Below are 51,865 nucleotides of genomic sequence, written 5' to 3'. Positions count from 1 at the left end.
TGCCTGTCTCATTTTTCTTTTAATTTTTTTCAATAAAAAATAAAAATCATTATATTTCAATATGTTATTTTTTTACCAATTTTTCAAAAAACAACCTATTTCCATAATACAACCTATAAATACAATCAATAATATATGTTTTGTAGGGGTTTTGGGGGTATAGGGGGTGTTTTTTACTTTCTTATGAAGTAAGCAATAAAACTCTTCAAAATTGCATATTTGAACTCTTAAAAACACATATTGGAGTTGTCTTAATTTCCCATAAAATGAATAGAAAATTTCACTACTTTGCTTTTTACATGCTGTTTATAATTGCATCTTGTTAAATTTTTTTGATGCATTTTATGGCTTTTCGGGAGTTTTTCTCCCATTTCAGACTCGATATTTATCCTAAATGTATTTAATAAACTCCATTTCGATTCTTTCGAAGCCCATTGATTAATGTCATAAGACTATGGAGTTTCTCTATAATGCTTCAATCCCTCAAGTCTGATAACAAACAATCCTCTTTACGCTCTCTCTTACAATCTTATCGTCAACAGGCAAAATCACCCCGTGAATTGGGTACTCTCTTTGAAAACCTTGTCATGGCTTATTTGACGCAAGACCCTTTGCAATGCCAAGAATATGAACAGGTTCAAACCTATTGTGATTGGGCGAAAGAGCGTGGAGAAGATGGGCGCGATATTGGCATTGATCTGGTCGCTAAAATTCGTGATGAAGGAAGCTATGCTGCCATTCAATGTAAATGCTATGAAGCCTCTCATTGCATTAAGAAAGAAGATATTGATAGCTTTATTGCTGCCTCTGGCAAAAAGATCTTCACCCGTCGCATTCTTATCGATAGCACTGAAAGTGATTGGAGTGATAACGCTTTTCACACCTGTGAAGGACAAGAAGTTCGCATTCAACAGATTAATTTGTTTGATCTGGAAAAAAGTCAAATCGATTGGAGTCGTTTTGAAGGAAAAGAAACGGTTGTCCTTAAAGAACAAAAGAAGAAAAAGCTTTTAGATCATCAGAAAGAAGCCCTTGAAGCTGTTTGTAAGGGTTTACGAGAAGCAGACCGTGGCAAGCTGATTATGGCTTGTGGAACAGGAAAAACCTTTACGAGCCTTAAGATAGCAGAAACTCTTGCTGGTCAAGGCAAGCGTGTTTTGTTTTTAGTACCTTCTCTTGCTCTCATGTCTCAAACGATAAGGGAATGGACAGCAGATACAGAGATACCCTTGCGGTCCTTTGCGGTGTGTTCTGATCTTCACATTGGCAAGCGGCGTAAAAACCAAGATGATGATGCTGGTCTTGATAGCTCTGATCTTGCCCTGCCTGCAACAACAGATGCAAAACAGCTTGCTAGCAAAGCCAATAAGGCTTCTCCCAATGTCATGACTGTTATCTTTTCGACTTATCATTCGATACAAGTGATATCGGATGCACAAAGGAAATATGCGTTACCTGAATTTGATCTGATCATTTGTGATGAAGCCCATAGAACAACGGGTGCTGTGTTGGGTACAGATAACAGTGAATCGGAATTTGTCAAAGTTCACGACAATAGCATTATACAAGGCAAAAAACGCCTCTACATGACAGCTACTCCAAAGATCTTTACCGATAATGCCAAGAAACAAGCCAATGAGATTAATGCCGTTCTGGCTTCTATGGATGATGAAGAGCTCTATGGCAAAAACCTTTATACCTATACCTTCTCAAAAGCCGTTCAGAATGAATTGTTAGCACCTTATAAGATTATTGTCTTGGGTGTGAATGAAGAAGCCGTGGCTCAATCCATTCAACATCTTATGACCGATGATAATTATGAACTTACTCTTGATGATGAAACCAAGCTCGTAGGCTGTTATCAGGCTCTGAGTAAAATCGATCTGAAAGTTGATTTAAGTGATGACCCCAATCCCATGCGTCGGGCTTTAGCTTTTTGTAAAGATATTGAAACCTCTGAACGTATCTGTAAAGCCTTTAATTCTGATAAAACTAAGGAAAGATTGCATGCTCTTTATGAGAACCGTAAAGAGACACCTCCTCTTAATTGTACATTTGCTCATATTGACGGAAAACAAAGTGCAAAACGACGCAATGAACTCCTAGATTGGCTAAGAGAAGATGCGGGGGAAAATACCTGTCGTGTGTTAAGCAATGTTCGTTGTCTTTCTGAAGGTGTGGATGTTCCTGCTCTTGATGCGGTGATGTTTTTACACCCGCGCAAAAGTCATGTTGATGTCATACAGGCGGTGGGGCGTATCATGCGGCGTGCAAAGGGTAAGAAAAGAGGTTATATCATTTTACCGGTTGGAGTTCCTGCGGGGATTTCTGCTGAACAGGCTTTAAGACACAACAAGAGATATAAGGTTGTCTGGCAAGTGATCAATGCTTTGCTTGCCCATGATAAGAATTTTGAGGTTATTCTTAACCAGATGATTTTAGGACAAGATGTAAGTCATACCCTAGAGATTCTTGCCTTAGACAGTATGACGGCTATTGAAGATAAAATCTCAATCCATGAGAAATCAGAAAGTATAGGATTACAAATTGGAAAACCCGCCTATGAACCTTCTAAGAGCTATAAAGTAGAAAAAAACTACTCCTTTTGTTTTGAATTTCCCCATGCCCTTAAAACACTCCTTGCGAAGAAATTTGCCATTACCGATTATTGGGAAAACTGGGCTGGCAATGTTGCTGAAATTGCACAAAACCATATCAACCGCCTTCAAAATATGCTCTCTGATGAAAAGAGTGAAGCCTATCATGCCTTTAAGAGCTTTTATCTTGAATTAAAGAACAACTTAAACAGTGATATCAAACAAGAAGAAGCGGTTGAGATGCTTGCACAACATCTTGTGACACGTCCTGTGTTTGAAGCTTTGTTTGATGGCAATCAATTTGTACAAAACAATACCATCTCGCAAGCGATGGAAAAGATCTTAACTGTGTTGGATCAAACAAATATTGAAGAAGAGTCAAAAGAGCTTAAAGAATTCTATGACAGTGTAAAATTACGTGCTTCTGGGATCACTACCCCGCAAGCAAGACAAAATCTCATTATTACGCTTTATGAAAGTTTTTTTGCCAAGGCATTTCCGCGTACGGTAGAAAAATTAGGAATTGTTTATACCCCTGTTGAAGTTGTGGATTTTATTATTCATTCTGTTGATGATGTTTTACGAAAAGAATTTGGAAAAAGCTTGGGATCACGTGGTGTTTCTATTCTTGATCCCTTTACGGGAACTGGTACCTTTATCACGCAGTTGTTGCAATCCGATCTGATAAAACCGGAAGATATGGAATATAAATTCCGTCATGATATCCATGCCAATGAGATTGTTTTATTAGCTTATTACATAGCCGCGATTAATATTGAAGCAACCTATCATGGTCTTACGAAAGGAGATTATATTCCCTTTAAGCATATCGGATTAACCGATACGTTTCAGATGGTTGAAAAGCAAGATTTGATGAAGGGTTTACTAGAAGAAAACAGTGCATATTTGGAACTTCAGAAAAAACTGAATATCGAAGTTATCTTTGGTAACCCTCCTTACTCCTTGAGACAAAAGAATGAAAACGATAATGCAAAAAATACTCCTTATCCACTCTTAGATAAACATATCAGTGAAACTTATGCTGTTCATTCAAAAGCAACTAGTATGCAAGCTTTGTACGATAGTTATATTCGTGCCATCCGCTGGGCTAGTGATCGTATAAAAAACCGTGGTGTTATTGGTTTTGTGACAAATGCCGGTTTTATCAATGGATGCTCTATGGATGGCGTGCGAAAATGCCTTGTTGAGGAATTTAGCAGCCTTTATATTTTCCATTTGCGTGGTAATCAACGAACCTCTGGAGAGCTTTCTCGAAAAGAAGGAGGTAAAATTTTTGGTTCTGGGTCACGAGCCCCTATTGCTATCTCTATTCTTGTAAAAAATCCGGAATCCAAACAGCGTGGTAAAATATATTTCCGTGATATTGGAGATTATCTCACGAGGCAAGAAAAGCTTACGATAATTGAGTCCCTTAGTAGTATTGATGGCATTACACGGAGTAAACAAAGTTGGCAAATAATTATACCAGATAGGCATAATGATTGGCTTGGTCAACGGGATGACAGTTTCAAAGCATTTTTATCCATAGGTTATAAAAAAGGTTATGATAAAAAGCTGTTTGAGACTTTTTCCCGTGGCATTATGACCAGCCGTGATACATGGGTATATAACTCAAACCGTAGGATTTTAGCAAAAAATATGAATAATATGCTAGCCTTTTATAATAGTGAAGTCGAACGTTTTAATGACACCTATCCGCATGCTGACCGAAAAACGCGTACAAATGCTGTCGATGATTTTGTCAATTCAGATGAGAGCAAAATAAGTTGGAGTTATAATCTCAAACAAGATTTGATAAAAGGAAAGACTTTCAAATTTGAAAGTGATTGCTTAGCTCAAAGTCTTTATCGTCCTTTTACACAACAGTGGCTTTATTATAATCGGGCTCTCAACGATGGAGTTTATCAGATACCACGTATATTCCCTATGGGAAAAGCGGTTGAAAACAGGGTAATTCAAGTTACAGGTATAGGAGTAAATGGTTTTTCTACCCTAATGATTAAAGAGTTACCTGATGTTAATGCGATAGCTGCTAGTCAATGTTTTCCACGTTATATTTATGAAGATGATGCTGCTTCAAAAGATAAAAACGAAAAACAATCTCATTTATTTGCAAATTCTACAGAAGAGACCAAAGCCGCTGGTTTACAACGCCGTGATGCCATCACTGATGAGGGATTAGCACATTTTAAAGCTGCTTATCCGAATGAAAAAATCACTAAAGATGATCTATTCTATTATGTTTATGGGATTTTACATTCAGAAGATTATAGGGCTCGTTATGCTGATAACCTCTCTAAAGAGCTCCCTCGCATCCCTTGCGTAAAGAGTGCTGAAGATTTTTGGATGTTTGTTACAGCAGGGCGTGAATTAGGCAATTTGCACGTCAATTATGAAACTGTAGAACCTTATCCCGTTACCTTCAAAAAAGGTGACCCCAAACTTACAGATATTTCTAACCCCGAAAAGTTTTATTACGTTACAGAAATGAAATTTGCTGGGAATGGTAAGGAAAAAGATAAATCTACTGTTTTTTATAACAATAATATCACAATAACAGATATCCCTAAGGAAGCTTATGAGTATATCGTGAATGGTAAACCTGCCCTTGAATGGGTTATGGAACGTCAATGTGTAAAAACTGATAAAAAGAGTGGCATTGTTAATGATGCCAATTGCTATGCTGTTGAAACCATTGGCAACCCTGCTTATCCATTGGAATTGTTTCAAAGGGTTATTACAGTAAGTTTAGAAACAATGAAGATTGTTAAGAACCTCCCCAAATTGGAATTAAGAGAAACTGAATAGTCTTATTAAAAGCATACTCATATTTCACATGATGGGTATGCACATCTTACAAGGGGTATAGAGTTTATATCTATACTCTCTTGTTAAGGATGATTATGTACACTCTTAAAAGGAACGATTTATCATGCGATCTTCTAAAAAGAGAGGTTTTGCACTTTTAAACACTCTCATTTGGATTGCTTTAAGGCTTTTAAGAAATCCCATCTTAAACAGAATGAGATTTGTTTACATTGCCTTTAAAAGATTAACGCGCAATTTAAGATGATGCCATCATATCTTTCAAACGCTCTCTTTAAAGAAAACAGTGAATGTTGATATCACTTTACGCTTTTAATTCCTTCATTTTTAAAAAAGCAAAAAAACACCCCCTATACCCCCAAAACCCCTACAAAACATATATTATTGATTGTATTTATAGGTTGTATTATGGAAATAGGTTGTTTTTTGAAAAATTGGTAAAAAAATAACATATTGAAATATAATGATTTTTATTTTTTATTGAAAAAAATTAAAAGAAAAATGAGACAGGCACTCCCAAAACCCCCAAAACCTCCAAAATCCTTAAAACTAATAACGATAATAATCTTGATAGCACCTTTCATAATTACACACTCTCTTTTGAAAGGCTTTAAAGAGCCATATGCCTTCTCATAAGATATGGGTTTAAACACTCACTAAAATCATAAGAATTGTTTGTTAAGATTTACAGACAAAACTAACAAAAGAGACAAAACCACATAAAAAGAGATTTTGATAATGGAATAAGAATTCAATAGGTATCTTTAGATCTATCTTATAAAAGATAAAAACCGCATGATCATATTTATCATTTTGTTATAGGAATATGATGCGGTGGCTATAGAGAATGAATCAAAAGCGTTGGTTATAAAAATGCGATCTCTATTAAAGCTTCTTAAGTTACAAAGCTCTTATAAATGACAACGAAATTCACAAAAATATTCACAAGGAATTCAATAAAAATAACCATGCTTTATAAAGTTAAAAATACGCATCATAAGCAGCATTTCTAGTTGTTATGAATTTTAAAAGAGAAAATAACGCAATTGCGTAATATAGAATCAAATATATGCAATAAAATAGAGAATATTGATAGGCATATGAGGCATATTTATACACAATATGATAAAAAATAATCATAAAAAAATACAAAAAACAGCAAAATATAATTGACAATAAATACGTATTTTGATATCTAAATACTCAGATGCCTAAGAAACATCAAACAGATAGCGGAAAGGTTACGATAAACCTAATCCCTAATATAAAAACTGACTGTCTTTTATTCTCTTGTTAGTATATGAAGATCTTGTCGGGTGTAGTTATACCATACAATACCCTCAAGAGGGGAAAGTGTAACGACGGACTATCTGCCGTGTTTCTTAGCACCCGATGCCTATTAAGGCATCAATAAGAAACTTTTAAACAGATAGGAGACACTAGCTATGAATGCTACTGTTAATAAGAAAACATCATCCAAAAAATATGAGTTCACATGTGATATGCAATGCGTAGATGGTCACTTATTGTACCGTATTCGTGCTTTAAAAGACTTTGCTGATGTAAAAAAAGGTGATCTCGGGGGGTATATCGAAAAGCAAAGCAACCTATCTCATAAAGGGGATTGTTGGGTTTATGATCATGCTCGTGTTTTCCAGAATGCTCGTGTCTTTGGTAATGCAAAAGTAAAGGGTTATTTTGTCGATGTTTATGGCAATGCGCATGTTAGCAACGCTGTGGTTATTGAAGGCAATGCAAAAATTTATGATAACGCCTGTGTAACGAATTATGCTCATATTTCTGATGATAGCGTCATTTGTGGTGATGCTCATGTCGGGGGCAATGCAAAAATAAGTGATGGTGCCTATATTTGTGATGAATCGCGTGTCTTCGATGATGCTGTAATTTGTGGCGCTCTTGTCTCAGGGGATTCTTATATCCATAGCGCTGCCTCTTTAACTGAAGATGATCAAATTGATAGTGAGGCAATTCCACGTTTTGGTAGTAAAGATGATTATTACCGTCATGAATATTATGATGATTATGGTTATGATGATGATTGTGATTACAATTCTGAAGATGCCAATCAAGCTGCGTAAATAACACCGCGGGCGCGGCGGGGGCCCCCTCTCTAACTTTCATTAAAATTTTATCGATTATTTAGATTAGGGATAAAACCTATGTCCACTATAACTGTATCTAAAATTGTATCCCAAAAATATGAACTCACAAATGAAACCCGTGTATCTAATGATCATACCCTTTATCGCATTAAAGCTTTAAAAGACTTTGATGATGTCAAGGCGGGTGACCTTGGGGGCTTTATTGAGAATGAAAATAATCTCTCTCATGATGGCAATTGTTGGGTTTATGATGATGCATGGGTTTATAGACATGCCCGTGTTTCTGAGAATGCAAAAATACGTCATAATGCTCATGTTTGTGGTCATGTTTATGGTAATGCGCATGTCTGTAATCACGCCCGCGTTTATCTAGATGCGCATGTTTATGACAATGCTCATATTTTCAATAAAGCATGGGTTTATCATCAGGCGCGGGTTTATGGTAATGCAAAAATCTCAGGTTCTGCTCGTATTAAAGTAAACGCGAAAGTTTATGATAATGCCGTTGTTAATGGAGCAGCAAAAATTTATGGCTCTGTTTATGGAAATGCTAGCGTTGGGGGGTATACTAAGGTCTACGGTTCTGTTTATGGCAATGCAAAAGTGACTGGTTATCACATCATTAGAAGTTTGGTACATGGCAATGCAAGATTAAAAAGAGATGGTTATTTATATACCAAACAAAACCCTCACTATGCATATGGAATTCCTAGGGATTGTGAAATTTATGAAAATGATACAGTTGTAAAGATTAGTGAAAATAAAGCAACGTAAATAACGGCGCGGGCGTGGCGGGGGCGCCTGCTTTCCAAACTCTTTCATTCAAATTTTAGCAATTATTTAGATTAGGGATAAAACCTATGACCACTAAAAATCTATCTAAAAAATATGAAATCACTAATGAAATACGTCTCTTTGCTAATCGTACCCTTTATCGCATTAAAGCTTTAAGAAACTTTTCTGATGTCAAGGCGGGGCAATTAGGTGGTTTTATCGAAAATGAAAATAACCTCTCCCATGATGGCAACTGCTGGGTTTATGGTGATGCATTGGTTTTAAATCCCGGTCATATTTCTCAAGATGCCAAGGTTTTTAATAACTCTGTTATCGCTGGTTATGTTTATGGAAAGGCATGCGTTTTTGGAAAGGCTATCATTTTTGATCATGCTCATGTCTATGGAAATGCAAGAATTTATGATCATGCCCGTGTGATAAATCATCTCCATGTTTGTGAAAATGCCAATCTTCACGGCATGATTATGATTTTAGAAAAGACTAGTGATGATATTGAAACAAGAGCTTATATCGAGCAGCTTTCTCATAATGAATTAAGAATTTTCTGGCTGCGTAATAAAGCCCTTTTAAACATCTAGGGTGCTGCGGGGCGCCCCTTTCTCTCAAATTTCTCATTTAAATTTTAACACAATCGAAATTGTGAGGCGTTTGTTATGTCTAAAAAATACCAATTAACAAATGAAATGAAACAATTGAAAGATAAAATTACTCAAAAAATTACTAAGCTTTATCGCATTCGAGCTTTAAAAAATTTTGATGATGTCAAGGCTGGTGACCTTGGCGGCTTTATTGAAAAGGAAATCAATCTCTCTCATGATGGCAATTGTTGGGTTTATGATGATGCATGGGTTTATGGACATGCCCGTGTTTATGAGAATGCAAAAATACGCCATCATGCTCATGTTTGTGGTCAAGTCTATGGTAATGCACAAATTTGTGATCAGGCTTTTATTTCTCAATATGCGCAAATATATGACAATGCGCTGGTTTATAACAATGCCTTTGTATCGGGTTATGTTTATGGCAAGGCGCGTGTCTATGGCAATAGCCGCGTTTCGATTGAAGCCCATGTTTATGGCAATGCGCATCTTTCCCATAATAGTTATCTTTTTGAATATGCAAGGCTCTATGGCAATGCCAAGGTTTCAGGTTCTGCCTCTCTTTTTAGCTATGCGCATGTTTATGGTCATGCTGTTATTAACAACCGTGCAAGAATCTATGGCAAGGTTTATGACTATGCAAAAGTGAGTGGCTGTGCTGAAATTTATGGCTCTGTTTATGAAAAAGCTCAGGTTGCTCATACTGTTAAGGTCTGGGGTCGTGTTTGTGGGCGTGCAAAACTCAATCGACAAAGTAAGATTAAGGAGGTTCCCCCAAATAAAGAGGTTTCTAAAAGTGATATTCTGATGGAAATTATTGAGAAAATTGAAACAAAGGAATAATCAACAAACGCGGGGGCGCTTTTTATTTGCTATAAATGCTATTTTACAAAGAGAATTCAAAAAACAAGCCGTGCCAAATTTATATGACACGGCTTTCATATTTTCGATTCTCCAAATCAATCCACAATGGAGTATGAATGCATATATACAAAACGTATCATATTGCAAGTTCTCTAGTTTCTTTATAAAAACTTATCCAAAAGAATATAAATGAATGCTTCTGAATTTAGATCATCACATTTGAATGAAAAAAGCCTATTAGCTCTGTGATGGTTATAACCTCTTTTGAAACGTACTCATAACAATGCCCTCATTTTTGAGGTGACTAAAATTAGCCAATCCAAATTTGGATTAACCCCTTTCAAAAGAGGACATTTCAAATCTTTGCATTTAAACAAGCTCTCATATTCAATTGCGTTTTAACAATGCAATTTATTTTATGATAAAAACGTATCATAAAATTTATGAGATGTTATGAATGATATCTGCTTTTCATTTCATTTGAATGCTCACATGCGTTATAATATTCGCATCATGATTTGCTTTTTATGGTTTGTTTATAGATGGCTATTGTTTATAAAATAGATGGCTATTGTTTATAAAAAATGTTCAATTGAATCGTGCATAAAAGTGTGGATTCTGAAGTGGATTTAAATAAAATAAATACCAATAACTTATTGAATTTATTGTATTTTTACAGGATATGGGATGCATCAATATAGAGACGTTTTTTACCTTGTATAATGCTGTTATCATGGACTTTGACAAACTCAGATTCACTTTTATCTGATCCCAACACAGCACCCGTTGTTCTATGGGCTTCATCACAAATGATCAGATCAAATTCAGGTAAACCATGATCTTTTTGTGCATCCGATATCACTTGAATTGAATGATAAGTCGAAAACACCACAGTCATTGCATCTGCTAGGTTCTCACAAGCTTCTTTGGCAAGTGCTTGTGCATCCGTGGTTGCAGGGAGAACAAGATCTGATGTTTCCATTTCAAGAATATCATCTTGATTTTTACGACGCTTGCCAACTCTCGTATCCGAATAAACAGCAAATGAATGCAATGGAATTTGTGCATCAGCTGTCCATTCCCTTATGGTTTGTGAGACTAATGCAAGAGAAGGTACTAGAAATAAAACCCGCTTGCCTTTTCCGGCTAGTTGTTCTGCTATTTTAAGGCTCGTAAAGGTTTTTCCCGTTCCACATGCCATAATCAGCTTGCCACGGTCTGCTTCTTGTAAACCCTCACAGACTTTCTGAATTGCTTTTATCTGATGAGGACGAGGCTCTTTTGTCGATTTAAGGACAACTTCTTTTTTTGTTGCAAAGATTTGCCAGTCTATACGACTGTTTTCCATATGGCGAAGGTCAATGCGATAAACCGGTATCGCTTGTCCTTTAATCATGGCATTCACATTGTCACTTAAATTCACTTCCGTGCTATCAACCAGAAGACGATATTTGAAGATGTCTTTTCCAGATGCGGCGATAAAGCTATCAATATCCTTTTTACTAATCTGATGGTCTGCTTCATAAAATTTACATTGAATAGCCACATACCCATCTCGATTACGAAGTTTTGCAACCAAATCAATTCCAATATCCCGCCCATCTTCATCACGCTCTTTAGCCCAATCGTAATAGGTTTGAACCTTTTCATATCGCCCATAATGAAGAGGATCATACATAAGATATTTCGTCACAAAACTTTCAAAGATTTTTCCTTTTTGTGCATTTGAAGTTGCTTGTTGACGATAAGATTGTAAGAGAGAGCGTAAAGAGGATTGTTTGTTATCAGACTTGAGGGATTGAAGCATTATAGAGAAACTCCATAGTCTTACGACATTAATCAATTGACTTCGAAAGAATCGAAATGGAGTTTATTAAATACATTTAGGATAAATATCGAGTGTAAAATGGGAGAAAAACGCCTGAAAAGCCATAAAATGCGTCAAAAAAATTTAACAAGATGCAGCTATAAAAAGTAAACTAGTGAAATTTGCTATTCATTTTATGGGAAATTAAAACAAATTCGAACCGTGTTTTAAGAGATCAAAATAATTGTTTTGAAGTGTTTTATTGCCTCTAAAAATCATAACAATTGTCAGTTAAGATTTACCGACAAAAATTGACAAAAGCAGACAAAACTCAAGTCACTGATTGTCTATTTTACTCACATGGTTTTTATCGATTGGGTTGCAAAAATTTGTATAATGCTAAACTATTGAAATAGAATGTTTTTATTTTTTCTCATTAAAAAAAATAAAAGTACGACCAGAAGGGACCGACAAAACTGTCAAAAGAGACAACACTCTTTTTACAAAAGAATTCTGATCATTTTTCTTTGAAGAAGGTTACCTAACAGAATCCATTGAAAAAGAGTTTTTAGGGATTAGGGTTATTGTTTAGGTTTGTGTAAGGGTTTTAATGTTTGCTTTATGGGGGTGGAGTAAGCGTTTGATGGCATAGATATGGGGAAAAGATTTTTCGCACTTGAGTGAGAACAGGGTGTTGTGCTATTTATGATTGTCTTTGAATGGTCATTGCGTTTTGATCAAGTATTTTATTTGCTTTTAAAGCAATGCTTACAGAGTGACCAAAAGTGGGGGGAAAATCTGTATTGTTTTTGGGATTTTTACGCCAAGGTTATTGCTTAAAGCTTTTTCTAGCCCTTTTTATATTCTTTTGTATGTTTCATGGCGTGACAGTTTATGCGCGTCCTTCGGCTTTTTTACACGTCCCTACAGATAATTTTTCTCGCCAACAATCTGAGAAGCAACGATTAGAAAGAATTGAGCATTTACGCGCTTTAACGCCTAAAAGAATGAACATTTCTCCTGAAAGAGAGCAAAGTGCGTTTTTGGGTGGTGGATATTGCTTTGCCATTGATAAGATTGTTGTTGAGGATGCATATCATCTCAAAAAGCAGGCTCTTGCAACAGTGACGGATCCTTATGTTGGCAGATGTGTTAGACTTGCAGATATACAGATTTTAATCAAACAATTCACCAAGCTTTATTTGGATCAAGGCTATGTGACGGCCCGTTTTTATATTCCCGATCAAGATATCAAAAACAGCAAGACACTCAAATTTGTTGCTGTTGAGGGCAAGCTTTCAGATATTTATTATAATGGTTTACCAACTTCTGCTCATAACAATGTTGTATGGAGCGCTTTTCCGGGTCTTAAAGGGCATATTCTCAATATGCGCGATATTGAACAGGGGCTTGATCAGATCAACAGACTTCAGTCAGCGCATGCCAAAAGTGAGCTTTTACCTGGGCGTGAAGATGGCAGCACTATTGTTAATATTAGCAATCACCCTGAGAAAGCTTTAAGAGTTACAGTCACGCATGACAATATGGGACAAGCCTCCACCGGTTATGCGCGTTATAGTGCAGGCTTAAAGGTGGAGAATATTTTAGGGCTTAATGATGCGTGGGATTTTGGTTATCAACGCAGTGAAACAGATTATTGGGGTGGGAGTAAACAAGAGGGGCATAGCAACAATCTTTCAGCGAGTGTGAGTCTTCCTTACGGTTATTGGACCTTTGGATTGAATGGTTCTGTTTATAATTATCAAAGCATTATCCCTGGCAATTTTACCGATATTGAGACGACGGGGGACTCCAGTGAAGTACACGGCAGTGCGAGCACAGTGATCCATCGTGATAGTGTTTCACTCACCACACTCAATTTGGGTCTTTCTTATAAAAGAACGAACAATTACCTTCTTGGTAATAAGATTGAGGTTGGCAGCCGTCAATATAGCGTAGCTAATTTTGGGATTTCGCATTCGCGCCAGATGTTGGGTGGGACCTGGAGCTTTGATGTGAGTTATTTGCAAGGGCTCCCCTTGTTTCATTCAGTAAAGAGACATGCTCCAGGGGCAGGGGATGCGGAACCTGAATTTGCTAAATTTACTGGCACGCTTAGTGTTATGACGCCTTTTAAGGGAGGGGGCTTGGATTTTATACTGAGCAATCTTTTGAGTGGTCAATATTCCCTGCATAATTTATTGGGTGCTGAACAGATTTCTTTGGGTGGGGCTTCCAATGTGCGTGGCACGCGTGAGAGTTTGCTTTTTGGCAATAATGGTTTTTTTAGCCGCAATGATTTGTCTTTGCGCACAGTGCCCTGGAGCAACAGTGCTTCTTTCAAAAAGGTTTTTGGGGAACTACGTCCCTTTGTTGGTTTGGATTATGGGCGTGTTTTTTCACAAGCCTTATATGGAATGACCGGTGAACAGCTTGCCGGTTGGACGGCAGGTGTAAAGCTTGTAGGGGGCATTGTTTCCCTTGATGCCAGTTATTCGCGTGTTTTGTGGAGTACCGTCAAGCACAAGAAGTCTGGCACGGCTTTTGTAACATTAACAATGGAACTTTAAGCATCTTTTAGTGGGGAGTTAAAGCATGAGATATGAGAAGAGAACAAACAGAGCAGCTTTAGTGGGAGCTTTAGTTTCTAGTACGATGCTTAAAAAGGTTTTACTCAGTGGGATAGGTTTTTCTGTTTTGTTACAGCCTTCCATGCTCCAAGCGCAAATTGCTTCTGATCCTAACGCAGGTAGCGCATATCGTCCGGATATAGTGGCAGCGCCCAATGGGGTTCCCTCGATAGATATTGTTACCCCCAATGGCAAGGGTTTATCGCACAATAAATATTACGATTTCAATATTGGCAATCCCGGCGTTATTTTCAACAATCATGCACAAGAAGTAGGGCAATCGCAATTGGGAGGCATTATGCCGGGCAATCCGCATTTGCGTTCCACGGGTTCTGCAACAGTGATTTTAAATGAAGTGACCAGCAGCAAGCGTAGTGCGCTTAATGGCCCAGCGGAAGTTTTTGGGCGTCAAGCCGATGTGATTATAGCCAATCCCAATGGGATCAGTTGTGATGGTTGTGGCTTTATCAATACGCCCCATGCAACCTTAACCACGGGTCTCCCCGAAATTGATGCAAGCGGTTTTCTGAAAGGCTTTGAGGTGCGAGGTGGGGATATCAGCTTTGGAGCAAAGGGAGCGAATTTTTTCTCTGGCAAGGGAGCTGTTGATATTGTTGATATTGTCTCACGCACGGTGCATTTTGAAGGAGCTGTTGCGGGCAGGGAGATTGGTGTGAGTGCTGGAACGGGGCATTTTGATTATGCTTCTCGTCAAATGAAGGAGCTCACCGATATTACGGGCAAACCGGAATATGCGATAGATGGTTCTGCACTGGGCGCCTTGCAGGCGGATCGCATTAAACTTGTAGCGACAGAACAAGGTGTTGGCGTTCGGATGCGTCATGATATGGCGGCCAATGTGGGGCAGTTACAGCTTTCAGCTGATGGAAAAATTTCCTTAAAAAATGTTTTTGGTCATGGGGGTGTTGTTCTTCAATCAAAGAGCAAGAGCATATTGGCAAAAAGCGTTACATCGAAAAAACATATTGAGATTGCAGCCAAAAAAGATGTCACATTAGAGATGGTTGGCGCTGATGGTGATTTGAAAGTAGATGCGCAAGATGGGCTTTTATCGATTTCAGGCAAAGCGACCTCTGGGGGCAATATGCAGCTGTCTTCGCTTGATGCTATGAAAGTTGCTGGGCTTGGATCTGGTGCTGATATGGTTCTTGAGGCGGGTGGAGATCTGAACATTGAGGGGATAGTGTTAGCTGAAGGAACCCTTAAGGCACATGCCGGTGGTGATATCCAAGCTGGTCTTTTAGCTGGTGGGGTTGATATGGCGGCAACGGGTGCTGCTGGTGTTGTTGTTCTTGGTGCCCAAGGAGATGTTGACCTCGAAAGTGTTGGAGGGAGCATTAATGCCACAAATATTTATGGGGCAGGAGATGTGACACTGGTTTCGCATGATGGGCTTTTTGTTTCCCAATCGATATTGTCTCACCAAAATGTAGCAATCCATGCACAACTAAACACAAATGCCCCCGTTCATTTTGGACAAGTTTTAGCCTATGGCAAGGCCAATATTGATGGCGGGGCGGTTGATTTTGCTTCTCTGATAACGGGCGATGATGCCGTTTTAACGGTAGGCAGCCTTGATGCAGGCACACTGATGACAGGTTTAGATTTTGTTAGCTCTCAAGTGAGCCCTTCGAATCCTTCCGGTGCTCTTGTTTTTTATGACAAAGGTTCCCTTTCTATCACGGCACAAAGGGGTATAAAGGTTGAACATATTATCAGTGGTGGCAATATTGATCTTTTTGCTGGCAACGACATTTATTATGATCAGGTCATGGGCTATGGCACAGCAACCCTGACATCAGTGTCTGGAGGGATCAGTGTTGAGAATGAGCTGTCTGCTAAGGGGGATGTGAGATTGACGGCAACAACTCTAGATTTGAGCAATGATCGTTCTCATATTTACACGCCGCAAACGCTGTATTTAATTGCAGATCATATTGATGTCTCGGGCAGCGAATTGACGTATGGCGGTTTAGATTTTAACAGCACCAATGTTCTTGATATTCACCATGCACGGCTACAAGCCATTACCGATGAGGGGGGGAGTGGAGATATTCTCTTTGTTGCTCCAGGCGTTATGGTGGATGAGACTACATCGGTTTTAGCGGCACGAGATTTTGTGATCAAAACGGGCCGTTTAGAGAATAGCGGTCAATTGGCATCGGGACAGGATTTAGCCTTTATCGTAACGGGGGATGTCAGCAACAGTAAGACGGGTTTAATTTATGTGAAGGGCAATGGTGCTTTACAAGTTGATGGCACTGTGTTGAATGATTTTGGTGCCATTATGGCAGAGGGTGATTTGTTTTTTACCAATGCAGAAGGTACAGGAAAGAGCCTTTCGCTTGTCAATAAAGCGGGCTTTATTCAAGCAGGTGGCAACTTAAATATTCAAACCAACACCCTGAAAAACGAAGCCGATAGTACGCCAGAAATCACCGAAAAAACTGAAGAAATTGCCATCGCATTCGAAAAACCAGAGGGTTCTGATAGGCTCAGCGATGGAATGTTATATCAAGATGGTCCCAACCAGTGGGGAACGGGGCACGAACATCAAAGTCATACGGGACCTTTTAAAGGACACGTAAAAATTTTTTTGGATGTTCCTTTTTGGGCAAGCAAAGAAGAAACCTATGGCACAGCAATTTCAAGCGATGGAACAGTCTATAAGGCTTTTAGTTGGGAATTTAAACCTGTCTATGATCAAAAGTCGGTAAAACGCTATCAATGGAATGGTTCTCGGTGGAAGGGAGGCTTTTTCGAGTCAATAAACGAAAACTGGTCACATATGACAGAAAAGACTGTCACGCAAGCATTTTCGCATAAACCTACCGTTCAGGGGATGATAGAATCTCACGGTAATCTTATCATTAACGCAGATAGCATTGACAACCATTATAGCATTATAAGAGCGGAAGGAAATGCAGATATCCAAGCCAATATGCTCACCAATTTAGGAGCAACAGCTTATAAAAACACCTATATGGGTTGTGATGCAAATACGGATGCTTATTGTTATGGCTATAAAGCTGATGGAAGCCGGGATGTTTCTTTAGACATAGCCAATGGTGCTGTTCGCCATATTCGTTCAGAAGCTTTGGAGAGCGTTCCTGGTCTTGTCCAAGCGGGTGGCACGTTGAATTTGGTGGTCGATCAACTCCACAACACGGCAGCGGAAGGTTCAATTACAGGGGATGCGCATTTTGAAGCAAAAACCGTTGGGGGTGATCCACTAGGGGCGCTGAGCGGTTTGACTGGGGCTGGTGCTTTGTTTACGCCAAATATCGCCTTAGATGGTACAGCTGGTGTTTCGGATGGGAGTTCATTGCCTTTACCAAAACCCCAATCGGGTGGAGTTGGGGGCACGCTACCCAACCAGAATTTCCTTTATGAAACGCGGGCAGAATTCCTTGATGTTGGCAAGTTTTATGGCTCAGCCTATTATTTAAACAGAATTGGTTACAAACCTGATCGGGAGATTTTTTTCTTAGGGGATGCTTATTTCGAAAAGCAATTGATTGAGAAACAAATGCGTGATCTGGTTGGTCAAGGTTTGGGAAAAGGTTCCTTTATTCCTGGAAGTGATGCTATTGAACAAGTTAAAACCTTGCTTGATATCGGGGCAGAATATGCAAAAGCACACAATCTCCCCTTTGGTGAGGCTTTGAGTGAAGAACAATTGGCGTCCCTAGAAGCCCCGATGGTGATTTATGTGCGCCAACAGGTCAAGGGCATGGATGTTTATGCACCGGTGCTTTACATCCCTGAAAAAGACAGAGCCTCCTTTGTTTCTGCTGGGGCTTTGATCATGGGGGATGATGTCAATATCACCAGCCAAAATACGAGCAATTCCACGATAAACAATTCCGGGCGGATTGCGGCAAACCACCAATTGTATGTGCATGGTGGGGATATTCTCAGTCAAGGGGGGCATTTTGCTGCTGGTGGTGATGCTGTTTTACTTGCGGAGAACAATATTCGTTTGGATGCAGGACGCACAACGGTTGACGGCGTGGAGACAGTATTAAACACCAATGCGCTTTCTACAGGGGGCAATGCAACGGTGATTGCCAAGCAAGATATCACCGCCTCAGGGGTGGGGATCACCACCGGAGGTGATCTTGCCATGGCCACAGAACAAGGTGATTTGACGATAGGCTCAGCAGAAACCCACCACCACAGCGAGAACAGTGATGCTACCATGCATCATAAATCGCAAGTACACTCTGGAGGCTCAATGACATTTGTCTCTGGAAAAGATTTGAATGTTCTAGGTTCTGATGTTCAAGCAAAGGAGAGTCTGCATTTACAAGCTGAGAAAAATATTTCCATTGATGCGACACGCAACAGTGCCAATAGCTATCACGGGGATCAAACCTCTCATGTAGCCTTACACAATGGTTCTCATTTAAGTTCTGGAAAAGAGACCACTGTTATCTCCGGTCAAGATATTCATATGGCTGCTTCATATATAGATGCCAAGGGCAATGTTGCTCTTGGTGCCCAAGGGGAAATAGCGATAGGGGTGAGAAACGATGAAATGGAGGATCATCTTCATACCAACAACACGAAAGCTGATATGCAAGTCTCGGTTTCCCAGGGCTCGTCAATAAAATCGGGAGGTGATACCACTGTTGTTGCCGGGCAGGATGGCAAAAAGCATGATCTCACCATCACAGGCAGTTCTGTCGCGGCTGAGAAAAAAGTGGGGCTGAAAGCCAGCAACGATATTGTGATTACCAATGCAGAGGATAGCCTACATTATGAGATGTCGTACCACAAAGATGGGGGAACATTTAGTAGCAGCAAATCTGAGCATAACAAGATTGATGCTACCCAAGTGGTAGGCTCAAGCGTTACAGGGGGTGAAGGGGTTGCTCTTGAATCGGGAAATGATACTACCATCATTGGGTCAATGGTTCTTGCTGGCAAAGGAAAGGAAACAGCAGAAGATCAGAAACAAGCGGATATTTCCATTCACTCTGGGGGAAAGATTGTCATCAAAGGCGCTCAAGAACAGTTTGATCAGCAACAGCAATCCTCATCAAGTAGCCTTTTGCACGATGAATCTTCCAATAAATCTGAATCGCACACCACAACGGTTTCCTCTGTTCTAGGTGCGACAGGCAACATTGATATGGAAGCACAAGGAGATGCCAAGATTTCTGCTTCTCATCTGCTTTCCGGTCAAGACATCAATGTGAGTGCGGAAGATGTGACGATTGATGGCATGACAGACCACCATAGCAGCCATTCAGAGGAGCATGAGTCTGGTTTTGGTGTGGGATCAGGCAAAGGCTTTGTGTCGATATATGGAAGTGAAGGCAAAACACAAAATGAAGAGAGTTTTGAACATCAAGGCTCTTCTTTGAATGCGGATGGCACTATCAATATCACTGCCACCAAAAAAGATGTGACAATTGTGGGCTCTGATGTTGCAGGGGAAAATGTTAATCTCACCGCAGCACGTGATGTCAATGTGCTTGTTGGTCAGAACAGTCATCAGTCAAGCTCAAAGGAAGAGCGGGAAGGTTTTGGCATTCAGTTTGAAAAGAGCAGCAGCAGTGCCTCTGTCGGTGTTGGGATTGCCAGCGCGAAAGACACAGGCGATCAGAAGGAAACGACTTCTGTTCAATCGCACATCACGGCGAAGAACGATGTACAGATTACCGCCGGCAATGATGTGACCATGCAAGCGGCAGATGTTTTGGCGGATCGTGATCTAAATATCGATGCCGGCAATACTATCACACTATCGGAAAGCCATGATATCTCCAATACACAAGAAACCCATGAAAAGTCCTTTGCTGGTGTTACAACCACTGTCAATGTGGGTGTTCTTGATACTGTACAAGGCTTAAAAGATTCAGCGGACCACATGAATAATAAGGATGGAAATAACACAGTTATTAATGGCGTACTGACCGGCATGAAAATCAATCACCTCTTTAACAAGGGTAGGAATTTTGTGAGTTGGCTGACTGGCAATACAGGGGAAAGGGGCAATATCAGCAAAGGACTGAGTAGCCCATTAGGAGGGTTGGGGAGGGCCACCAAGGATGCTCTTACCAATATGGCTGATGCTTCTGCGAGTGTGACCGTGGGCTTTAAGACAGAGAAAGCAGAAGCCTCTTCTCAAACCTCCACGGCGGTGACAGGGACAATGGAAGCAGGGCGTTCTGTTAACATGCAAGCCCACAAAGGCAGTATCCATGGTGTTGGAGCTGACATTATCGCTGGCACCAACCCTGTTTATGCAAATGATGAGAAAAGCGGGAATATCAACTTAGAAGCAGGAAAAGATATCACCCTTGAAAGTGCACAAAACACGCAAAGCACACAAAACAGAAGTGAAAGTGCTTCGGTTAATGTTGGTACGAGCTATGGTACTGGTGGTGCAGGGGGAACAGGCAATGCTTCCTTTAGTCAAGGAGAAGGCTCCAGTGAAGAAGTTCACCAGAAAAACGCCCATATTAGTGGCACGGGTACTGTTCACACCAACAGTGGGGGAGACACCACACTTGCGGGAGCTGTAGTTTCTGGAGACCATGTAGAAATGAATGTTGGTGGTGATTTGACCATTACCAGCCGCAGTGATACGGGTCAAACCTCTAACAAGCAGAAATCAGCTTCTGTTGGGTTTGGTGGGAGCAAAAGTTTTGATGCAGGCTCGACAAGCTTCTCCTTACAAAAGGATCAATCCTCCAGCGATTATCACAGTGTTGTAGAACAATCAGGGGTCAAAGCCGGTGATGGCGGTTTTGATATCACGGTAAAAAACCAAACAACGCTGACTGGAGGACTGATTGCCAGCACCGCGTCGCCAGACAAAAACAGCCTGACCACAGGAAGCATCAGTACCAGTGACATCACCAACAGTGCGCATGCCCAAGCTAGCAGCCATGGGGTTAGCGTTTCTGGGAACGACACGATAAAAAACATTGCCAAAAATGCTTTAAGTCATGGCAAAGCCAAGGATGGAGCAGAAGGGGAAACCAAATCCGCCATCAGCGATGGCACCATCATCTTAACCGATGCAACCAACCAGAGAGCGATGGGGCAAGATGCTGGACAAATCATTGATACCCTCAACCGCAACACCGCAGCAGCACACCAAGCTGTAGTGCCGCTGGATGCCACACCACTTGAGGAGGCACTACATAATCGCCTCAATATGATCAATGATTTATCAGATGAAGGATTTGGATACTGGGGCAAAGTGCGCGAAATCGCAAATGTCAAAGAGCATCCCGAGGGTGAGGTTTTGCATGATGAAAATGGCAATGTCATCTATGCAACAGATAAAAATGGACAATATATAACAGACAGCAATGATAAAAAAATACCTCTGTATCATTATTTAACACCAGAGGAAGAGAAGTATTTAAAAGCCGGCTCTGATGGCAACAGACGTATGTTCTACAATGGCATTTTTAACACGCCAGATGAAGCAGCACGTAATGCCGTCCAGTTGGCTGATAATAAGAATGAGCCCCTTTATTTTACATACCACCCAAAAGCTGACTCATGGGAAGTAGAAGTAGGGGTAGCGATTTATGAGTATTTTGGGGGATGGAGTAATTCAACAAAGAAGTTCCAGGATTTTATCTATCGTTATGGCAATAAGGGGGCGATTGTTGATGCGCATAGCCGTGCTGGCTCGACAGTAGGCAATGGATTGCATGACTTTGAAAAGCGTGGCATCCACGGTATAGGACAAAAAACAGATATCTATCTTTTTGGACCTGCTTATAATTCTCTATCGATGGCAAATACAGTATATATCGTAAGCGATGGGAAAAAAGATCATGTTTATTTACAAAACCATCTACTTGACCCCATTGGTACAGGATTTGGCGGCAATCCACCGACTACTTATAAGGTGCCGTTCAATCCATTCTATTTATTATTTCCACCAGCACTCCCACTGAGAGAGCAAGGAGGAGCGATATTTGGCTCTGATCCTAGTACGCATAATTGTTATGGTAATGCGAGTAAAGAATGTATTGGGCGTTATGGAACCGCTCATACTCTACCGATTTATTCAGTTTATTCGATTTTAGATAATTTAGATTTAGGTTATTTATGGAGAAAAAAATGAAACAAATCTTAAAGTTATTGAGCGGGTTCATTCTGTTAAGTATTTCTGGATGTGACATATCAAATATCGACAAATCTCCCCCAGGAGAGGTATATTGGTGGAAGAAGCTTGGCGCAGATAAGCTTGAAATAAAAAAAGCCTTATTAGAATGTGGAATGCCTACCCCATATGATGAGGATTCAGAAAATAGAGAGGTAAGCAATAATGGATGGGCAACTATTCATGCTTGTATGATCCAAGCAGGATTCTACTATAAAGGGAGAGGTAACTGGTGTTATACATTTAAAGAAGAAAACCTCCCGATTTGCCGTCCAGGAGCTGTCATACCACAGCGAAGTGTCAAGAAGCGCTTAAATAGCCCGTTTTGTAAAAAGCATCCAGAACAATATGAATGCTATCCTTAAGCCTTACTGCTGCTGATGGGAAACAATCCTCCATTCTTGCCTTTGTTTGGACTAGCGGGATTGTTTTCTTAATCCACCATCTCAATTTAGTTCTAACCTGTCTTGAACACAGTATGGACAGAAAACATCAACAGGCTTCCGAGCTTTTTTATCATAAATAAATCCATGGAAAGAGGGGAAAAATGAAGAAAATCTTAAAACTATTGAGTTGCATGGCTCTGTTAAGTACAGCTGGATGTGTTAACTCAATTCCCTCACTTTCTCCAGCAATATGGAGAAAGAAAATACTTTTAGAATGTGGAGTACCGGATTTTGATAAGGTTGTGGCGCTAGATTCGAATCAATTTGCCAGTATTGAAATGTGTATGGCGCAATCAGGTTTCCGCCCTAGCTTTCCAATACAAGGTTGGTGTGAAAATAATAAATCCGAAAACCTTCCCATATGTCGTCCTGGTGCTATCATGCCTCAACGAAGTGTTGAGAGACGTTTAAAGAGCCCTTATTGTAAAAAGCATCCAGAACAATATGAATGCAAACCTTAACCACACGCAGAGTGCTTCGGTCAATGTTGGATACAGCTATGGTACTGGTGGTGCTGAGGGAACAGGCAATGCTTCCTTTAGTCAAGGAGAAGGCTCCAGTGAAGAGGTTCACCATAAAAACAGCCATGTCATTGGTACGGGCACTGTTCACACCAGCAGTGGAGGGGACACCGCATTGGAGGGAGCCGTGGTTTTTGGAAGTCAGGTCAAAGTGGATGTGGGAGGAAGCTTGACCATAAAAAGCCAGAGTAATACGGGACAAAGTTCTAACAAGCAGAAATCAGCTTCTGTTGGTTTTGGTGGCAGCAAAAGTTTTGATGCAGGCTCAACAAGCTTCTCCTTACAAAAGGATCAATCCTCCAGCGATTATCATAGTGTTGTGGAGCAATCAGGGGTCAAAGCCGGTGATGGAGGCTTTGATATCAACGTTAAAGATAAAACAACGCTGACTGGGGGGCTGATTGCGAGCATCGCATCGCCAGAAAAAAACAGCTTAACCACGGGAACCATTAGCACCAGTGACATCACCAACAGTGCGCATGCCCAAGCCAGCAGCCATGGGGTTAGCGTTTCTGGGAACGACACGATAAAAAACATTGCCAAAAATGCTCTGAGTCATGGCAAAGCCAAGGATGCGGCGGAAGGGGAAACCAAATCTGCTATCAGTGATGGCACCATCATCCTAACCGATGCAACCAACATGTGGAAACGAAAGAGGCAACGGGACTTCTCAAAGCAGAAGCCCTTGTACCGATTATAGGCTCGTGTTCAGGTCTTGGAGGTTTGTTAGCAGGCAATGGACCTGTCCAATGGGCACTAGCCGTCATTATGGTTTTAGCGGCATGCACGGGCATAGTGTTTGTGGCTAAACGGTTTCGGGAGCAACGATTGTGATTTTCTGCTTCAAGAAATATTACCTGATGTTTACGGCGGCTTTAGCCGTTTTTTTATGGCTTTAGCCAAGGCGTTTTACCTTGGCAAGAAAAGTGGACGGCACAAGCAAACAGAGAATGCTTTGAAGACAGCAATGAGACGGCTTGAGGTAGAAAATGAAGTTAATCAAAAAAGTGATGCTGGTGTGCGCTCTGAACTTTCTCGTTGGGTGCGCGGCAAATAGGTCTGTTTCTTGTGGTGGCTGATTGCCAATTTATTTAGATTCGCGCGATGCTTCGGTCATCAGTCCCAACCTAGCAAGAGATATTTTAAAGCATAACAAGCAGGGAGCGCATTTATGCGGTTGGAAAGATGGCCGAGAAAGCAAACAACAAAGATAAAGAACTTACAGAAACCGAACGACAGCTGCTTTATGAGATGATCAATACCTATCAAGGTTTGAAGATGATGTCTCGTTGCGTGAAGTGGATAGCGTTCATTGTCTTTATGTTCATTATCGATTTTGCCCGCATTATGGATGCGCTGGATAACATCCTCACACACCTCAAAAGATGGTTAACAAAGAGTTAAATGTACAAAGTTTTCTCAAAAAAATGCCCTGAAAAGAGCTTCTGATTCAGAATAATTGTAGAGAAAAATCTGAAGTTTTTGCTAGAATCATCACGAATGCTAATTTTTTTAATAGGATTTTTTAGATGCTTACACCATTTGGCAAAACCTTACGGAAACTCCGCGCATTGATCATGAAGAACGCCTGTTAGATATGGCTAAAAAATTAGATATATCTGTAGCATTTTTATCTTCTGTTGAGATTGGCAAAAAATCTGTACCTGTTGGTATGGAAGAAAAGATCATTGAACTTTACGCTTTAGATCAAGAGACAGCAGAACGTTTAAGGAGAGAATCTGATGCTTGTCGTCATATTTTTATGATCAAGCCTTCTGATCAGTTGAGGTGTGAAACCGCCGGCATGTTTGTGAGAACGTTGAATAGTTTAACACCACTTGAATTAGAATTCGTCAAAGAATTTTTAGCACAATTAGAGAAAGAAAAAGCGAAAAAAAATGCCCCTGTTGTAGAGGCATGATTTGGAATCCTATTCCCTCACTTTTATCCGCGCATCCCTCACTTAAAAAAACATATGGAGAATCAATAAGTTATTGGGAATAAAAAAGAGAATGGTGCCCCCAGAGAGACTCGAACTCCCGACCCCCTGATTACAAATCAGGTGCTCTACCAACTGAGCTATAAGGGCATAACAACGTAGGAGGTAGCACAAACTTACAAAAAGGAAAATAGAAAATTATCAGTTTCTGTGCATATTTTTAAAAATTATATGACAAATTATAAAATAATAAGCTCTTTTGTTTTCTTATCATCCTTTATCGTAAGGTTAAAAATTATTTACACATTAATACTTTATAGAGGTGTTGAGAAAAAATGCTTTTTTCTACCAGATCACGAATCTGAAGAATTCAATTGGTTAGAAAGATATTTTTCTAGCCAATGAATATTATAATTACCATCTGCAACATCTTTATTGTTAATGAGATCGCGAAAGAGAGGTAATGTGGTTTTGATTCCATCGACCACAAATTCATCTAAAGCGCGTCGTAACCGCATCATACATTCTAAACGTGTACGTCCATGAACAATCAGCTTTCCAATCATGCTGTCATAATAAGGAGGAATACGATAACCTGAATAAGCACCTGAATCAACGCGAATTCCTAAACCTCCTGGTGTATGAAAATGTGTAATGATTCCTGGAGATGGCGTAAAGTTAACAGGATCTTCTGCATTAATACGACATTCAATAGCATGACCAGAGAAGCAAATATCATCTTGTGCAACTGAAAGTTTGCAGCCTGATGCAATATGAATTTGTTCGTGAACTAAATCTATGCCTGTAATCGCTTCAGTTACAGGATGCTCGACTTGTAAACGCGTATTCATTTCGATAAAATAGAATTCGCCATTTTCATAAAGAAACTCAATAGTACCTGCTCCACGGTATCCAAGTTGTGCACAGGCATTTGCGACAATATCACCAATTTTTTTCCGTTCAGTTTCATTCAGTGCAGGTGATGTAGCTTCTTCCCATATTTTTTGGTGACGTCTTTGAAGCGAACAATCGCGCTCTCCTAAGTGAACAGCATTCCCTGCTCCATCACCGATCACTTGAATTTCAATATGACGGGGTTTTTCTAGATATTTTTCGATATAAACTGCATCATCTCCAAAAGCTGCTGCTGCTTCTGAACGGGTTGTTTTGAGAGCTACAGCAAACTCTTGTTCAGAATGGACCACTTTCATACCGCGCCCCCCACCACCGGCAGAAGCCTTAATAATAACTGGATAACCAATTTCACGAGCAGTACGTAGAGCTTCAGATTCCTCAGTGACAGCTCCGTCTGAACCAGGGACTACAGGAATTCCAAGTTTTTTAGCGGTTTTCTTTGCTTCGATTTTATCGCCCATGATCCGAATATGCGCAGCTGTTGGGCCGATAAATGTAATGTTATGAGCCTCTAGAACATCGGCAAATTTAGCATTTTCAGAAAGAAAGCCATAGCCTGGATGAACCGCATCAGCTCCTGTAATTTCGCATGCAGCAATAATTTGCTGAACACTTAAATAAGAATCGCGTGCTGGGGGAGGGCCAATACAGACACTCTCATCAGCAAGACGCACATGCATTGCATCAGCATCAGCAGTGGAATGCACGGCTACAGTTTTGATTCCAAGTTCTTTGCAGGCTCGTAGAACGCGAAGAGCAATTTCTCCCCGATTAGCAATGAGAATTTTTCGAATCATGGTTGCCCCTCGCTTTATTCAACAACAATAAGTGGTTCACCAAATTCGACCGGTTGTCCATCTTGAACAAAAATAGCAGTCACCGTTCCTGAGCGTGGTGATGGAATTTGATTCATTGTTTTCATTGCTTCAATGATAAGTAAAGTCTGTCCTTCAGAAACATTTTGTCCCACTTCTACAAAAGGTTGCGCGCCTGGTGAAGGTGCAAGATAGGCTGTCCCAACCATCGGGGATGTTATTGCATTTTTTGATTTGTCTTCTTGTACAGAAGTTTCAGTTGTTGAGACAGGAGAAGTAGTTACGGCAACAGGAGGGGTCAGAGGGGCATAAATTGTTTGTTCAGAAGTGGTTTGGGTATTTTGACGTGATACACGAATACGAAGTTCACCTTGTTCAAGTTCAATGTTTGTTAAATTTGTATCATTTAAAATTTCAGCAAGGTCACGGATAATTTTCGTATCAATTGCGGTATATTTTCCCGCATCCATTTTTTTTGTTGCCATTTTATTTTTCACTCCTTGATCAATGAAGATCGTCTCTATTTAATCATTATGATCGGATATCTCTAGACTACGAATGACCTTTTTTAAGGCTTTTTGTTAAAAGCTATTTATTTTTTAAGAATTACACTTTGCAATTTTCAACTGGTACCTGCTGTATGAAATCGCATTTATAAGCCTGTTATCAAAAAAGAGAAAGCATAAAATTATTTCATTTACGGTATTCTTCATAAAGTTAAAGAGGTGAAGAAAAGGTGTTTACTGTATATTCTTGATGAATTCTTTTAAAATATCTTGGCTCACGGCTCCAATGAGTACTTGATCACCAATAATATAAGAAGGTGTTCCTGTAATATTCAGAGCAGAGGCAATTTGAATATTTTCTTTAAAGGAATCTTGAAGATTAAAATCTCTTATTGCATTTCGCAGTTTTTTTTCATCTGCTCCTAATGAAACTGCTATTTTTATAGCTTTAGCTTCGTTTGCGCGACTTTTATCAGTTAAAAGCGCTTTATGAAACTGAGGATATTTTTCTGGAAATTGTTGTCGAAAAGCGTAGGCAACAGTATGTGCCGCCATAGAATCAGCTCCCAAAATTGGTAGATCTTTGACAATAACTCGTAGATCCGGATCCTCTTTTATTAAGTTTTCTATGTATGAATAGGACATTTTGCAATATCCACAATTGTAATCAAAAAAATCAACAAGTACTTTTTTACCGTTTGGATTTCCCAAAACAGCATCATGAGGAGACTGAAAAATTTCTTTTTTAAACAAATTGATGATTGAAGCTTGTTTTTGAGCCTTTTGTTCGCTGTTCTTTTCTAGCTTTTCTTGGAGGATAAGCTGCATTTCGATCATAATCTCTGGATGAGTGAGTAAATAATCTCTTACAATATTTTGAATATCGTGATCATTGATAAGTGGTGTAAGCTTTTTTTTAAGCTTAGATAAAAAAGCAGGATCTTCCAGAAGCTGTCTCTTAAGTTTTTCTGAGCTAAAATGATTTGCTGTTTTCTCGTGCGATGTTGCGTTTGATAAAAAAGAGGAAAAGATCAAAATACTTAACAGAGCTGCTGTTAAAAATTTTGAAATGAACGTTGTTTTTGAGTGTTGGGGCTGATAGGTCATCATTTTATGGCTTCATATTCCTATTGTAATGTTGAGTAAACTTATATGAAAGCTATTGTCTATGTGCAATAAGGTATTTAACTATAGTGTAAATCTAGTAGGTTGCAGAGAAAACATAAATTTTTTCTAAGGAGCTTTCATATAAAGCATATTTTACGATAGTACTATTTTTATTGTTGCTGAATTTTCCGTTCTTTTTATCAGATGTTATTTTTATATATCAAGAATAGTTTATACATAATTTACTGTGGAAAAAAGGACGTTAATAATTTGATTAAGAGCATTGGCATTATCTTGCCTTTAGCTGTTATCTTATTGATTATATTAGAGAAAATTAAATAAATGATGAAAAGTAAAATGATGAAAACTACAACGCATTACGACCTGTTTATCATTGGTGGAGGAATAAACGGATGTGGATTAGCAAGGGATGCAGCTGGACGCGGATTTAAAGTGGGGTTGGCGGAGATGAATGATCTTGCGTCAGGGACATCAAGTGCATCGACAAAGCTTATTCATGGTGGTCTTCGTTATCTTGAACACTATGAGTTTAAACTTGTTCGTGAAGCGTTAAAAGAGCGCGAAATTATTTTGCGGATGGCTCCCCATATTGTGCGTCCTTTACGTTTTCTTCTCCCTTATCATAAAGAGTTACGTCCTGCTTGGATATTGCGTATGGGGCTTTTCATTTATGATTATTTAGGAAACTGGAATCAAAAACTGTGGCGTAGTAAAAAGGTTAATTTTTCAAAAGATTTTTGTTCTACGCTTAAGGAAGAGTATCAGAAAGGTTTTGAATATTCTGATGCAAGAGTAGATGATGCGCGTTTGGTAGTTGCTAATGCTCGTGATGCAGAAAAGCAGGGCGCTGATATAAAAGTACGTACAGAAATTCTCTCTTTAAAGAGAGAAGAAAAAAAATGGCTTATAGTTCTTCGAAATAAATTAAACAGCAAGGAATATTGCGTCACGGCTTCTTATGTTGCGAATATGACAGGGCCTTGGATTAATCATATTCTAGAAAACGTATTAGGCTGTGAGGAGAAGCCTCCCGTACGACTTGTCAGAGGTTCTCATATTTTGGTTCCTAGGCTTTATGCCCATGATCGTGCATATATTTTTCAGAACGGTGATGGACGTATTATATTTTCTATTCCATATCAGGAAAAATTTACATTGCTTGGAACAACAGATTGTGACTATCAGGGTGATCCTGCTAATGTTCATATTACGGATACAGAGATTGATTATATTTGTGCAGCAGCGAGTGAGTATTTTATACAACCAGTATTACGTGAGAATATTGTTTGGACTTATTCTGGTGTTCGTCCGCTGTATGATGATGGAGCTTCAAAAGCGCAAGAAATTACGCGTGATTACGTTTTAAAAGAAATGGGCACAGAAAATATGCCACGGCTTCTTAATCTTTATGGCGGTAAAATTACAACCTATCGTAAGCTAGCTGAAGATGCCATGAAATTTGTTGAAAAAGCGCTTGGGATAAAGGGATCTCCATGGACAGAAAATTCAACACTTCCCGGAGGTGATTTTCCGTATAATAGGCTAGATACACTTGAAAATAAGATCGCTCTTTTGATTCCAGATTTAGATGATTTTACATATCGCAGACTTGCGCGCTCTTATGGTTCGGAGGCTCTGGTGATATTTGCAAATGGGAAGGCAGATATGGGAAAAAAATTTGGTCATGGACTTTATGAAGTAGAAGTCAAATGGTTAATGGAAAAGGAGTGGGCTAAAACATGTGAAGATGTGTTATGGCGTCGTTCGAAACTTGGGCTTTTGTTTAAGAAGAAAGAAATTGATGCTCTTTCTACTTATATGCAAAGCCAAAAAGAAAGTGAACAAGAATTATACTAATTCAGTTTTACGCAAGTACTTTATTGTAAAATTTATTTGCACAATAAACTGAAAAACTTTGAAGGAAAATAAGCTATAATGATATGAGTGTAATGCTTTCGATTATTATTTTGTTAGACACAAAATATCTTTGATACTGTACAATGCATCATATAGTTATAGTCCTTCATGGATTATTTGAATGGTGAGAAGTACTGTTCAAATGTTTTTTATTTACAATTTCATTTATTATAAAATCAGTTGCATGGCTATGATATCTGGACATTTCGTTTTGTTAGTAATGTTTTATTGTCTTTCTTCTTTTTGTTTTAGCCAAATTTTAGGTTATTTGAGGAAAAGAATTGGGTAGAGAGTGTATTTTTCTCTCTTGAAGGATGAAAAGAGAATAAAACTTATTGTGAAATGGGAAAAGAGTGGCAGCCTGCTATGAATGGGAAATACTTAATAGAGATAAGAAACATAAGCTCCTATGATATCTTATAATTCTCCATCATCAGTAAAATTTGCGGTAGCACCAATGTTGGGCTGGACAGATAGGCACTGTAGATTTTTTTATCGCCTTTTAACAAAAAAAGCTCTTCTCTATACCGAAATGATTGTAGCCGATGCTGTAATCCATGGTGTCCGTGAGCAACTGTTGAATTTTAATGATAAAGAACGTCCAATTGCCTTGCAGTTAGGAGGGGTAAATCCGAAGAAATTGGCAGAGGCTGCTCGAATTGCTGAAGAATTTGGTTATGATGAAATAAATCTCAATGTTGGTTGCCCATCAAATCGTGTTCAAGCAGGTGCATTTGGTGCTTGTTTGATGTTACATCCTAATATTGTAGCAAGTGCTGTGGAAGCGATGAAGCAAGTAGTTACGATACCTGTAACTGTCAAATGTCGTATTAGTGTGGATGAGCAGGATGAAGAGTTAGCTTTAGATTTTTTAGCTGATCAGGTTTGGGATGCTGGTTGTGATGCCCTTTGGGTACATGCACGAAAAGCATGGTTACAAGGATTAAGTCCGAAAGAAAATCGCAATATTCCTCCACTTAATTATGAAAGAGTTTATAAATTAAAACATAAATATCCTCATAAATTTATTGGGATAAATGGTGGAATTAAATCTATTGATGAGATCAAAAAGCATTTGACTTTGTGCGATGCTACTATGGTTGGTCGACAAGTTTATCATGATCCCACTTTGTTGAAGCATATTGATCATGAAATATATGGTGAACTGCAGAGTGAAATGAGTGATAGTGATCTTATTGAAGCCATGTGTGATTATGCTGCTCGACATATCGCATTAGGTGGGCGGCTTTCTCATGTGACACGCCATATGATTGGTTTATTTCATGGGCGGGATGGGGCTCGCCGATGGCGGCAAATATTATCAAATGATACAACAAAAACCGATGCAGGTGTGCATATTTTGAAAGAGGCTTTTTCTGCTCTCATTTAACAACAGTTTACAGATTGAACTCTCTTAACAGTTTAGATTTCCTAAAGTTTTATTTCTTTACGGATTTTTAAAATTCAGATTGAGAAATTTCGTAAAGCTCTCAATCTTTATTATGAAGAGGATGTTTAGTATTGCATGTTAAACAGTATATTGATGAATGCTCTGCAATGTAGAAATAATTAAGAAAATAATTTAAAATTATACCATAAGATATTGGTAATATTTGTTTTATAAATCACTAAAATATTCTTTTTTGGAAAATATCATGCAAAAATAATTTTACGAATAAGATTTTAATGTTCTTAAAAAGCGGCTTTTAAAAAACCAACAAATTATTCATATCCTGTATATATGACGAGATTCTCATTAAACATTTTAGATTTGAAAAGGTATCTTCATGACCGTTAGTCCATTTGATGATTTTCGTGCTTTACTCACAAATTTACCTATTGCAGATGCATTTTCTGTAACTTTGGCAAAAAAACGGCAAATAGAATTGACGAAAACTCAAGGATCACTAGGTAAATTAGGAGATATTGCAGTTTGGTATGCAGGATGGAGAGCAACAGAAAAGCCTGTTATAAAGCGCCCTTTAGTTGCTATTTTTTCCGGAAATCATGGTGTCACAGAAGAAAATATTACACCATTTCCACAATCTATGACACAAAAGATGGTACAAAATTTTTCAACTGGTGGGGGTGCTATTAATCAAATTTGCATAGCTTATGATCTTGGATTGAAGATTTTTGATTTAGCATTGGAATATCCCACAATGAATATTACCAAAGATGCTGCAATGGATGAGCGTAGTGCAGCAGCTACAATGGCATTTGGAATGGAATCCATTGCTGGTGGAATTGATCTCCTGTGTATAGGTGAAATGGGCATTGGAAATACAACAATAGCTTTAGCTTTATGTTTAGCGTTGTTTGGTGGAGAAGTTGAGGAATGGACAGAAAGCGGAATGAAATCTGAAGGGGAATTCTATCAACGTAAAATAGCAGCGGTTAAGGCAGCAGTTTCTTTACATAAGGATTATTTTAATGATCCTTTTGAAATAATGCGTCGTTTAGGAGGACGTGAAATTGCTGCTATGGTTGGTGCCATTTTAGCGGCAAGAATAGAAAAAATACCAGTTATTTTAGATGGTTTTGTAGCAACAGCAGCAGCAGCTCTACTTTATAAAATGCATCCTAGGGCTCTTGATCATACTCTTGTTGGGCATGTTTCTTCTGAAACTGCACATCGTAAACTTTTAGAAAAAATTGGCAAAGAACCGCTTTTAGATCTAGAGATGAGCCTTGGTGAAGGGATAGGGGCGGCCATGGCAGCGGGTATTGTCAAGGCTGCTATTTTGATGCATGCACAAATGGTGGCTGTTGAATAGAAAATTTTGATTGCCTAGGGTAATAGTGTATTGAAAGAAGCTTGTAAGAACTTTATTCGCTTGTTTTTTCTTGCAATTTTATATAACTGAGTGGAAGTTCTGTTGTATATTTAATTTGTTCCATTGCAAAAGAAGATGAGACATCACGAATATCAATTTTAGCAATTAATTTTTTATAAAAAAGATCATAAGCTTCAATATTAGGAACGACAACACGTAATAAATAGTCAATATCTCCGCTCATTCGATAAAATTCGATTACTTCACGGAATTCTCGGACAATTTTTGAAAAACGCTTAAACCATTCATGGCTGTGTGTATTTGTACGAATGGAAACAAAAACAGTAACGTGTGCGTTTACTTTTTCTGGAGAAAGAACAGCAACACGACGCTGAATAACACCATCTTCTTCAAGTTTTTGGATTCTACGCCAGCAAGGAGTGGTTGAAAGTCCAATTCTTTTAGCAATGTCAGCGACAGAAAGTGTTGCATTTTCTTGTAAAAGATATAAAATTTTTCGATCAAGGCGATCCATATTTTTCTCGATTCAGTTTATAAAAATTTACGTATTAAACTCTGTAGGTACACAATAAGCTCTTCGTTAAACCATGAGTTTTTCTGTAACCAAGAAGTGTTTCGCCATGATGGGTGAGGTAAAGGCATGACATTATAACCTCGAGGTTGACGTATGGAAAGAATATTTCTCCAATCACTGACGGTTGCTGAAACAGTTTTATGTCTTAACTCAGTAATATGCCACTTTTGTGCATAACTTCCAATAGCAAGGACAAGCTTTATTTGTGGCATCGCTTGAAATATTTTTTCATGCCATATTTCACGACATTCACGTCTTGGGGGCAAATCAGATTTATTTTGGTCATAGCCTGGAAAGCAAAAGCCCATAGGAACAATAGCAAAATGAGATCTATTATAAAATTCTTCCTTTGTTACGTTGAGCCAATTACGCAATCTTTCACCAGAACGATCATTAAAAGGGATAGAAGTTTCATGTACACGCAATCCTGGTGCTTGACCTGCGATTGCAATAGAAGCTGTATCAGATAAATAAACGACCGGTTTTGGTTCATGAGGAAGAGGAGGGAGATAATGAGGATATTGGATACAAACACGACAGGAATAAATTTCCTTTTCAAGTTCAATAATTGGATTACAGTGTGGTTTCTTCATTGGCTGATAGAAGGTTAAAGAGTATTTTTCTTATTCTGTTCGAGGATGAACTTTTCGCCATTCTTTTGGTCGTTGGAAAGTTGATTGCCACATCCCTTTTTTTGTCTTTTTGGCTTTTTTCTCTTCTTCTGGATAGTTATAGTAGCTGATAGCCCATCCATTGCGTACAAGTGTTGCGTTGATATTGCTAATTTGTTTTGTTTTACACGTTGCAAGGATACGGCGATATTTATCTTTTTTATGCCAATGACATCTAACAGGCTGATTTGCTATGAGTTGTTCTAAGTATTTTTTGGCCTCAAGTCCACAGGGATAGCGTGCATCTTTTTTACCACAGAATTGGTGGAGTTCAGGAGCATCAATTCCTGCAAGCCGAATCGTGACAGAGGAAATCATGATTGAATCACCATCAATAATAGAGGCATGACCTTCGACAAATGCTTTAGAAGAAGAATTTGCTTTTTGAGAGAGTGTTTGAGTATGCTTAAAATAAATCGTTATAATGATAAGAAAGATAGAAGCGACGAGAAAACTAAAACCGATAAACTTTAAATGAAAGCCTCTTGAATTAAAATGGTAATTTTTTTTCATGAAATAAAGAAACTGCCATTATAACATGTTTGATTGAATGAGAAGCACTTATAATTTTACAAAAATTTCGACTATAATAAAAATAGGCAACCAGAAAATAAGTCAACCTATACAAGACCATATAACGTGCAAATTACAAATATACTATTTATTTAAATGAAAAAAACAAAAACACCCCTCAAAAGAATAATTTTGAAGAGGAATGAAATTGTATTGGCCTTCAGTTATAGAATTCACTAGTTAAGTGGTAGAATCCAACTATTTAATTTTTGTTTCTTTAAATTCTACGTGCTTTTTTACAACTGGATCATATTTACGTTTACTCATTTTGTCAGTCATTGTACGGCTGTTTTTCTTTGTGACATAGAAAAAACCAGTATCTGCAGTTGATAAAAGCTTAATCTTAATGGTTGCTGCCTTAGCCATAATTTAAGAATCCTATTTATACTGAAAACGATATTATCTTGCTATCAAAATCTATTTCTTATGTAATCAGATTTCGTGGCAACACTACGGATGTTCTAAAAAAAGTCAAGAGCTGATTAATTTCTTCATGCATTGTACAAGCATTAAAATAATACTTAATCCCCAAAAACAAACCACTGCTGCTAAAACTCAAATGGTTTAAAGATATCTCATGCTCTGTTCGAACTGTTAGATCCATAAGCATATTTGTTCCATAACAAAAAAGCACAATGAGTAGGAGTAAGTTTATGTTCTTTGAGATGTATCCAATGAGATATGCAAGCCCGATTGTATAAAGATTTAAAATTACCTCTGAGGGAAAGAGAGCCAATGTCAAAGCCATTGGTGTTTTTTATCTACGGAACCATAAAAGTTCCAACTAAAGCCTAAAAAGAGTGCAGCCCATGTGCTATAAGGGATAACATTCTCATTTGGATTTTTTTTAATAATCTCTATATTGCTCTTTTATTATTATTTTTATGTTTAGTTAATATTTTTTTCCATAAAAACTTTGTTTTCGTTTTTTTGTTATGAATTTGCTCTTATAGTAGGATGTAGATGAAAAGGCTATTGGACGAGGCTCTGTTAAGAGCTCAAAGCATAAAGCACCAGCAAAAGGCTGTACTGTTATCAGCTTCACTTCTACTCTATCACTGAGTTGATAGCCTTTGCGGTTACGCTTTCCTATAAGAATATGCTGTACTTCATCAAAATGATAATAATCATTTTTAAGAGTAGAAATAGGCACAAAACCATCCGTATTGAGTTTATCCAGTGAGATAAAAAGACCTGCTTTTGTGACTCCCGAAACACGGCCTGTAAAAGTGCGTCCGATTTTGTTGCTTAAATAATGTGCGACAAGTCTATCAATAGTTTCTCTTTCAGCTATCATTGCACGGCGCTCATAGAGAGAAATTTGTGTGGCGATTTCTGTAAGATTTTCTTCTTGTATGTCTGTTAATTGGTCATTCCCTAGTTTTAGGGCTTTAATGAGTGCACGATGAATAATAAGATCAGCATAACGACGGATTGGGGATGTAAAATGTGTATAGTTATGTAAGTTCAAACCAAAATGGCCGATATTTTTAGGATTATACTCGGCTTGAGATTGTGTGCGCAAAATAACCTGATTGACCAATTCTTCATGTTGGGTATTCATGACTTTTGCTAAAATGCTATTAAGGCGTGCTGACGTAAGCTCTACACCTCGAGAGAGTGATATGCCTAAACTTTGAAGAAAAGTCCGCAGTATTTCTTGCTTTGCAAGAGAGGGTTTATCGTGGATACGATAAATGAGAGGTTGATGATGTTCTTTTAATGTTTCAGAAGCGGAAATATTTGCTTGTATCATGAATTCTTCAATCAAACGATGTGCTTCTAGATGTGATTCATTTACAACATCTTTGATGCATCCATCTTGATCAAGAATAATCTTTTTTTCTGCTATTTCTAATTCCAGAGGTTGTCGGCGATTTCGTGCGATTTTTAGACACTCATAAGCTTGCCATAATGGTTGCAAGACATTTTCTATAAGAGGAGTAGTTTTTTTAGTTATCTTTCCCTCAATGGCTAATTGTACTTCTTGATAAGAGAGTTTCGCTATTACACGCATCATAATTCGATGAAAACTATGTCTTAGTTTATGACCTTTTGCATCAAAAATCATACGAACAGCTAAAGCTGGTCTTTCTTTTCCTTCACGTAAAGAACATAAATTATTAGAAATTTGTTCTGGTAGCATTGGCACAACGTGATCAGGGAAATAAATAGAATTTCCCCGTTTTAAAGCTTCTTTATCTAAAGCACTTCCCGTTTTTATATAGTAAGAAACATCTGCAATTGCGACGACAATAATCCAGCCACCACGATTTTCAGGGTCTTTATCCTTTGTTGCATAAACAGCATCATCATGGTCTTTTGCATCTGGAGGATCAATTGTAACAAGTGGCAATTGTCGCCAATCTTCGCGATTTTCTATGTTGGCAGGTTTTATATGTTTTACTTGCTCAAGGACCTCTTCAGGAAAAATATAGGGAATTCCTTTGGAAAGAAGTGCGATCATTGGTAGTGTTTTTTCACTCTCAATGCGTCCTAAAACGTTTTTTATTTGTGCGCTTTTCAATCCATAACCAGTATTTTTTTTAATTTCAACTTCAACAAGGTCGCCGGATTCTATCTTCATCTTTGAAGATGGTTCAGAGGTATCAATAATGAGTTCATTTGTTTTGCGATCTATAGGATCAAGTAGCCATTGATCAGCTTTTAATTTTCGTACAACGCCAAATGTAGTCTTTGGTGATACATCAATTTTACGAATAATACGTCCTGTATAAGAAGCACTTTGAGGAGTTTTATTTCGAAAAATTTTTACAAGAATATGATCTCCAACACCAATACTTTCTCCTTTTATGCGAGGGAAAGAACGTATTTCGACATTTGGTTTTGTATCCCCTTCCCATTCAAGAGGTTGTGCAATAAAATCGCCATCTTCATCACGCCCGCTAATTTTTACGACAGCAACCGGTGGTAACTTCTCTCTATTTATTCCCTTTTTACGCTGTTTTGATATAAGATTTTGATCTTTTAACTCACGTGAGATATCTCTTGACCAGATACGAGAATTGCCTTTTAAGTTAAAGGCTTTGGCAATTTCACGTTTATTTGTGAGATGAGGATTCTCATTAATAAAGGAAAGAATTTCTGCTTTGTTAGGCAGCCGTTCCATATTAAATAAGTGGAAGTATTTTGTTTTTTTTTCACCTTTAGCCAAGATTTATGTCTCTTTTTTTGAAGAAGAAGCTCTTTTTGAAGTTGTTTTTTTTCCGGATGCTTTAGCTGATATAAGTTCTAATGCTTCTGAAAGTGTTACACTAATTGGATCTTTATCTTTTGGCAATGTTGCATTAATTTTGCCCCAATTAACGTATGGACCGTAACGTCCATTGCGCACAGTGACTGTTCCCCCATCTGGATGATTTCCTAATGTTGCGAGTGCTGTTGGTGTTGTTCTGCTGCGCGTTGTTTTATTTCCTTGTTTTTCAGCAAGCACTGTAACAGCGCGATTAATACCAATATCAAAAACTTCATCTGCTTGAAGAAGAGGAGCAGACTTTCCATCATGTGACAGGTAGGGACCATAGCGTCCAATAGTGGCTGTAATCATTTTTCCTGTTTCAGGATGAATGCCAATTTCACGGGGCAAAGATATTAAGGCCAAGGCTTTATCAAGGGTTATATTTTCTGCTTTCCATTCTTTTGGTAGCCCTACACGCTTAGCTTCTTTGCTTTCACCCAGTTGAATATATGGGCCAAAACGACCATTGCGAAGAGAGATATCTTGTCCTGTTTTAGGATCGATACCAAGCATAAGGGGTTCATCATTACGCATGGTATCATTCTCTTCTCCTGTCTCTGTTCCAAGTTGGCGGGTATATTTGCATTCGGGATAATTAGAGCAGCCAACAAATGCACCATAACGCCCTAACTTTAAGGATAACTGACCGTTTGTACAAAGCGGACAAGAACGGACATCACTTCCATCTTCACGGAGTGGAAAGGCGAGAGGTGCTAATGTCACGTTTAAAACGTCAAGAACATTGGTTATACGGAGTTCTTTTATATTGATAATAGATGCATTAAACTCATCCCAAAAATCACGCATTACATCTTTCCAAGAAAGTTTTCCATCCGATATAAGATCCAATTTTTCTTCAAGATCTGCTGTGAAGCCATACTCTACATAGCGATTAAAGAAATTTTCAAGAAAGGCTGTAACAATACGTCCTTTCGCATCAGGGATAAGCTTTCGTTTATCAATGGCAATATATCCACGATCACAAAGTGTGGACAATGTAGATGCATAGGTTGAAGGTCGACCAATTCCTAGTTCTTCAAGCTTTTTAATGAGGGAAGCTTCAGAATAACGGGGAGGTGGCTCTGTGCTATGTTGTATAGCTTCGACTTTTTCTTTTGTAAGCGATTCTCCTGCGTTAATTTGTGGCAAACGTGTTGTTTCATTTTCTTCACTGTTTTCTTCTTCTCGTTGATCAGTGTAGACAGAAATAAAGCCATCAAAACGAATAACAGAGCCTGTTGCACGTAAATTTGCGTAGTTTTCTTCTTTCAGTGCTTCAATTTCAACAGTTGTACGTTCAATCTCAGCAGAACACATTTGGCTAGCAATAGCGCGCTTCCATATCAGCTCATAGAGTTTTGCTTGATCGCTATCGAGAAAATTTCGGACTTGATCGGGAGAGCGTTGAAAATCTGTTGGGCGGATAGCTTCATGCGCTTCTTGGGCATTTTTTGCTTTTGTTGAATAAAAGCGTGGTTTTTCAGGGATATAGTCTTTACCAAAAGTTTCATGAATCACTTTTCGTGCTGATTCAATGGCTTCTGGTGCTATTTGTACACCATCGGTACGCATATAGGTAATAAGCCCTGCCATTTCACCATTCATTTCAACACCTTCATAAAGTTTTTGAGCAACTTGCATGGTGCGAGAGGCTGAAAAACCTAATTTTGAAGAGGCCGCTTGCTGTAAAGTAGATGTTGTAAATGGAGGAGAAGGATTTCTCTTCGTTGGTTTTGCTTCAACACTGAGTGTACGATATTTTGCTCCCTCCAACATAAGGCGAATTTGATCTGCTTGTTCTTGAGATTGAATGTCAAGTTTGCCAATCTTTTTTTGATTAAACATTGTTAATCTTGCTTGGAAATCATCATTTCGAATGGTTTTTAAGTTTGTTGTAATAGACCAATAATCTTCTTTGATAAAATGTTCTATTTCTGACTCACGATCACAAATAATACGCAAAGCAACGGATTGAACGCGACCAGCTGAACGTGCACCGGGAAGTTTACGCCACAAAACAGGGGAAAGTGTAAAACCAACAAGATAGTCAAGAGCACGACGTGCAAGATATGCATCTACGAGTGATGTATCAATATCACGCGGATTGCTCATGGCATCAAGCACAGACTTTTTGGTAATGGCATTGAACACAACCCGTTTGACAGGTTTATCCTTTAAAACTTTTTTTTGACGAAGAATATCCAGAATGTGCCATGAAATGGCTTCCCCTTCACGATCAGGGTCCGTTGCTAAAATGAGACTATCAGCCTCTTTAACTGCTTTTGCTATTTCATTTAAGCGCTTAGTGGCAGCAGAATCTACACTCCATTTCATAGAAAAATCTTGATCGGGTAAAACGGAGCCATCTTTTGCAGGTAAATCACGAACATGTCCAAATGATGCGACGACTTTGTATTGAGATCCAAGATACTTATTAATTGTTTTTGCTTTTGCTGGAGATTCAACGATAACGATATTCATAATTTTACCCGAATGTTGAAATAAAAATCTTTCTTATAAACCCCTTTCATGGGAATAGCTAATGGCAATTTATTAAGAGCACATAAAAAACATTAGCCATATAAAAAACATTAATATTGTACAACTTGTAATTGTTATTATTAAAATACACACTATATAGAATTACACGATTTATTTTCCACTGTTAATACAACAACATACGGCGAAGTACTCAGATAACGTCTATTGAGAAGTAGGAGGGGAAATACTCAAGGATAGAAGATTATGTTTATAAATCATTTAAAAGTTATCCAATATATTACAGATATGTCACAGCAAATGAATCAGATGGCGCGTCAAGCGCATAGCCCACTTTTAGCATTGCTTTTGGATATGGTTGCCAAAGAAGGTCAAAGCATTATTAATAGTGCTGAGGCTCTTGGAGAAGATCCGAATGCGCCAATGACACATAACCACCAGAGTGTCGAATAAGCTTTCCAGCAAGCTCGAGCTCCACCAGCAAGAGATAAAGATTTGGGAGTGAAACACCTGAATGGGTGCTGAGTGTGTCTAAATCGATTGGAGTTGTTGAAAGGGCGGAGAGAACAGCTGTGCGTTCTTCATCATCTCCAAGTGGAGAGGGACTGTAGGCTTTTTCATCAGGTGAATGAAAACTTTCCTTTTCGAATTGCAGAGAAGCTGATTCCTCAAAAAAATTGAGTTGAGAATGTGTGGGAGTTGGGGTTAATGGTGTAAGTGCTTCTATGATGTCAGAAGGATGTGTGGTGAGTAACGCGCCATCTTTGATAAGATTGTTTGTACCAATAGATCTTGGATCAAGTGGAGAGCCTGGAATGGCAAAGATCAATCGTCCCATTTCAGCCGCTTGACGTGCGGTAATTAAGGAGCCTGATCGTGTGGCAGCTTCTACAACCAAAAGTCCAAGTGATAAAGCAGCAATAATACGGTTTCTTCTTGGAAAATCGATAGCACGCGGTTTCCAAGCAATAGGCATTTCACTGATGATAGCTCCACCGTTAGCAATAATATCCTCGTACAATTTTTTGTTTTCCGGAGGATAGATGTGATCAATTCCACCAGCCATTACCGCTATTGTGCCTGTTAATAAGCTTGCTTGATGTACGATGCTATCAATTCCACGAGCGAGTCCAGAAATTGTTGTAAAGCCAGCATCACCAAGAAAATGAGCAAATTGAGAGGCAAGTTTTTTACCGGCCGCTGAGGCATTTCGAGATCCCACAATTCCAACAGAAGGCGTCTGAAAAGCTGATACATTGCCTTTTATGGCAATAAGCGGTGGTGATGCTTCTATTACTTTAAGAAAGACTGGATAATCTGGTTCTCCTACACCGATAAAGCGAATACCTAACCTTTCGGCTTCTTGCATTTCTTTTTCTGCATCTTCTATTGTTGTTATCCGAAGAGAAGATGCAGAAAGTCCACCTTTTCTACTAAGTTCAGGAAGTGCAGCTAAAGCATTTTCTGCTGTTTTATAATGATCAATGAGATTGCGAAAACTCACTGCTCCAATATTTTCACTCCGCAACAACCGTAACCAATTTAGTCGTTGACGATCCGTGAGCAAGATTCCTTTATTTATCCCCGTTTTGTGTGCCAATCTTGCTTTCTTTCCCAATTAATAATCTACCGACATTTGCGTGATGTTTTATAATCACCAATATGCTCATAGACAGCAGCATACAATGCTCATAGGAATAAGGATAGAAAAAATAGAAAAAGATTGGAGTGATAACTACAGCAATGAGTGCGGATAATGAAGAGTAGCGTGTGAGTAGAAAAATCGCCATCCATACAACAATGAAAACAATAGCTGCTGGCCAGTAGATACCTAAGCATATACCCAGATAGGTAGCAACACCTTTGCCACCTTTAAACTTAAGCCATATGGGAAAAAGATGTCCCAAGAAGGCAAAAAAACCAACCAGTGAAACAACAACACTCTTTTCTATTGGATTACTTAAAAATTTTATTACAAGAACAACAATAGTTCCCTTCAATATATCGCAAGTAAGTGTGAAGGCTGCAACTTTTTTATTCCCTGTGCGTAAAACATTTGTAGCTCCAATATTTCCAGAACCAATAGTTCTTATATCGCCAAGTTTAGCCAAACGCGTAAAAAGTAGACCAAACGGGATAGAACCAATCAGATAAGACAACAGAAAAACAAACCATGTACAAAATTGAAAAAATATTTCACCTTCATTCATGAAAAATCTCATTTCTTTTGTTGATCGACTTTAAAAATTGATTGCCCTTTAACAAATGTTTCAAGAACACGTCCTTGGAAATGTGCATTTTCAAAAGGTGTATTTTTTGAACGTGAATACAACTTTTCTGTAGAAACTACCCATGGTTCATGCAGATCAAGCAAAATGAGATCTGCATAAGCACCTTTTTTGAGTGTTCCTGCATTGAGGCCAAAGAGTTTTGCTGGTGCCGTTGACAAAAGTTCAGTGAGTCGTAAAAGAGAGATACTTTCATCATGATAAAGGCGTAAAGCAGCACTCAATAAGATTTCCATACCAATGGCGCCAGCAGCTGCCTCATTAAATGGTAAATGTTTTGTGTCAGGACTCTGAGGATCATGGGAAGAGACAATAATATCCACTGTCCCATCTTTTATTGCTTCAATCATTGCTCTACGATCTTCTTCTGTACGCAATGGAGGCATAAAACGGAAAGAGGTATGATATTCACCAATATCATTTTCATTAAGAGACAAGTGATGAATGGATACACCGGCTGAAATTTTCTCACTTCGTTGTTTTCCTAAGCGAAGAGCATCAACAGAGAGAGCTGTCGATATTTGCGCTGCATGATAGCGTGTTTGTGTTAATGCGGCTAAGTATAAATCTCTTTCAAGTGGGATGACTTCTGCTTCACGAGGGATTCCAGAAAGACCGAGCCAGCTTGCTAGAAGTCCTTCATTGATAACGCCTTGTTCTGAGAGATCCTTATCTTGTGTTTCGTGCATCAATATAACATCGAAGTCACGTGCATACGTCATTGCACGCCGCATAACAGATGAATTTTGGAGTGTTTTTTTTCCTTCACAAAAGGCAACTGCCCCTGCATCTTTTAGCAGGCCAAATTCGGTTATTTCTTGTCCCTGAAAACCTTGAGTGATCGCTGCAACGGGATGAATATTAACCGATGACATTTCTTGTGCTGTATGTTTAATGAATTTAACCAGCGCTACATTATCGATAATTGGATGTGTATCTGGCATCATAAGGAAAGACGTAATACCACCTGCCGCTGCTGATTGGCTTGCCGACGCAATTGTTTCACGACGTTCATTTCCTGGTTCTCCGACAAAAACACGCGCATCAACAAGTCCGGGTAGAATTGTTTTGTTTTGAGCATTAATAATTTCTGCTCCCTCGGGAACTCCTTGATTCAAAGCTTCTTTTCCAGCAGCTGTAATCAGTCCGTTTTCAACAATAACAGTGCCAATTTCATCGATTGTACGTGAAGGGTCAATAATACGGGCATTTTGAAAAACAATTGGCTTTGTCATTTTTTTTCTCCATTTGCTTTAAGGCGTGAATCCAATAAAGCCTCCATGACAGCCATACGCACAGCGATTCCCATTTCTACTTGTGTATGAATCATACTTTGTGGTCCATCTGCTATGTCAGATGCAATTTCTACACCACGATTTATTGGGCCAGGATGCAGAACAATGCAATCACTTTTGGCGTAAGCCAAATTTTCTTTATGTAAGCCGAAATAATGAAAATATTCACGAATAGAAGGAATAAAAGAACCTGTCATGCGTTCATGTTGTAAGCGTAACATCATGATGACATCAGCACCTTTAAGACCTTCTTTCATCGTGTTAAAAACTTCAACACTCATATCGGCAATTCCTATAGGCAAGAGCGTTGAAGGTGCGACGACACGAACCCGAGCTCCCAAAGCATTGAGACTGAGGATATTAGAACGCGCAACACGTGAATGCAAAATATCTCCGCAAATTGCAACAGTTAATCCTTCAATGCGGCCTTTTGTTCTTTTAATAGTAAGAGCATCTAATAAAGCTTGTGTAGGATGTTCGTGGGCTCCATCACCAGCATTAATGACACAACAATCCACTTTTTGTGCTAACAAAGCAGTTGCTCCAGCACAACTATGGCGAATGACGAGTATATCTGGTTTCATCGCATTGAGGGTTGTGGCTGTATCAATCAATGTTTCCCCTTTTTTTACAGATGAGTTGCCAATAGCCATACTCATCACGTTTGCTCCTAGCCGTTTGCCAGCTAATTCGAAAGAGGATTGTGTGCGCGTGGAGGCTTCAAAGAAAAGATTAATTTGAGTACGCCCATATAATATAGATTTTGTTTTATCAATTTTTTGAGAGAGGTTAACATTTGCATTTGCACGATCAAGCAATGTAGTAAGGTCTTGCGCACGCAAACCTTTAATGCCTAAAAGATGTTGGTGGGGGAAAAGGGGAAAAAAAGTATTTTGAGTCATAGCATTCTTTTCTATCTCTCTCTAAACAAATTAAACAAGCATTTTTGTTTGAATATAGTAAATGTTTTTTAACTGCAAAACGACAAATAGTCTATGATGTGAATGATTTGAATATAGGAATATACCTATGAGTACTGTGTCTGCGCAAAATGTCCGCAAAAAAAATGCGTTTCTCAGTGATACGCTTATGTTTCGTGTTGCTTCTACTTTACCTAAGTTTTTATTAGCAAGTTTTGAAGAAATAGGAGATTTTGTAGCAAGTCGTGAAGCATGGGAGCTTTCTTCTTTAGCGAATCGTTATCGACCAGTATTGCACTATAATGATGAGTGGGGGCAGCCAACAGAAAAGTTAGAGATACATTCTTCTTATCAAGCTCTTCAACAATACTCTAGACAAGCTGGTTTGGTTACTTCACTTTGGGAAAATACCACCTCAGAAAATGGGGTACGCTATCAAGCGCGTGCTATTCGTTTGGCTTTATCAGCTAGTTTAGAAACAGGGCATTTGAATGAAGTTATTATAACAAGTGCGGCTATAGCAGTTTTAATTAGTGATGTTGAGCTCTTCGGAAAATGGCAAAATGTTCTCTTATCACGCCAATATGATCTATCGTCCAAGCCTATTAGTAGTAAAAAAGCGGCTTCACTTACCTATGCTTTTGATGATGTTGAACAACGTGAAAAATATTCTTTTAATTTCCCAACTGTTAAAAAAATTTCTTTTGATGAAAAAGTTGGACGTGATCTGTATCGTTTAAATATTTCAAAAACCAATGTTATTAATCCTATAGTTGATGGATATCTTGTTAGTGCAGAATTAGATGGCCATTTAAGCTGCTTTTTAGTTCCACGTATGCAAGAAAATGGTACATTAAATGGTGTTATATCCATTCGTCATTTGCTGCAGCGTTCTGGAGAATCTCTAACGCCAGAAGGTGTTGTTGATTTTCAGGGCTGTTATGGTTGGCTTTTGGGAAATGTTGGAGAAGGGCTTAAAGTCATTAAGGATATCGAAACGATGATGCGTTTTGATCAATCTGTCGTGTCGGCAGGTGTTTTGCGGGCTGCACTTCAATTTGGTATAGATTTTTTTCGGCAAAAAATGCCAGATCAGCCTTTGCCCCCACTGACAGAACGTATTTTTGCAGATATTGCACTGGATATTGCAGCGGCACAAGCATTAGTTCTACGTTTAGCACGCGCATTTGACAATGCTGCAAATGATCGCTCTGAAGCAGCTTTTGCACGGATTATGACTCCTATTATTTCTTATCACGTAAGCCAATTAGTTATACCTATTATTGGCGAAATTATTGCACAACTTGGTATCGAAAGCTTTATAGAGGGCAATCCATTATCACAAATGTTGTGTAATGCCCCTGCACGGATTGTGAGAAATAATTCTGCTAATCAATTGGTAAAGGATGCAATTCTCATTGCTAAAAAAGCACCGGGATTATTTCAGAAATTGTTAGAAAAAATTGCTGTTGATATTGGACCAGCGGGTCCACGGACAATTGAAATTATTAAGTCTGCTGTAGAGATGGCATCGGCAAATGAGGGAGCAGGAAGATTTTTTGTGGAACAAGTAGCGTATGCAGCAGCTGCTGCATCGTTACATTCTACAGATATAGAGCATGTGGCAAATGCCTATATGGAAAGCCGCCTTGGTGGACAATGGAGAGCATCCTATGGAATGCTCATTGCACGATATAATGCAGGACATTTGTTAAATGTTCTCTATCCTTCCATATGATGAAAGTTTTTAATCCTATTGAGAGCACCTTGCAATATGAAAGCGGCAGCGGCCGAATCAATTCGGGTTGCTCTTTTAGCACGTGATACGTCCATTTCTAAAAGAGAGCGTTCTGCAGCAATTGTTGATAAGCGTTCATCCCAAAAAACAAATGGAATGTCCGTATATGCTTTCATATTGCTTACAAAAGTTCTTGTTGCTTGAGCGCGAGGGCCGCTGCTTCCATTCATATTAAGAGGCAAACCAATGATAATAGCCCCCACGTTTTCACGATCAAAAATTTTTATAAGTGTGTGAGCGTCTTCCATAAATTTTTTTCGTTGCAGTACAGGACGCGGATTTGAAAAAGTTAATCCCCTATCAGAAATTGCAATTCCGATAGTTTTTTTGCCTAAATCTAAACCTGCTATTGTTTGTCCAGGTAAAAGATGTGTAATAACTTCATTTATATTAATAATAGCCATATTGATTTATAATTTAAGCCTTTTAGTTTTTCAGATCCATACTTAACTTATATTCTTTATTTGTGTTATCAATATTCTTGCGCTTGCAACCGCAGCCTTGTATAGCCAGTAAATGAATATAAAAATAAAAAAGCAGAAAGGCGAGTATGTCTGTGGATAAGGTTGATAAGAAAACAGTCAAGCGAGTAGCACATTTAGCACGTATTGCTGTCCACGATGATGAAGCAGAACGTATGACAAAAGAACTCAATGTCATTTTAGGTTTTGTAGAACAATTGAGTGAAGTCGATGTCAGTGGTATTGAACCATTAACATCTGTGATGCCGATGGCTTTACGAATGCGTGAGGATAATGTCACAGATGGGGATATAGCAGCAGACATTGTAGCAAATGCACCTGTTACGGAAGAAAATTTCTTTCTTGTCTCAAAAGTCGTCGAGTAATTTTTGTCTTTTAAAAACTTGAGAATCAATATGACCGATTTAACAACTCTCACAATTGCACAAGCCCGAGATGCTCTCATAAAGAAAGAGTTTAAAGCAACTGAATTAACGGAAGCTTATTTAAAAGCAATTGAATTGGCTAATCCAATTTTTAATGCTTATGTAGCAGTAACAGCAGAACAAGCAAGGAAAATGGCTGCTGAATCAGAGAGCCGATTAAATAGAGGGCAGGGGGGAATTTTAGAAGGAATTCCACTGGGAATTAAGGATCTTTTTGCAACACATGGTGTTCACACGCAAGCTTGTTCACATATTCTTGATGGTTTTAAACCGCACTATGAATCAACTGTGACCGCTAATTTATGGCAAGATGGAGCCGTTATGTTAGGTAAGCTTAATATGGATGAGTTTGCTATGGGATCTTCCAATGAAACATCATATTATGGTCCAGTTATTAATCCATGGAGAAAGAAGGACTCCAATGAAAAGCTTGTTCCGGGAGGTTCTTCAGGTGGTTCTGCAGCTGCTGTTGCAGCACGGATTTGTGCTGGTGCAACGGCTACAGATACAGGCGGTTCAATACGTCAGCCAGCGGCATTCACTGGAACGGTAGGAATTAAACCAACTTATGGGCGTTGTTCACGGTGGGGAACTATTGCGTTTGCCTCATCACTTGATCAAGCTGGTCCTATTGGACGAGATGTTCGCGATTGTGCTATTTTGCTTAAATCAATGGCTTCTTTTGATGAAAAAGATTCCACTTCTGTTAATTTACCAGTTCCTGATTATGAAAGTTATCTTGGTCAATCAATTAAAGAAATGAAAATTGGTATTCCGAAAGAATATCATATGGAAGGAATGTCTCCTGAAATTGTTGAGCTTTGGCAAAAAGGAATGGATTGGTTAAAAGACGCAGGTGTTGAAATAATCGATATTTCATTACCTCATACAAAATATGCTTTGCCCGCTTACTACATTGTGGCTCCTGCAGAAGCGTCTTCTAATTTAGCACGTTATGATGGTGTCCGTTTTGGTCTCCGCGTACCGGGAAAAGACGTCATTGAAATGTATGAAAATACCCGTTCAGCTGGTTTTGGTGATGAAGTCAAACGGCGTATTTTGATTGGTACTTACGTTCTCTCATCCGGTTATTATGATGCTTATTATTTAAGAGCCCAAAAAGTACGAACATTAGTAAAGCGTGATTTTGATCAATGTTTTGCTTCAGGTATTGATGCTATCCTCACACCTGCAACACCAACACCGGCTTTTGGCATTGCTGATAAAAAAATAAAAAATGATACTGTAGCAATGTACCTCAATGATATTTTTACTGTTCCAGTAAATATGGCTGGTTTACCAGGCATTTCTGTTCCTGCTGGTCTTTCATCTAATGGTTTACCACTAGGGTTGCAATTGATTGGTAAGCCTTTTGCTGAAGAAGTTATTTTTCAGATAGCGCACATTATAGAACAAGCAGCCGGAGTGTTCAGTGCAGAAAAATGGTGGACATGACAAAAGATTAGCATTTGTTTCATGAAGAGTTTTTTTATAAAGAAGCGTGACTCTTAAGCTAGAGGTTTTTTTTGAGGAAGAGGAAGGTGTTAGTTTTTTAACATTGTTTGATTTTTATCCACCAAGATATGCTTCTTTAACACGTGGATCAAAAAGCATAGATTTTCCTTCACCGTGAAATAAAACATGTCCTACTTCTAGAATATAAGCATAGTCAGCAATAGAAAGTGCTGCAAATGCATTTTGCTCAATAAGAAGAACAGTTTTTCCCATATCATTAATTTTTTTGATAATTGAAAAAAGCTCTTTTACAAGCAGGGGTGCTAACCCCAGAGAGGGTTCATCTAATATGACCATGTCAGGATTACTCATGAGCGCACGGCCAACAGCAAGCATTTGCTGCTCACCACCAGACATTGTTCCTCCTAACTGTTTTGCTCTTTCACGCAGGCGCGGAAAGAGATCAAATATCCATTCTATATCACGGGCAATTCCTAGTTTATCATGACGGATATAAGCGCCTAGATGTAAATTCTCTAAAACAGTAAGATGGGGCATAATACGCCGTCCTTCTGGACTTAAAGCAATACCCAAACGCAGAATTGTTTCTGGTGATTTTTTAATAATTGATTCACCTTTATACGTAATCTCTCCATAAACAGATCGGTTTAACCCTGTAATAGAGCGTACAATGCTGCTTTTTCCTGCTCCATTAGCACCGATTAAAGTTACTATACTTCCTTTTTTAATGGACATAGAAAGGTTTTGAATGGCTTTAATGGCACCATAATGAACGTGAAGATTTTTGATTTTAAGAATATCCATAAACATCTCCGCCAAGATAAGCTTCAATAACTTTAGGGTTGCTACGAATTTCATTTGGTGTGCCATTCGCGATACAACATCCGTATTCCATCACCCAAATATGTTGGCAAAGCTCCATCACAACTTTCATATCGTGTTCAATAAGCAGAATTGTAAGATCAAAATCTTTCCGCACTTTTTCTATGAATTTTCTAAGGTCTTCACTTTCCTGTGGATTCATACCAGCAGCAGGTTCATCCAGAAGCAGTAATTTTGGCTTCGTTGCTAGAGCGCGCGCAATTTCTAAACGGCGTTGCACACCATAGGGAAGGGTCGTTGCAGATTGATGAGCAAGATGATCAAGCTGTAGCCGTTCAAGGAGTTCCATTGAATTTTTGTGGACTTCTTTCTTTTCTTTTATTGCTTTTGAAAAAAACAATGCTGAGGAAAACCATGGATATTTTTGTCGGACATGAGCCCCCACCATTACATTCTGTAAGACTGTCAATCCTGAAAAAAGGCGAATATTTTGAAATGTTCGTGCAATATGGCGCTTACAGATAATATAAGGAGGAGATCCAGAAACTTTTTGGCCATCAAAAAGAATTGTTCCACTAGTGGGGGTATAAAATCCTGAAATCATATTAAAAACAGTCGTTTTTCCAGCTCCATTTGGACCAATTAATCCAGTAATTGTTCCTCGTTTAATTGCCATATTAATATTATTTACAGCGACCAAGCCACCAAAACGCATCACGATATCATTGAGTGAAAGGATAGTGTCGTTCATAACTTTCCCTCAGTATTAGAAAGTTTTTTGCGTGTTAAAAAATTATAAATCCCATTCCATGAGAACTCATTTTGTCCCAACAATCCTTTTCTCCAAAACAAGATAATAACGAGCAATAAAAGAGAAAAAACAACCATGCGGAGTCCTGGTGTTTCTGGAATATGTATAAAACCTAAGTCAAATGGACTTTCAATAATGCGAAGCCATTCAAGCATGACTGTAATAATAATGCTCCCAATAATGCTTCCTGTAATTGAACCAAGACCACCAGCAACAACAATCATCAAAATATTAAAGGTAAGGAGAAAATTGAACATTTTTGGATCGATAGTTGAAATAAGAGCAGCCATCAATGCTCCTCCTATACCTGCAAAAAACGCACCAACAGTAAAAGAAAAACTACGATAGAAAAAAGCGTTAACGCCCATTGTTTTTGCAGCGATTTCATCATCACGAATAGCACGTAATACATTACCAGTATTGCTACGCAGTAAGAGAACAATAAAGAGAATTGTAAATGCTAACCAACCATAGTTCCACCATAATGTTGCATCTTGCGGTATTCCTTTGATTCCCAAGGAGCCATTTGTTAAGGGCGCTGCGTTCGTAATAACAATACGAATA

General features: G+C 38.7%; 35 protein-coding genes, 1 tRNA gene and 4 pseudogenes (1 of these 40 only partly in view). 21 read left to right on the top strand and 19 right to left on the bottom strand.

What is annotated here, in order from left to right; translation table 11 throughout:
* The first annotated feature begins 470 nt into the window (after window positions 1-470).
* The 5 genes from ME1_RS05020 to ME1_RS05000 all read left to right on the top strand — a co-directional run bounded on the left by ME1_RS05020 (window position 471) and on the right by ME1_RS05000 (window position 9,804).
* A complete protein-coding gene (locus ME1_RS05020; protein ID WP_004864148.1) occupies window positions 471-5,426 on the top strand; it encodes a DEAD/DEAH box helicase in 4,956 nt (1,651 codons plus the stop codon).
* A gap of 1,463 nt (window positions 5,427-6,889) precedes the next feature.
* Entirely contained in the window at window positions 6,890-7,543 is a 654-nt protein-coding gene (locus tag ME1_RS05015; RefSeq protein ID WP_004864142.1) for a hypothetical protein, read from the top strand.
* An 81-nt stretch (window positions 7,544-7,624) separates the two neighbouring features.
* The gene (locus ME1_RS05010; protein ID WP_004864139.1) at window positions 7,625-8,341 is read left to right on the top strand and encodes a hypothetical protein; all 717 of its coding nucleotides are present in this window, start codon (window positions 7,625-7,627) and stop codon (window positions 8,339-8,341) included.
* A gap of 86 nt (window positions 8,342-8,427) precedes the next feature.
* On the top strand, window positions 8,428-8,940 hold the full coding sequence (locus ME1_RS05005; RefSeq protein ID WP_004864136.1) for a hypothetical protein: 513 nt from the start codon (window positions 8,428-8,430) through the stop codon (window positions 8,938-8,940).
* Between the two features lie 75 nt (window positions 8,941-9,015).
* A complete protein-coding gene (locus ME1_RS05000) occupies window positions 9,016-9,804 on the top strand; it encodes an LbetaH domain-containing protein (RefSeq protein WP_004864133.1) in 789 nt (262 codons plus the stop codon).
* Window positions 9,805-10,510: 706 nt separating this feature from the next.
* On the opposite strand, the pseudogene ME1_RS04990 reads toward ME1_RS05000, so the two are convergent.
* Window positions 10,511-11,632 (bottom strand): annotated as a pseudogene (locus ME1_RS04990) (restriction endonuclease); the annotation flags it as partial.
* Between the two features lie 785 nt (window positions 11,633-12,417).
* Between ME1_RS04990 and ME1_RS04985 the strand changes: the two are divergent.
* From ME1_RS04985 to ME1_RS04955, 9 genes and pseudogenes are all read left to right on the top strand, one after another.
* A complete protein-coding gene (locus ME1_RS04985) occupies window positions 12,418-14,202 on the top strand; it encodes a ShlB/FhaC/HecB family hemolysin secretion/activation protein (RefSeq protein WP_004864127.1) in 1,785 nt (594 codons plus the stop codon).
* Window positions 14,203-14,227: 25 nt separating this feature from the next.
* Window positions 14,228-22,384 (top strand): hemagglutinin repeat-containing protein, encoded by an 8,157-nt coding sequence (locus tag ME1_RS04980; protein ID WP_004864123.1) that lies wholly within the window; start codon window positions 14,228-14,230, stop codon window positions 22,382-22,384.
* Window positions 22,381-22,788 carry a hypothetical protein gene (locus ME1_RS04975; RefSeq protein WP_004864119.1) on the top strand — a complete coding sequence of 136 codons (408 nt, stop codon included), beginning with the start codon at window positions 22,381-22,383 and terminating at the stop codon, window positions 22,786-22,788. Before ME1_RS04980 ends, ME1_RS04975 begins: the two co-directional genes overlap by 4 nt.
* Before the next feature lie 182 nt (window positions 22,789-22,970).
* The gene (locus tag ME1_RS04970) at window positions 22,971-23,330 is read left to right on the top strand and encodes a hypothetical protein (RefSeq protein WP_004864117.1); all 360 of its coding nucleotides are present in this window, start codon (window positions 22,971-22,973) and stop codon (window positions 23,328-23,330) included.
* Window positions 23,331-23,334: 4 nt separating this feature from the next.
* Window positions 23,335-24,030 (top strand): annotated as a pseudogene (locus tag ME1_RS04965) (hemagglutinin repeat-containing protein); the annotation flags it as partial.
* Window positions 24,027-24,224 (top strand): annotated as a pseudogene (locus ME1_RS07825) (lysozyme); the annotation flags it as partial. The pseudogenes ME1_RS04965 and ME1_RS07825, both read left to right, overlap by 4 nt.
* Window positions 24,221-24,447 (top strand): annotated as a pseudogene (locus ME1_RS08125) (hypothetical protein). The pseudogenes ME1_RS07825 and ME1_RS08125, both read left to right, overlap by 4 nt.
* A 128-nt stretch (window positions 24,448-24,575) precedes the next feature.
* Complete coding sequence (locus ME1_RS04960; protein ID WP_035009349.1) at window positions 24,576-24,794, top strand: hypothetical protein; 219 nt, start codon at window positions 24,576-24,578, stop codon at window positions 24,792-24,794.
* Between the two features lie 193 nt (window positions 24,795-24,987).
* Window positions 24,988-25,311 carry a transcriptional regulator gene (locus tag ME1_RS04955; protein ID WP_004864108.1) on the top strand — a complete coding sequence of 108 codons (324 nt, stop codon included), beginning with the start codon at window positions 24,988-24,990 and terminating at the stop codon, window positions 25,309-25,311.
* Window positions 25,312-25,403: 92 nt separating this feature from the next.
* On the opposite strand, the gene ME1_RS04950 is transcribed toward ME1_RS04955, so the two are convergent.
* From ME1_RS04950 to ME1_RS04935, 4 genes are all read right to left on the bottom strand, one after another.
* Window positions 25,404-25,479 (bottom strand) — tRNA-Thr (locus tag ME1_RS04950).
* A 203-nt stretch (window positions 25,480-25,682) separates the two neighbouring features.
* Window positions 25,683-27,041, bottom strand: coding sequence for an acetyl-CoA carboxylase biotin carboxylase subunit (accC, locus tag ME1_RS04945; protein ID WP_004864106.1), 1,359 nt, complete (start codon window positions 27,039-27,041; stop codon window positions 25,683-25,685).
* Between the two features lie 14 nt (window positions 27,042-27,055).
* Complete coding sequence (gene accB, locus ME1_RS04940) at window positions 27,056-27,544, bottom strand: acetyl-CoA carboxylase biotin carboxyl carrier protein (RefSeq protein WP_004864104.1); 489 nt, start codon at window positions 27,542-27,544, stop codon at window positions 27,056-27,058.
* A 255-nt stretch (window positions 27,545-27,799) separates the two neighbouring features.
* Complete coding sequence (locus tag ME1_RS04935) at window positions 27,800-28,672, bottom strand: DsbA family protein (protein WP_035009388.1); 873 nt, start codon at window positions 28,670-28,672, stop codon at window positions 27,800-27,802.
* A 342-nt stretch (window positions 28,673-29,014) separates the two neighbouring features.
* On the opposite strand from ME1_RS04935, the gene glpD reads away from it, so the two are divergent.
* The 3 genes from glpD to ME1_RS04920 all read left to right on the top strand — a co-directional run bounded on the left by glpD (window position 29,015) and on the right by ME1_RS04920 (window position 33,387).
* Entirely contained in the window at window positions 29,015-30,550 is a 1,536-nt protein-coding gene (gene glpD, locus ME1_RS04930) for a glycerol-3-phosphate dehydrogenase (protein ID WP_004864100.1), read from the top strand.
* Window positions 30,551-31,019: 469 nt separating this feature from the next.
* Window positions 31,020-32,000, top strand: coding sequence for a tRNA dihydrouridine(20/20a) synthase DusA (gene dusA, locus ME1_RS04925; protein ID WP_004864097.1), 981 nt, complete (start codon window positions 31,020-31,022; stop codon window positions 31,998-32,000).
* Window positions 32,001-32,397: 397 nt separating this feature from the next.
* Entirely contained in the window at window positions 32,398-33,387 is a 990-nt protein-coding gene (locus ME1_RS04920) for a nicotinate-nucleotide--dimethylbenzimidazole phosphoribosyltransferase (protein ID WP_004864094.1), read from the top strand.
* A 52-nt stretch (window positions 33,388-33,439) separates the two neighbouring features.
* Here the strand turns inward: ME1_RS04920 and ME1_RS04915 are convergent, their stop codons facing one another.
* The 6 genes from ME1_RS04915 to topA form a co-directional block, all read right to left on the bottom strand.
* Window positions 33,440-33,922 carry an Lrp/AsnC family transcriptional regulator gene (locus tag ME1_RS04915; protein WP_004864091.1) on the bottom strand — a complete coding sequence of 161 codons (483 nt, stop codon included), beginning with the start codon at window positions 33,920-33,922 and terminating at the stop codon, window positions 33,440-33,442.
* A 17-nt stretch (window positions 33,923-33,939) separates the two neighbouring features.
* Window positions 33,940-34,575, bottom strand: coding sequence for a uracil-DNA glycosylase family protein (locus ME1_RS04910; protein ID WP_004864088.1), 636 nt, complete (start codon window positions 34,573-34,575; stop codon window positions 33,940-33,942).
* Window positions 34,576-34,605: 30 nt separating this feature from the next.
* Window positions 34,606-35,166, bottom strand: coding sequence for a thermonuclease family protein (locus ME1_RS04905; protein WP_004864086.1), 561 nt, complete (start codon window positions 35,164-35,166; stop codon window positions 34,606-34,608).
* 258 nt (window positions 35,167-35,424) lie between these two features.
* Complete coding sequence (gene rpmG / locus ME1_RS04900; protein WP_004864083.1) at window positions 35,425-35,592, bottom strand: 50S ribosomal protein L33; 168 nt, start codon at window positions 35,590-35,592, stop codon at window positions 35,425-35,427.
* A gap of 526 nt (window positions 35,593-36,118) precedes the next feature.
* Window positions 36,119-38,401, bottom strand: coding sequence for a ribonuclease R (gene rnr, locus ME1_RS04890; RefSeq protein WP_004864072.1), 2,283 nt, complete (start codon window positions 38,399-38,401; stop codon window positions 36,119-36,121).
* A 3-nt stretch (window positions 38,402-38,404) separates the two neighbouring features.
* Window positions 38,405-40,966 carry a type I DNA topoisomerase gene (gene topA / locus ME1_RS04885; RefSeq protein ID WP_004864071.1) on the bottom strand — a complete coding sequence of 854 codons (2,562 nt, stop codon included), beginning with the start codon at window positions 40,964-40,966 and terminating at the stop codon, window positions 38,405-38,407.
* Between the two features lie 264 nt (window positions 40,967-41,230).
* Between topA and ME1_RS07815 the strand changes: the two genes are divergently transcribed.
* The gene (locus tag ME1_RS07815) at window positions 41,231-41,437 is read left to right on the top strand and encodes a hypothetical protein (RefSeq protein WP_004864068.1); all 207 of its coding nucleotides are present in this window, start codon (window positions 41,231-41,233) and stop codon (window positions 41,435-41,437) included.
* On the opposite strand, the gene dprA is transcribed toward ME1_RS07815, so the two are convergent.
* From dprA to ME1_RS04865, 4 genes are read right to left on the bottom strand one after another with little or no spacing between them, the layout of a single operon-like run.
* A complete protein-coding gene (gene dprA / locus ME1_RS04880; protein WP_004864065.1) occupies window positions 41,367-42,584 on the bottom strand; it encodes a DNA-processing protein DprA in 1,218 nt (405 codons plus the stop codon). The genes ME1_RS07815 and dprA overlap by 71 nt on opposite strands.
* Window positions 42,559-43,194 carry a glycerol-3-phosphate 1-O-acyltransferase PlsY gene (plsY, locus tag ME1_RS04875; protein ID WP_004864062.1) on the bottom strand — a complete coding sequence of 212 codons (636 nt, stop codon included), beginning with the start codon at window positions 43,192-43,194 and terminating at the stop codon, window positions 42,559-42,561. The genes dprA and plsY overlap by 26 nt, the downstream gene beginning before the upstream one ends.
* A gap of 8 nt (window positions 43,195-43,202) precedes the next feature.
* Window positions 43,203-44,507, bottom strand: coding sequence for a dihydroorotase (locus ME1_RS04870; RefSeq protein ID WP_004864060.1), 1,305 nt, complete (start codon window positions 44,505-44,507; stop codon window positions 43,203-43,205).
* Window positions 44,504-45,469 carry an aspartate carbamoyltransferase catalytic subunit gene (locus tag ME1_RS04865; protein WP_004864057.1) on the bottom strand — a complete coding sequence of 322 codons (966 nt, stop codon included), beginning with the start codon at window positions 45,467-45,469 and terminating at the stop codon, window positions 44,504-44,506. Before ME1_RS04865 ends, ME1_RS04870 begins: the two co-directional genes overlap by 4 nt.
* 127 nt (window positions 45,470-45,596) lie before the next feature.
* Between ME1_RS04865 and ME1_RS04860 the strand changes: the two genes are divergently transcribed.
* On the top strand, window positions 45,597-47,225 hold the full coding sequence (locus tag ME1_RS04860) for an acyl-CoA dehydrogenase family protein (RefSeq protein ID WP_004864053.1): 1,629 nt from the start codon (window positions 45,597-45,599) through the stop codon (window positions 47,223-47,225).
* On the opposite strand, the gene ruvX is transcribed toward ME1_RS04860, so the two are convergent.
* Window positions 47,210-47,689 carry a Holliday junction resolvase RuvX gene (ruvX, locus tag ME1_RS04855; protein WP_004864051.1) on the bottom strand — a complete coding sequence of 160 codons (480 nt, stop codon included), beginning with the start codon at window positions 47,687-47,689 and terminating at the stop codon, window positions 47,210-47,212. The two genes, ME1_RS04860 and ruvX, sit on opposite strands and share 16 nt — an antisense overlap.
* A 146-nt stretch (window positions 47,690-47,835) precedes the next feature.
* Here ruvX and gatC point away from each other — a divergent pair, with 146 nt between their 5' ends.
* Both gatC and gatA read left to right on the top strand, forming a co-directional pair.
* Window positions 47,836-48,132: an Asp-tRNA(Asn)/Glu-tRNA(Gln) amidotransferase subunit GatC gene (gene gatC / locus ME1_RS04850; RefSeq protein ID WP_004864048.1), complete on the top strand. Its 297-nt coding sequence runs from the start codon at window positions 47,836-47,838 to the stop codon at window positions 48,130-48,132.
* Between the two features lie 30 nt (window positions 48,133-48,162).
* On the top strand, window positions 48,163-49,647 hold the full coding sequence (gene gatA / locus ME1_RS04845; RefSeq protein ID WP_004864045.1) for an Asp-tRNA(Asn)/Glu-tRNA(Gln) amidotransferase subunit GatA: 1,485 nt from the start codon (window positions 48,163-48,165) through the stop codon (window positions 49,645-49,647).
* A gap of 114 nt (window positions 49,648-49,761) precedes the next feature.
* On the opposite strand, the gene ME1_RS04840 is transcribed toward gatA, so the two are convergent.
* The 3 genes in view from ME1_RS04840 to ME1_RS04830 are tightly spaced (each overlapping or abutting the next) and all read right to left on the bottom strand, a layout consistent with a single transcriptional unit that may run on beyond the window.
* On the bottom strand, window positions 49,762-50,472 hold the full coding sequence (locus ME1_RS04840; protein ID WP_004864042.1) for an ABC transporter ATP-binding protein: 711 nt from the start codon (window positions 50,470-50,472) through the stop codon (window positions 49,762-49,764).
* Window positions 50,459-51,241: an ABC transporter ATP-binding protein gene (locus ME1_RS04835; protein ID WP_004864040.1), complete on the bottom strand. Its 783-nt coding sequence runs from the start codon at window positions 51,239-51,241 to the stop codon at window positions 50,459-50,461. Before ME1_RS04835 ends, ME1_RS04840 begins: the two co-directional genes overlap by 14 nt.
* Window positions 51,238-51,865, bottom strand: partial view of a branched-chain amino acid ABC transporter permease gene (locus tag ME1_RS04830; protein WP_004864038.1) — the 3' portion only. It continues 431 nt past the right edge of the window; only the last 628 of its 1,059 coding nucleotides appear in the window; its start codon lies beyond the right edge, outside the window; it ends in the stop codon at window positions 51,238-51,240. The genes ME1_RS04835 and ME1_RS04830 overlap by 4 nt, the downstream gene beginning before the upstream one ends.

Source organism: Bartonella vinsonii subsp. arupensis OK-94-513 (assembly GCF_000278235.1).
GTDB classification, from domain to species: domain Bacteria; phylum Pseudomonadota; class Alphaproteobacteria; order Rhizobiales; family Rhizobiaceae; genus Bartonella; species Bartonella arupensis.
This window is presented reverse-complemented; position numbering and strand designations above follow the sequence as displayed.

Bases quoted from the DNA above. Each gene is read 5' to 3' on its own strand.
- ME1_RS05015 (WP_004864142.1), top strand. From the start codon at position 6,890: ATGAATGCTACTGTTAATAAGAAAACATCATCCAAAAAATATGAGTTC.
- ME1_RS04970 (WP_004864117.1), top strand. From the start codon at position 22,971: ATGAAGAAAATCTTAAAACTATTGAGTTGCATGGCTCTGTTAAGTACA.
- ME1_RS04905 (WP_004864086.1), bottom strand. From the start codon at position 35,166: ATGAAAAAAAATTACCATTTTAATTCAAGAGGCTTTCATTTAAAGTTT.
- topA (WP_004864071.1), bottom strand. From the start codon at position 40,966: ATGAATATCGTTATCGTTGAATCTCCAGCAAAAGCAAAAACAATTAAT.
- ME1_RS05000 (WP_004864133.1), top strand. From the start codon at position 9,016: ATGTCTAAAAAATACCAATTAACAAATGAAATGAAACAATTGAAAGAT.
- ME1_RS04955 (WP_004864108.1), top strand. From the start codon at position 24,988: ATGGCTAAAAAATTAGATATATCTGTAGCATTTTTATCTTCTGTTGAG.
- ME1_RS04870 (WP_004864060.1), bottom strand. From the start codon at position 44,507: ATGACAAAGCCAATTGTTTTTCAAAATGCCCGTATTATTGACCCTTCA.
- ME1_RS04980 (WP_004864123.1), top strand. From the start codon at position 14,228: ATGAGATATGAGAAGAGAACAAACAGAGCAGCTTTAGTGGGAGCTTTA.
- ME1_RS05010 (WP_004864139.1), top strand. From the start codon at position 7,625: ATGTCCACTATAACTGTATCTAAAATTGTATCCCAAAAATATGAACTC.
- ruvX (WP_004864051.1), bottom strand. From the start codon at position 47,689: ATGGCTATTATTAATATAAATGAAGTTATTACACATCTTTTACCTGGA.
- glpD (WP_004864100.1), top strand. From the start codon at position 29,015: ATGATGAAAAGTAAAATGATGAAAACTACAACGCATTACGACCTGTTT.
- ME1_RS04975 (WP_004864119.1), top strand. From the start codon at position 22,381: ATGAAACAAATCTTAAAGTTATTGAGCGGGTTCATTCTGTTAAGTATT.
- gatA (WP_004864045.1), top strand. From the start codon at position 48,163: ATGACCGATTTAACAACTCTCACAATTGCACAAGCCCGAGATGCTCTC.
- plsY (WP_004864062.1), bottom strand. From the start codon at position 43,194: ATGAATGAAGGTGAAATATTTTTTCAATTTTGTACATGGTTTGTTTTT.
- ME1_RS07815 (WP_004864068.1), top strand. From the start codon at position 41,231: ATGTTTATAAATCATTTAAAAGTTATCCAATATATTACAGATATGTCA.
- ME1_RS04840 (WP_004864042.1), bottom strand. From the start codon at position 50,472: ATGGATATTCTTAAAATCAAAAATCTTCACGTTCATTATGGTGCCATT.
- accC (WP_004864106.1), bottom strand. From the start codon at position 27,041: ATGATTCGAAAAATTCTCATTGCTAATCGGGGAGAAATTGCTCTTCGC.
- rpmG (WP_004864083.1), bottom strand. From the start codon at position 35,592: ATGGCTAAGGCAGCAACCATTAAGATTAAGCTTTTATCAACTGCAGAT.
- gatC (WP_004864048.1), top strand. From the start codon at position 47,836: ATGTCTGTGGATAAGGTTGATAAGAAAACAGTCAAGCGAGTAGCACAT.
- ME1_RS05020 (WP_004864148.1), top strand. From the start codon at position 471: ATGCTTCAATCCCTCAAGTCTGATAACAAACAATCCTCTTTACGCTCT.
- ME1_RS05005 (WP_004864136.1), top strand. From the start codon at position 8,428: ATGACCACTAAAAATCTATCTAAAAAATATGAAATCACTAATGAAATA.
- accB (WP_004864104.1), bottom strand. From the start codon at position 27,544: ATGGCAACAAAAAAAATGGATGCGGGAAAATATACCGCAATTGATACG.
- ME1_RS04860 (WP_004864053.1), top strand. From the start codon at position 45,597: ATGAGTACTGTGTCTGCGCAAAATGTCCGCAAAAAAAATGCGTTTCTC.
- ME1_RS04835 (WP_004864040.1), bottom strand. From the start codon at position 51,241: ATGAACGACACTATCCTTTCACTCAATGATATCGTGATGCGTTTTGGT.
- ME1_RS04915 (WP_004864091.1), bottom strand. From the start codon at position 33,922: ATGGATCGCCTTGATCGAAAAATTTTATATCTTTTACAAGAAAATGCA.
- ME1_RS04910 (WP_004864088.1), bottom strand. From the start codon at position 34,575: ATGAAGAAACCACACTGTAATCCAATTATTGAACTTGAAAAGGAAATT.
- ME1_RS04960 (WP_035009349.1), top strand. From the start codon at position 24,576: ATGGCCGAGAAAGCAAACAACAAAGATAAAGAACTTACAGAAACCGAA.
- dusA (WP_004864097.1), top strand. From the start codon at position 31,020: ATGATATCTTATAATTCTCCATCATCAGTAAAATTTGCGGTAGCACCA.
- ME1_RS04935 (WP_035009388.1), bottom strand. From the start codon at position 28,672: ATGACCTATCAGCCCCAACACTCAAAAACAACGTTCATTTCAAAATTT.
- ME1_RS04865 (WP_004864057.1), bottom strand. From the start codon at position 45,469: ATGACTCAAAATACTTTTTTTCCCCTTTTCCCCCACCAACATCTTTTA.
- ME1_RS04920 (WP_004864094.1), top strand. From the start codon at position 32,398: ATGACCGTTAGTCCATTTGATGATTTTCGTGCTTTACTCACAAATTTA.